50 protein-coding genes and 1 riboswitch (1 of these 51 cut by a window edge) are annotated in these 56614 nt (G+C 58.4%); of the genes, 17 read left to right on the top strand and 33 right to left on the bottom strand.

Annotated features, from left to right (window positions below; genetic code table 11):
* Positions 1–1796, top strand: partial view of a cobaltochelatase subunit CobN gene (cobN, locus tag ACVWY8_RS11075; protein ID WP_457394818.1) — the 3' portion only. It extends 418 nt beyond the left edge of the window; the window shows 1796 of its 2214 coding nt (coding positions 419–2214); the start codon falls outside the window, past its left edge; the stop codon is at positions 1794–1796.
* Positions 1797–2027: 231 nt separating this feature from the next.
* Here the strand turns inward: cobN and ACVWY8_RS11070 are convergent, their stop codons facing one another.
* Positions 2028–2327 carry an RNA recognition motif domain-containing protein gene (locus tag ACVWY8_RS11070; protein ID WP_457394815.1) on the bottom strand — a complete coding sequence of 100 codons (300 nt, stop codon included), beginning with the start codon at positions 2325–2327 and terminating at the stop codon, positions 2028–2030.
* 246 nt (positions 2328–2573) lie between these two features.
* Entirely contained in the window at positions 2574–5312 is a 2739-nt protein-coding gene (locus tag ACVWY8_RS11065; protein WP_457394812.1) for a valine--tRNA ligase, read from the bottom strand.
* A 178-nt stretch (positions 5313–5490) separates the two neighbouring features.
* Here ACVWY8_RS11065 and ACVWY8_RS11060 point away from each other — a divergent pair, with 178 nt between their 5' ends.
* A complete protein-coding gene (locus tag ACVWY8_RS11060; protein WP_414522183.1) occupies positions 5491–6054 on the top strand; it encodes a hypothetical protein in 564 nt (187 codons plus the stop codon).
* A 60-nt stretch (positions 6055–6114) separates the two neighbouring features.
* Here the strand turns inward: ACVWY8_RS11060 and ACVWY8_RS11055 are convergent, their stop codons facing one another.
* Positions 6115–6927 (bottom strand): phosphatidate cytidylyltransferase, encoded by an 813-nt coding sequence (locus tag ACVWY8_RS11055; protein ID WP_011431967.1) that lies wholly within the window; start codon positions 6925–6927, stop codon positions 6115–6117.
* Positions 6928–7253: 326 nt separating this feature from the next.
* On the opposite strand from ACVWY8_RS11055, the gene pdhA reads away from it, so the two are divergent.
* Positions 7254–8255 (top strand): pyruvate dehydrogenase (acetyl-transferring) E1 component subunit alpha, encoded by a 1002-nt coding sequence (pdhA, locus tag ACVWY8_RS11050; protein ID WP_414329458.1) that lies wholly within the window; start codon positions 7254–7256, stop codon positions 8253–8255.
* 256 nt (positions 8256–8511) lie between these two features.
* The gene (locus tag ACVWY8_RS11045) at positions 8512–10098 is read left to right on the top strand and encodes an NAD(P)H-quinone oxidoreductase subunit 4 (protein ID WP_457394810.1); all 1587 of its coding nucleotides are present in this window, start codon (positions 8512–8514) and stop codon (positions 10096–10098) included.
* 207 nt (positions 10099–10305) lie between these two features.
* Here ACVWY8_RS11045 and ACVWY8_RS11040 read toward each other — a convergent pair whose 3' ends face one another.
* On the bottom strand, positions 10306–10482 hold the full coding sequence (locus ACVWY8_RS11040; protein ID WP_457394807.1) for a hypothetical protein: 177 nt from the start codon (positions 10480–10482) through the stop codon (positions 10306–10308).
* Positions 10483–10829: 347 nt separating this feature from the next.
* Here ACVWY8_RS11040 and ACVWY8_RS11035 point away from each other — a divergent pair, with 347 nt between their 5' ends.
* Positions 10830–11453: a hypothetical protein gene (locus ACVWY8_RS11035; protein ID WP_414374421.1), complete on the top strand. Its 624-nt coding sequence runs from the start codon at positions 10830–10832 to the stop codon at positions 11451–11453.
* A 457-nt stretch (positions 11454–11910) separates the two neighbouring features.
* Here the strand turns inward: ACVWY8_RS11035 and ACVWY8_RS11030 are convergent, their stop codons facing one another.
* From ACVWY8_RS11030 to argC, 4 genes are all read right to left on the bottom strand, one after another.
* Positions 11911–13035 (bottom strand): FtsW/RodA/SpoVE family cell cycle protein, encoded by a 1125-nt coding sequence (locus tag ACVWY8_RS11030; protein WP_457394805.1) that lies wholly within the window; start codon positions 13033–13035, stop codon positions 11911–11913.
* Complete coding sequence (gene murD, locus ACVWY8_RS11025) at positions 12980–14422, bottom strand: UDP-N-acetylmuramoyl-L-alanine--D-glutamate ligase (RefSeq protein ID WP_457394803.1); 1443 nt, start codon at positions 14420–14422, stop codon at positions 12980–12982. The genes ACVWY8_RS11030 and murD overlap by 56 nt, the downstream gene beginning before the upstream one ends.
* Positions 14423–14721: 299 nt before the next feature.
* On the bottom strand, positions 14722–16143 hold the full coding sequence (locus tag ACVWY8_RS11020) for a hypothetical protein (protein ID WP_457394801.1): 1422 nt from the start codon (positions 16141–16143) through the stop codon (positions 14722–14724).
* 38 nt (positions 16144–16181) lie between these two features.
* Positions 16182–17288, bottom strand: coding sequence for an N-acetyl-gamma-glutamyl-phosphate reductase (gene argC, locus ACVWY8_RS11015; RefSeq protein ID WP_011431956.1), 1107 nt, complete (start codon positions 17286–17288; stop codon positions 16182–16184).
* Positions 17289–17520: 232 nt separating this feature from the next.
* Between argC and ACVWY8_RS11010 the strand changes: the two genes are divergently transcribed.
* Positions 17521–17805, top strand: coding sequence for a hypothetical protein (locus tag ACVWY8_RS11010; RefSeq protein ID WP_011431955.1), 285 nt, complete (start codon positions 17521–17523; stop codon positions 17803–17805).
* Between the two features lie 136 nt (positions 17806–17941).
* On the opposite strand, the gene ACVWY8_RS11005 is transcribed toward ACVWY8_RS11010, so the two are convergent.
* Positions 17942–18670, bottom strand: a complete 729-nt coding sequence (locus ACVWY8_RS11005; protein WP_414388265.1) for a 2-phosphosulfolactate phosphatase family protein — start codon at positions 18668–18670, stop codon at positions 17942–17944.
* A gap of 16 nt (positions 18671–18686) precedes the next feature.
* Positions 18687–19460 carry an ABC transporter permease gene (locus ACVWY8_RS11000; protein ID WP_414330211.1) on the bottom strand — a complete coding sequence of 258 codons (774 nt, stop codon included), beginning with the start codon at positions 19458–19460 and terminating at the stop codon, positions 18687–18689.
* 62 nt (positions 19461–19522) lie between these two features.
* Between ACVWY8_RS11000 and purS the strand changes: the two genes are divergently transcribed.
* Positions 19523–19780, top strand: coding sequence for a phosphoribosylformylglycinamidine synthase subunit PurS (purS, locus tag ACVWY8_RS10995; RefSeq protein ID WP_011431952.1), 258 nt, complete (start codon positions 19523–19525; stop codon positions 19778–19780).
* A gap of 172 nt (positions 19781–19952) precedes the next feature.
* A complete protein-coding gene (gene purQ / locus ACVWY8_RS10990) occupies positions 19953–20630 on the top strand; it encodes a phosphoribosylformylglycinamidine synthase subunit PurQ (protein WP_457394799.1) in 678 nt (225 codons plus the stop codon).
* A 30-nt stretch (positions 20631–20660) separates the two neighbouring features.
* Here the strand turns inward: purQ and ACVWY8_RS10985 are convergent, their stop codons facing one another.
* The 3 genes from ACVWY8_RS10985 to psbB form a co-directional block, all read right to left on the bottom strand.
* On the bottom strand, positions 20661–21071 hold the full coding sequence (locus ACVWY8_RS10985) for a response regulator (protein ID WP_414330017.1): 411 nt from the start codon (positions 21069–21071) through the stop codon (positions 20661–20663).
* 399 nt (positions 21072–21470) lie between these two features.
* Entirely contained in the window at positions 21471–21569 is a 99-nt protein-coding gene (locus tag ACVWY8_RS10980) for a photosystem II reaction center protein T (RefSeq protein WP_011431949.1), read from the bottom strand.
* 106 nt (positions 21570–21675) lie between these two features.
* Complete coding sequence (psbB, locus tag ACVWY8_RS10975) at positions 21676–23208, bottom strand: photosystem II chlorophyll-binding protein CP47 (RefSeq protein ID WP_457394797.1); 1533 nt, start codon at positions 23206–23208, stop codon at positions 21676–21678.
* Positions 23209–23571: 363 nt separating this feature from the next.
* Between psbB and ACVWY8_RS10970 the strand changes: the two genes are divergently transcribed.
* Positions 23572–23868, top strand: a complete 297-nt coding sequence (locus tag ACVWY8_RS10970; protein ID WP_011431947.1) for a 2Fe-2S iron-sulfur cluster-binding protein — start codon at positions 23572–23574, stop codon at positions 23866–23868.
* 85 nt (positions 23869–23953) lie between these two features.
* Entirely contained in the window at positions 23954–24061 is a 108-nt protein-coding gene (psbM, locus tag ACVWY8_RS10965) for a photosystem II reaction center protein PsbM (protein ID WP_071818137.1), read from the top strand.
* 129 nt (positions 24062–24190) lie between these two features.
* Here the strand turns inward: psbM and ACVWY8_RS10960 are convergent, their stop codons facing one another.
* The 7 genes from ACVWY8_RS10960 to ACVWY8_RS10930 all read right to left on the bottom strand — a co-directional run bounded on the left by ACVWY8_RS10960 (position 24191) and on the right by ACVWY8_RS10930 (position 31085).
* Positions 24191–24577: a VOC family protein gene (locus tag ACVWY8_RS10960; RefSeq protein ID WP_457394794.1), complete on the bottom strand. Its 387-nt coding sequence runs from the start codon at positions 24575–24577 to the stop codon at positions 24191–24193.
* Between the two features lie 235 nt (positions 24578–24812).
* Positions 24813–26180, bottom strand: a complete 1368-nt coding sequence (thiC, locus tag ACVWY8_RS10955) for a phosphomethylpyrimidine synthase ThiC (protein ID WP_457394791.1) — start codon at positions 26178–26180, stop codon at positions 24813–24815.
* Between the two features lie 5 nt (positions 26181–26185).
* Positions 26186–26287: riboswitch (TPP riboswitch) on the bottom strand.
* 112 nt (positions 26288–26399) lie between these two features.
* The gene (locus ACVWY8_RS10950; protein WP_414343589.1) at positions 26400–27137 is read right to left on the bottom strand and encodes a DUF1995 family protein; all 738 of its coding nucleotides are present in this window, start codon (positions 27135–27137) and stop codon (positions 26400–26402) included.
* A gap of 40 nt (positions 27138–27177) precedes the next feature.
* The gene (locus tag ACVWY8_RS10945; RefSeq protein WP_457394788.1) at positions 27178–27642 is read right to left on the bottom strand and encodes a GUN4 domain-containing protein; all 465 of its coding nucleotides are present in this window, start codon (positions 27640–27642) and stop codon (positions 27178–27180) included.
* A 51-nt stretch (positions 27643–27693) separates the two neighbouring features.
* A complete protein-coding gene (locus tag ACVWY8_RS10940; RefSeq protein WP_011431942.1) occupies positions 27694–28221 on the bottom strand; it encodes a hypothetical protein in 528 nt (175 codons plus the stop codon).
* Between the two features lie 345 nt (positions 28222–28566).
* The gene (locus tag ACVWY8_RS10935; protein ID WP_238376959.1) at positions 28567–30519 is read right to left on the bottom strand and encodes a bifunctional metallophosphatase/5'-nucleotidase; all 1953 of its coding nucleotides are present in this window, start codon (positions 30517–30519) and stop codon (positions 28567–28569) included.
* Positions 30520–30731: 212 nt separating this feature from the next.
* Entirely contained in the window at positions 30732–31085 is a 354-nt protein-coding gene (locus tag ACVWY8_RS10930; protein ID WP_414329999.1) for an MGMT family protein, read from the bottom strand.
* A gap of 61 nt (positions 31086–31146) precedes the next feature.
* On the opposite strand from ACVWY8_RS10930, the gene ACVWY8_RS10925 reads away from it, so the two are divergent.
* The 3 genes from ACVWY8_RS10925 (at position 31147) to ndk (ending at position 32918) form a co-directional block, all read left to right on the top strand.
* Positions 31147–31659, top strand: coding sequence for a hypothetical protein (locus ACVWY8_RS10925; protein ID WP_414408618.1), 513 nt, complete (start codon positions 31147–31149; stop codon positions 31657–31659).
* A gap of 50 nt (positions 31660–31709) precedes the next feature.
* Positions 31710–32381 (top strand): HupE/UreJ family protein, encoded by a 672-nt coding sequence (locus ACVWY8_RS10920; RefSeq protein WP_011431938.1) that lies wholly within the window; start codon positions 31710–31712, stop codon positions 32379–32381.
* Between the two features lie 87 nt (positions 32382–32468).
* Complete coding sequence (gene ndk, locus ACVWY8_RS10915) at positions 32469–32918, top strand: nucleoside-diphosphate kinase (RefSeq protein WP_011431937.1); 450 nt, start codon at positions 32469–32471, stop codon at positions 32916–32918.
* Positions 32919–32981: 63 nt separating this feature from the next.
* Here ndk and darG read toward each other — a convergent pair whose 3' ends face one another.
* From darG to ACVWY8_RS10885, 6 genes are all read right to left on the bottom strand, one after another.
* On the bottom strand, positions 32982–33992 hold the full coding sequence (gene darG / locus ACVWY8_RS10910; RefSeq protein WP_457394786.1) for a type II toxin-antitoxin system antitoxin DNA ADP-ribosyl glycohydrolase DarG: 1011 nt from the start codon (positions 33990–33992) through the stop codon (positions 32982–32984).
* 148 nt (positions 33993–34140) lie between these two features.
* Positions 34141–35514 carry an ABC transporter ATP-binding protein gene (locus ACVWY8_RS10905; protein ID WP_414418892.1) on the bottom strand — a complete coding sequence of 458 codons (1374 nt, stop codon included), beginning with the start codon at positions 35512–35514 and terminating at the stop codon, positions 34141–34143.
* A gap of 22 nt (positions 35515–35536) precedes the next feature.
* Complete coding sequence (locus ACVWY8_RS10900; RefSeq protein WP_457394783.1) at positions 35537–37264, bottom strand: ABC transporter permease; 1728 nt, start codon at positions 37262–37264, stop codon at positions 35537–35539.
* Between the two features lie 67 nt (positions 37265–37331).
* A complete protein-coding gene (locus ACVWY8_RS10895) occupies positions 37332–37622 on the bottom strand; it encodes a DUF7219 family protein (protein ID WP_414331448.1) in 291 nt (96 codons plus the stop codon).
* 82 nt (positions 37623–37704) lie between these two features.
* Positions 37705–38433: a PDDEXK family nuclease gene (locus ACVWY8_RS10890; RefSeq protein WP_414350093.1), complete on the bottom strand. Its 729-nt coding sequence runs from the start codon at positions 38431–38433 to the stop codon at positions 37705–37707.
* A gap of 808 nt (positions 38434–39241) precedes the next feature.
* On the bottom strand, positions 39242–40690 hold the full coding sequence (locus tag ACVWY8_RS10885) for a carotenoid oxygenase family protein (protein ID WP_457394781.1): 1449 nt from the start codon (positions 40688–40690) through the stop codon (positions 39242–39244).
* A gap of 166 nt (positions 40691–40856) precedes the next feature.
* Between ACVWY8_RS10885 and ffh the strand changes: the two genes are divergently transcribed.
* Genes ffh through ACVWY8_RS10870 form a run of 3 tightly spaced genes read left to right on the top strand, consistent with a single transcriptional unit; the run spans position 40857 to position 43898 of the window.
* A complete protein-coding gene (ffh, locus tag ACVWY8_RS10880; protein WP_011431929.1) occupies positions 40857–42320 on the top strand; it encodes a signal recognition particle protein in 1464 nt (487 codons plus the stop codon).
* 9 nt (positions 42321–42329) lie between these two features.
* Positions 42330–42788, top strand: a complete 459-nt coding sequence (locus ACVWY8_RS10875) for a tRNA (cytidine(34)-2'-O)-methyltransferase (RefSeq protein WP_011431928.1) — start codon at positions 42330–42332, stop codon at positions 42786–42788.
* Positions 42789–42836: 48 nt separating this feature from the next.
* Positions 42837–43898 (top strand): histidinol-phosphate transaminase, encoded by a 1062-nt coding sequence (locus ACVWY8_RS10870; protein ID WP_457394778.1) that lies wholly within the window; start codon positions 42837–42839, stop codon positions 43896–43898.
* 27 nt (positions 43899–43925) lie between these two features.
* On the opposite strand, the gene ACVWY8_RS10865 is transcribed toward ACVWY8_RS10870, so the two are convergent.
* The 3 genes from ACVWY8_RS10865 to ACVWY8_RS10855 all read right to left on the bottom strand — a co-directional run bounded on the left by ACVWY8_RS10865 (position 43926) and on the right by ACVWY8_RS10855 (position 49828).
* The gene (locus ACVWY8_RS10865; protein ID WP_457394775.1) at positions 43926–48062 is read right to left on the bottom strand and encodes a hypothetical protein; all 4137 of its coding nucleotides are present in this window, start codon (positions 48060–48062) and stop codon (positions 43926–43928) included.
* Positions 48063–48213: 151 nt separating this feature from the next.
* The gene (locus ACVWY8_RS10860) at positions 48214–49368 is read right to left on the bottom strand and encodes an RNA-guided endonuclease InsQ/TnpB family protein (RefSeq protein ID WP_457394772.1); all 1155 of its coding nucleotides are present in this window, start codon (positions 49366–49368) and stop codon (positions 48214–48216) included.
* Between the two features lie 136 nt (positions 49369–49504).
* Positions 49505–49828 (bottom strand): (2Fe-2S)-binding protein, encoded by a 324-nt coding sequence (locus tag ACVWY8_RS10855; protein WP_457394769.1) that lies wholly within the window; start codon positions 49826–49828, stop codon positions 49505–49507.
* Between the two features lie 287 nt (positions 49829–50115).
* Between ACVWY8_RS10855 and ACVWY8_RS10850 the strand changes: the two genes are divergently transcribed.
* Positions 50116–50568, top strand: a complete 453-nt coding sequence (locus ACVWY8_RS10850) for an Hsp20/alpha crystallin family protein (protein WP_011431920.1) — start codon at positions 50116–50118, stop codon at positions 50566–50568.
* 38 nt (positions 50569–50606) lie between these two features.
* Here the strand turns inward: ACVWY8_RS10850 and ACVWY8_RS10845 are convergent, their stop codons facing one another.
* From ACVWY8_RS10845 to ACVWY8_RS10830, 4 genes are all read right to left on the bottom strand, one after another.
* A complete protein-coding gene (locus tag ACVWY8_RS10845; protein WP_414374393.1) occupies positions 50607–51389 on the bottom strand; it encodes an SAM hydrolase/SAM-dependent halogenase family protein in 783 nt (260 codons plus the stop codon).
* A 68-nt stretch (positions 51390–51457) separates the two neighbouring features.
* On the bottom strand, positions 51458–53590 hold the full coding sequence (gene argZ, locus ACVWY8_RS10840; RefSeq protein WP_414384367.1) for a bifunctional arginine dihydrolase/ornithine cyclodeaminase: 2133 nt from the start codon (positions 53588–53590) through the stop codon (positions 51458–51460).
* A gap of 84 nt (positions 53591–53674) precedes the next feature.
* On the bottom strand, positions 53675–54427 hold the full coding sequence (locus ACVWY8_RS10835) for a response regulator transcription factor (RefSeq protein WP_011431916.1): 753 nt from the start codon (positions 54425–54427) through the stop codon (positions 53675–53677).
* Positions 54428–54593: 166 nt separating this feature from the next.
* On the bottom strand, positions 54594–56417 hold the full coding sequence (locus ACVWY8_RS10830; RefSeq protein WP_457394766.1) for an ABC transporter ATP-binding protein: 1824 nt from the start codon (positions 56415–56417) through the stop codon (positions 54594–54596).
* Positions 56418–56614: the final 197 nt, after the last annotated feature.

The following is a 56614-nucleotide window of genomic DNA, read 5'->3' as shown; positions in this document are numbered from 1 at the left end:
GGCGGTACTGGCTGGAGGGGGGAGCGGAGAATGTGGCTGCCTGTCTGCTGTTGCTGGCTGGGGAGTTCCTAGGGGGCCAATATTCGGCGCCGGATCCACAAGGGTTGCCTCGTCTTGGGATCTACCAACCTCCCGTAGCCTCGCCGACGGATCCCCAAGCTCCCAAGGTGGGGATTTTACTCTACCGGGCCCATGTTCTGGCGGGGAATACAGAGCCGGTGGATCAATTGGCAAAAGCCTTGGTGGAGCGGGGGCTGCAGCCTCTGTGCCTTTACACCTACAGCCTTCAAGATCCCGACTTGCCCCAGGCCATTCGGGATCACTTCGGCGGCCAGATTGACCTGTTGCTCAACACCACCAGCTTTTCTCTGGCGCGGTTGGACAGCCACCAGCCCGATGTAAGCCTGTGGCAGGAGTTGGATGTGCCTGTTTTGCAGGTAATCCTCAGCGGTGGATCCCGGCAGAGCTGGGAGAACTCCACACGGGGATTGGGGGCGCGGGATCTGGCCATGAATGTGGCTTTGCCGGAGGTGGATGGGCGCATCATCAGCCGCGCCATTTCCTTCAAAGCGGTTCAACAGCGGGATCCCCACTTGCAAACGGAGGTGGTGGCCTACGTGGCTGTGCCGGATCGGGTGGAGTTTGTAGCCGATTTGGCGGCCAACTGGGTGAAATTGCGGCGTACCCCCCCTTCCCAGCGGCGACTGGCTTTGATCCTGGCCAACTACCCCAGTCGGGACGGGCGACTGGCCAATGGGGTGGGTCTGGATACCCCTGCCAGTTGTGTGGAAATTCTCAAAGCTTTGGCGGGAGCTGGCTACTCAGTAGATCCCCTGCCCCAGACTGGAGATGAACTCATCCATTGGCTAACCGAAGGCCAGACCTACGACCCCTTGGGATCCCTGCGCCCGGCTCGGCAATGCCTTTCTGCTGCCCTTTATCGAGATTGGTTTGCCCACCTGCCTGAGCCCATCCAAGCCAACCTCATTCAGCAATGGGGGAATCCGCCCGCCCAAAACATCCCCATCGCCGGTCTCCAGTTGGGGCACGTTTTTGTTGGCATCCAGCCCCCGCGGGGCTACGACCGGGATCCCTCGTTGAACTACCACGCCCCGGATCTGGTGCCCCCCCATGAGTACCTGGCTTTTTACCTGTGGCTGCGGCAGGTCTTCGCCGTTCAAGCGGTGGTGCATGTGGGCAAGCACGGCAACTTGGAATGGCTGCCCGGCAAGGGATCCGCCCTTTCCGCCACCTGCTACCCGGAGATGGCCCTGGGGCCGCTGCCCCACTTCTACCCCTTCATTGTCAACGACCCAGGAGAGGGATCCCAGGCCAAGCGGCGAGCCCAGGCAGTGATTATCGACCACCTCACCCCGCCCCTTACTCGTGCTGAGCTGTACGGCCCCCTGGCGGACTTGGAACGGTTGATGGATGAGTACGTGCAGGCCCAACAGATGGATCCAGGCCGCTGCCCGCTGATTCGCGCCCAGATTCAGGAGCTGGTTCGAGCCGAGCATCTAGACCAGCAGTTCAACTTGGAAAAAGAAGAAGATTGGAATCGCCTGGATGGCTATCTCTGCGAGCTAAAAGAATCTCAGATTCGCGATGGGCTGCACATCTTTGGCCGGATCCCTGCCGGCGAGCAGCTTGTTGATCTGGTGGTAGCGCTGGCCCGCTACCCCGGCCACGGACAACTGGGGATTACTCAGGCCATTGCCCGCGATTGGGGATGGGACTGGAATCCCTTGACCGCCGATCTAACGGATCCCTGGCCAGACAAACCGCCAGCCCAGTAGCTATTCCAGTTTCAAATACGGTTTGCCTTAGCTCCCCTCTCCCTCTGAGAGAGAGGTCGGCGGTGAGAGATTCAAAAGGAGTTGATTGGGATCCCCTCTCAACTCCTCCTGAGCTACCACTTGAACAAAAATTGAAGCAACCTAGAGAGACGGCTGGATCCTGGTGCTGCGCTTCAAAACAAGCTCAACTGAGAATCCCTTGCCCAGCACCGGGAAGCCTCAGCAGGCGTTTCAATAGCGAGATTGAAAACTCCGCCGCCGCTCACCACCACCGAAAGCAGGGCGTTCTTCCCGGGGACGAGCTTTGTTCACCTTGAGGTCGCGCCCCATCCATTCCGCCCCATCCAGCGCAGCAATGGCAGCCTGCTCCTCTGCTTCAGAGCTCATTTCCACAAACCCGAAGCCTCGAATGCGGCCTGTCTCACGGTCAGTGGGGATCTGCACCCGCTTCACAGAACCGTACTCAGCAAAAACAGCGGTCAAATCCGCTTCTGTCACCTTAAAGGAAAGGTTGCCAACATAAATCGACATAGACGATCTCCGAAAGAGAGAGTAACAAAGGGTGAGATGTTCGGAGAGCCGTCTGCCAATACAAAACGTGAAAATCCGTCAAGACCAGAAGAAACGAGCACTACAACCGATAACAATCTCAGCTTCTATCCTAACACAGAAGCAGGGGTTCACCACTTCGATTTCGCGAAATTCTGGGGACATTGCCTTCACACCCCAACTGGCCCGGCCCAAACACTCCGCTGCCCTACCTGCGCTGACGCCACCTCAGCCCAGCTTCTCCAGCCTGGATCCCAGTAACCTCATCTGGGCTTCCAGCTCTGCCAGTTGCTCCTGACTGGCTTGCACCACCTCAGGGTTGGCCCGGTTGAGAAAATTGGGGTTCTCTAGGCGAGCGCGGATCCCTTGGGCCTCTTTTTCCAGTTTGGCCAGGTCTTTTTGCAGTTTGGCCCGCAGCGCTTCCACATCCACCAGTCCTGCCAAGGGCATCAGCACCTGCACCGTGCCCACCACTGCAGCCGCCACCTGTTTGGGCTCCGTGGCCAGGGATCCCGTAATCTCCAAAGCCTCGGCCTTAACCAGATCCCGGATATAAGCTTGGGCAGCCGTCAGGATCCGCTGCTCGGCGGGATCGGTAGTGAGCAAAAGGGCCCTGATGGTCTGATGGGGCTTGAGGCCGGTTTCTGCCCGCAGGTTGCGCAGGCTGGTAATGGTTTGGATCACCAAGCCAAACTCCCGCTCCAGTTGAGGGTCGATCCAACTGGGATCTGGGGTGGGATAGGGCTGCACGGAGATAGAGGTGGTTTGGTTGGCCTGGGTGAGCAGCTGCCAGATCTCCTCGGTGATGTGGGGCATCCAGGGGTGCAGCAGCTTGAGAATGGTTTCCAAAACGGTGGCCAGCACCTGCTGCGCTGCGCGTTTGGAAGCCAGGTCTTCTCCCCGCAGCCGGGGCTTGACCAGCTCGATGTACCAGTCGCAAAAGTCATCCCAAATGAGAGAGTAGAGCAGGCGCGCCCCCTCGCCCAGGCCATAGGCTTCCAGCTCGGCGATGACTTGGGTGGCTGTGGAGTGCAGCCGCGACAGGATCCAGCGATCGGCCAATTCCAGCGCTTCAGGAACAGGGGATCCCAGCTGGGCGGGGGTCTGTCCCTCCAAGTTGATGAGCACAAAGCGGGAGGCGTTCCAGATCTTGTTGGCAAAGTTGCGGGCGGCCTCCACGCTGGCGCTCTCCCCCGTCTTGCGGTCATAGGCCAGGCGGATGTCTTGCCCTGCCCCCACCACCTCCTTGACCAGGGCATAGCGCAGGGCGTCGGTGCCGTATTTGTCCAGCAGCTCCAGGGGATCGATGCCATTTCCCTTGGTCTTGGACATTTTGGCGCCGTGCTCATCCCGCACCAGGCCATTGATGTACACGTCTTTGAAGGGGATCTGGCCGGTAAATTGGGATCCCATCATGGCCATGCGGGCCACCCAGAAGAAAATGATGTCAAAGCCCGTGGACATCAGGGAGTTGGGATAGTAGCGTTTGAAATCCTCGGTCTCTTCCGGCCAGCCCAGGGTTGAAAAGGGCCACAGAGCAGAGCTAAACCAGGTATCCAGCACATCGGGATCCTGTTCCACCCGCTCAACTTCTGGGCCAAACTTTTCCCGTGCCTTGAGCAGCGCTTCCTCGCCGTTGCGGGCCACCACAAAAGCTTGGGGATCCTCGAGAAGCTGGCCATTGAGGACTGGATACCAAGCTGGGATCTGATGGCCCCACCACAACTGCCGAGAAATGCACCAGGGGCGCAGCTTTTCCAGCCAGCCCGTGTAGACTTTGGTCCAGCGCTCAGGGATAAAGCGGGGGCTATTTCGTTGGTATTCCTCTTCCAAACAGCGAGCCCCCATCCCCGAGACATCGCAAAACCACTGAATGGAAAGCAAAGGCTCGATGGGCACGCCGCCGCGGTCGCTGTGGGGAACGGTGTGGGTGTAGTCCTCCACCTTCTCCAGCAGGCCATGTTCGGCAAACCACTGCACCACCTTTTCTCGGGCCACAAAGCGATCTAGGCCGGTGAAAGGATCCCCGTTTTCGTTGAGGGTGCCGTCTTTATTGAGGATGTTGATGAAGGGCAATTGGTGCCGTTTGCCGATTTCAAAGTCGTTGGGGTCGTGGGCCGGGGTAATCTTCACACACCCGGAGCCAAAGGAGGGATCCACATACTCATCCGCAATGATGGGGATGAGGCGATTTTTAATGGGCAGGCGAATGAACTGGCCGATGAGATGGCAATAGCGCTCGTCTTGGGGGTTCACCGCCACCGCCGTATCCCCCAGCATGGTCTCGGGCCGAGTGGTGGCCACCACCAGATACTGGCTGGGATCCTCGGCCAAGGGATAGCGAAAATGCCACAGGTGGCCCTTGACCTCTTTGTCGTCTAGCTCAATGTCTGACACCGCCGACTGGGTGGCCGGGCACCAGTTCACCAAATACTCGCCCCGGTAAATCAACCCCGCCTCGTATAGCCGCACAAACGCCTCGGTTACCGCCCGGCTCAGCCCCTCGTCGAGGGTAAAGCGATCCCGCGTCCAGTCCAGCGAGAGACCCAGCCGCCGCAATTGGCTCTTGATAGCTCCCTGCGACTGCTCCTTCCAAGCCCAAGCTCGCTCCAGAAAAGCCTCGCGGCCCAGATCGAAGCGGGTCTTGCCCTCTTGGCGCAGTTGGTTTTCCAGGATGGTGTGCACGGCGATGCTGGCATGATCCGTGCCAGGGAGCCAGAGCACGTTGTAGCCGCGCATGCGCTTGTAGCGCGTCACCACATCCGGCAGGGTAAAGGCAAAAGCATGGCCCATGTGCAGGTTGCCCGTCACATTGGGCGGGGGCAGCACCATGCTAAAGGCCTCTCCCGGCGCCTTGGGATCCGCCACGTAAAAGCCCTTCTCCTCCCAAAAGCGCTGCCACTTCGGCTCGGTCTCGAAGGGGTTGTACTGGCTGGGCAGGTTGACAGAGGAAATTGCAGCAGTCATGGGGAGAATAGGCCAACGGCTGAGAAGGATGAATCACTTTGATGAATCACTTTATAGAGTAGCAGTTCAACCCTTTGCCCTTCGGGGTAGAGTGGCCCATCGGTCTTGACCCTAATCACACGGCTAGAGAGGGATTTCGAGCTAGGGTACTACCATCCTCAGCTTTGGGTACGGCGTTATGTCCAGATCATTGACGGCAACGGTCCTGATGGCTCTGATGGCTCTATCCCCTGGGATCCCTGCCCTCGCGCAACAAGAGTGGTGGAAACGCTCAAAAGACGACATCCTGCTTTGTTATGGGCAGCCCGTCGATCCAGCCTCTCTGCTGGGTTTTGAGGTTTGCTTGAGTGCCCGCCGCCACCCTGATGAACAATCCCGGCTGGTAGGCCTGTATTTTGTTCCGTACAGCGATTACGTCTTTTGCTTCGTAGGTACAGAGAAGCCCAATAGCTCAGAGTGGACTCTTGTGGGTCGAAGTGGAGAGTTCGTGTTTGGCCTAGATCGCCCTCTGGCCCCTTCTGAACTAGAAGGGGAGACCCCTTGGATTATCCAGCGAAAAGCCCGCATTCTCGAGGTGGAGGGGGATCCTGTTGCCAGTTTCAGGCAACTGGTGGTTTACGACGAAACCGAGTTGGATCTGAAGGGGTTTGCCATAGTGAGTGCACCTCCAGGGCACTTCGGGGATTCCATTTTGCCAGAAGTGTTTTTGGAGCGGCCCGAATGCCAGGCAATTTTGAATTGAGGGCCTTCCGCACCTTCGGCTAGTGGGCGCTCCTGGGTTTGGCAAACTTGCAAGCTGGCTCTACAGCCCAGAGTAAGCGTTGAGCCATTCCATAAAATAAAACACCAGCGGCCCGGTGAATACGTAGCTATCCCCCCGATCCAAAATGCCGCCGTGGCCTGGGATCAGATCCCCGGAATCTTTCACCCCTGCATCCCGTTTCATCAGAGATTCTGTGAGATCTCCCAGCAGGCTGGTTAACCCAATCAAAAACCCCAGAATGCCCCCACTCAACCAGCTCCACGGCCAGCCCAGGTAATAGGCTCCAACCACCGCAAGGGTCATGCTGGCGGCAATCCCGGCTACCGCCCCTTCCACCGTCTTTTTCGGGCTGAGGATGGAGAGCTTGGTGCGCCCAAAGGCCCGACCACACAGGTAGGCCCCTACATCGGCAGCGATCACGCAGCCAATGGCCAGCAGCGTAATCCATAGCCCTTCGCCCAGCCCTTGCGCAAAAGACAAGGCCCTGACCCGAATCCAGAAGCTGGGCAGCAACGCACAGTAGAACAACCCCAAAATCGAGGTGGCAATATCGGCAATGGTGGCCACCTTGGGCTTAAAGAGCAAATAAAAACAGATGATCGATCCCGCCACGATAAAGGCAGGGCTGGTCCACTCCGGCCTCACCTGCTGCAAAATCACCAGCACCTGGCTGGAAAACATGGTGGTGCGCATGGCCGGCGCATTGCCTTTGGCTTGCACCAAGCGAAAAAACTCCAACTGGGCCAAAAAAATGATTAGCCCAATGGCTGCAGTAAAATACCAGCCCCCTAGCAGGGTGACCGCCAACGCAAACAACACCGCCGCAAAACCGCTAACCCAACGGGCTCCCATGGGCGCACCCCGTCACGTTGGCTGGCCAAATACCTCTTGCCCCCGGCTCCAGCAGATCGACGTCCAAGCCGAGAGCAGAAGAAACCCCCCCTCTGGTGTTCAAGATTCGCGTTTGCGGGACGGAGTCCTGATGCGGCTGCTGCAATGGAAACGCCTCTTGCCCTAGCCTTTCAGTTTAACTCCCTTGGCCTCGAAACAACCGCTTTCGGCCCTGCAGGATGGGATTTCCAGGTAAGGTGGCAGACAGACTGGAGCATGAGATAATGGGCAAACCGCAAAGCTCACTGCTGACCGCCTAAGATACCTCTGATTCGTTGCACCGCAGCATGGTTCAAGAACTTACTTCGCGCTCCACAACTGCTCGCATTTCTGCCGAAGAGGCTCGTCTTCTTTATGAAGACATGGTGCTGGGCCGTCTGTTTGAAGACAAGTGCGCCGAAATGTACTACAAGGGCAAGATGTTCGGCTTTGTGCATCTGTACAACGGCCAGGAGGCCGTCTCTACGGGGGTGATCAAGGCGCTCAAGCCCACCGACTATGTGTGCAGCACCTACCGCGATCATGTGCATGCCCTCAGCACCGGGATCCCGCCGCGGGCGGTCATGGCAGAGTTGTTCGGCAAGGCCACCGGCTGCAGCAAGGGTCGGGGTGGTTCCATGCACCTCTTCTCGGCGGAGCACAATTTCTTGGGGGGCTATGCCTTTGTGGCCGAAGGGATCCCAGTGGCGACGGGGGCTGCTTTTTCTGCCAAATACCGGGGCACTGACCAGGTAACCGCCTGCTTCTTTGGGGATGGAGCCTGCAACAACGGCCAGTTTTACGAGTGCCTCAACATGGCCGCCCTCTGGAAGTTGCCCATCGTCTATGTGGTGGAAAATAACTTCTGGGCTATTGGCATGGCCCATGAACGCGCCACTTCCGACACCGATATTTACCGCAAAGGCCCGGCTTTTGGCATGCCCGGCTACCAGGTGGATGGGATGGATGTGCTGGCGGTGCGAGAGGCCGCCCAACAGGCCATTGCCCGCGCCCGTGCCGGAGAAGGCCCCACCTTGCTAGAGTGCATCACCTATCGTTTCCGGGGCCATTCCCTTGCCGACCCTGACGAGCTGCGCAGTCCTGAGGAAAAAGAGTTCTGGCGGCAGCGGGATCCCATCAAGCAACTGGAACGCTATGCCCTGGAGCACAACCTAATGACCGAGGCAGACTTCCAAGCCATCCACGCGGAGGTCAGCGCCGTGATTGAGGACGCGGTTCTTTTTGCTCTGGAAAGCCCAGAGCCAACCCTGGACGAGCTGCACCGTTTTGTCTTTGCCGAAGATGAGTAGATCCTGGCCACTTCCCCGGTAGCGGGGGAGTCGCTTGCCGGGGGATCCCCACAAGGTTCTCTGGCCAACTCGGGTGGCCCATCCACCTGGCGGAGTGCTGTCCTGCTGGATCCCTCGAGGCTCCTCGAGGATCGGCATCAGAGAAACTTTCTCGAGATCTGCGCGATGGCGCAGATTTTTTTGTAAATATCGCTTCCCATTTGTTTACACAGCTTCATATCATTGAGGTATCGAGCATGAGTATTTATTCCCGGTCATGAGCAATCCTCTTGAGTTTCCCTGGCTGTCGGTGCTGGTGCTCTTGCCTCTGCTGGCAGCCTTCGGGATCCCCTTGATCCCCCAGAGCCGTTGGGTGCGTTGGTATGCCCTCGCTGTGGGGGCTTTTGATTTGGGCCTGATGGCCTATGTCTTTGCGCGGCACTATGACCTGCAGGACTTTTCTCTGCAACTGGCGGAGCGCTACGCCTGGGTGCCCCAAATTGGGTTCCACTGGTCGCTGGCGGTGGACGGCCTCTCCTTCCCGCTGGTATTGCTGTCCGGTTTGATCACGACCCTGTCGATGGTGGCGGCTTGGAATCTCACCCATAAGCCGCGTTTGTTTTTCTTCTTGCTGCTGCTGATGTACGGTGCCCAGGTGGGCGTGTTTCTGGCGCAGGACATGCTTCTATTCTTCCTGATGTGGGAGATTGAGCTGGTGCCGGTCTATCTGCTCATCTCCATTTGGGGTGGGCCGAAGCGCCAGTACGCCGCCACCAAGTTCATCCTCTACACCGCTGCCGCCTCCATTTTTATCTTGGTGGGATCCCTGGCGATGGCCTTCTACGGCGAGGGCTTTAGCCTGGAGATGGCAGAGCTGAGCGCTAAGTCTTACCCGGTGGCCTTGGAGCTGTTGGCCTATGCGGCTTTGCTGATTGCCTTTGGGGTGAAGCTGCCGATTTTTCCGCTGCACACCTGGCTGCCGGATGCCCACAGCGAAGCCTCTGCTCCCATTTCCATGATCTTGGCGGGGGTTCTGCTCAAGATGGGGGGCTATGGCCTGATCCGCATGAATGTGGGCATGTTGTCGGAAGCCCACGTGTACTTCGCCCCGGTGCTGGCGGTGTTGGGTGTGGTGAACATCATCTACGGGGCGTTGGCCGCCTTCGGTCAGAACCATCTCAAGCGGCGCTTGGCCTATTCATCCATCGCCCACATGGGCTTTGTGTTGATCGGGATCTCCGCCTTTACGGAGCTGGGCATCAATGGGGCAGTGCTGCAGATGATCTCCCACGGTCTGATTGCCGCGGTTCTGTTCTTCCTGACGGGGATCACCTACGAGCGCACCCACACCCTTGCCCTCGACAAGTTGGGAGGGTTGGCCAAGCAGATGCCGAAGGCTTTTGCCCTGTTTACAGCGGGATCCCTGGCCTCTCTGGCGCTGCCGGGGATGAGCGGATTTGTGGGTGAGCTGACGGTGTTCTTGGGCTTGACCACCAGCGATGCCTATGCGCCGACCTTCAAAGCTGGAATTGCCCTGCTGGCGGCAGTGGGCATCATTTTGACGCCCATTTACTTGCTCTCCATGCTGCGTCAGGTGTTCTACGGGGCTCAGGATCCCGGCCTAGTTTTGGAAGATTACCTGGGGGATATGCGCCCGCGGGAAATGGCGGTGGCCCTCTGTCTGCTGTTGCCGATTCTCGGCATTGGCTTCTACCCACGCCTGGCTACCCAAACCTACGATGTCACAACGGTGGCGGTAGCTGCCCAGTTGCGCAGTGTGTTGGCAACTGAAATCGTGCAGCGGCCTTTCTTCCCCTCGCCAGTGCAACCGGCCCAGGTGGCAGCTCTGCCCCTGGAGGATTGAAAGGAGGTCGAGGGCTCGGCTTCCCTTTGTTCGGTCTTTCTCTATCTACTTCTTCTCTGTCCAGAAGAGCTGGTGTTTGAGGAGCAGCCCCACTCAACATTCAGCTCTTCTTTTGTTTTTTTTAAGTTTTAAGGTTGGGTTTGGGATCCGGGATATCCCTGGGCTGGGATTTTCTTGTGGCCGATTGTTCTTGCGCCGTCCATTCTATCAGTGATCGGTATGAATAGAGTTTTGTTCCATCAGGTTTAGCTGCACCACCAACCACCAGAGGGTTACATCGGAATAGGTTGCCCGGCGCTTGAGCCGAGAAATGGAGTGTACCGGGTTTTGGCTGTCGATCATCCACTCAGAAGCGATGATTTGGCCGCGTTGCTGAGCATTCATTGTTTCTCCCTCCGCTCGCCAACTGCTCAATACTTAGAACGGCTAATATTTAGGATGGCGAATTTGCGCGGGAGCGTGTGAAAAAATATATTACGCAGGGATCCCCAAAATCGGCTAACTTTCTTAGCAATGAGGATCTCATAGGCCGTTGAGTTGCCGATTTGCCGTCCGGGGATCGGACAAAATGTTGCAGAAGGGGTAAAAGGTTGGGCGAGGGGATTGCCCCTATCTTCACAAGTCTTAAAACCTAGAAAGATTCTATTTTCTCTTGACTTGTCTGTGGGTCTGAATTCCACCTCCCTTCGCCGGCCTCTGCAGCAGCAACCCTTGAGGAGCCTGAGATCGCGATGAGAGCCAAGGCCATCTCTCCCCAGCCAGCCTCTGCTTTTGGAGAAGTGGTGGAAGCCAACACCACAACCTTTGTGGCCCAGTGCTTCGAGCCGGAACGTCTGACCTTCCCACCCATGCCTGCTCTCGGCAGTTGGACGCGCTCCCAAGACGAAGAGACTGGCAACCTAATCTACGGGGTGGTTTGCTATGCCGCCATCGCCCCCATCGACACCGTCCACCGCGCCAGGGCTTTGGGCCTCTCCCCTCAGGAGCTGCGGGAGCAACAGCCCCAAATTTTTGCCATGTTGCGCACCGATTTCCGCGCGGCCATTGTCGGCTTTGTCAGCGGGGGACGGGTCTACCAGTACTTGCCGCCACGCCCTCCCCAGATTCACCAGCCGGTTTATCTCTGCTCCGATACGGAAGTGAGGGAGTTCTGCCGCTCTTTCGAGTTTTTGCGCACCCTGCTACAGGTTAACGGGATCCCAACCGATGAGCTGGTGGCTGCCGTGATTCGCCAAACTTACCGAATCCTGAACCGAGATCGCAACTGGCTTTTACAGGCAGGTCGGCAGTTGAGCTCTCTGTTGCGGGATGATTATGAGCATCTCAGCGCAATTTTACGAAAGATTGAAGCCTAAGCGAAGAAATATTGAGAATGGCCTTGGATCCTTCTTGAGTCAGGTCGGGGGGTGATAACCTGAGGCCGTTTCCTATGGAATTGATTCCCTTTGAATCCTCTTTCTGCTGTAAAAATGTTTAACAAATTCAATCCTTCTGACAAACCCTCCAAAGGCAATTGGGCAGGTCGTACCTTTTCTGCAGCTGCGGGCGCTTCGGTGGCAGCCGGTGTTTGCATTGCCCACGGTCAGCCGGCTTATGTGTCGCTGTTGGTGGCCTGTTGCGCGACGGTGTTTACCCTCGTTTTGGATGAAATGGGCTGGATCTAGGCTCGGTTTCAACTTCAGCTTTGGTTTTGCTGCATAAGAAGCCGCTCTAAAGCAGAGACTAACCAATCCAATAGGGATCCCTGGCCCTCTGGGTTTGCTGCTTGGGTGAAAGGATCCCTTTGCTGGGTTGGCAACATGCAGCCTTACTTTACCCTGCTTCGCGGGCTGCCCGCACCAACAATCCTGCTGTGATCAGCCCTGCCAGAATAGAGCTGCCGCCATGACTGAACAAAGGCAGGGGCACACCTGTGGTGGGCAGAACCCCGGTGACCACGCCGATGTTCATCAGCGACTGCCCCACCAGAAACATCAGGCAGCCGCAGGCTACTAAGCGAATGGTCAACTCCCGACAGCGCCCCATCACCCGCCAGCCCAGCAAGGTGTAGAAGGTCAGCAACCCCAGAAAGAACAGGGATCCGGCCAAGCCAAACTCCTCTGCGTACACCGAGAAGATAAAGTCGGTGTATTGGATGGGCAGGTAGAACAGCTTTTGCTGGGAGAGGCCATATCCCTTGCCCCACAGGCCGCCAGAGCCAATGGCCAACAGACTTTGCACCAACTGATAGCCATCCCCTTGGGCATTGCCCCAGGGATCCAAAAAGGCCAGGATGCGCCGCCGTTGGTAATCTTTGCTGAGAATGCTCACCACAGCCGCCAGAATCCCCAGCCCCGCTGTGGCCAAAAGGGTGAAAGCTGGGATCCCGGCGGTCCAAGCCATAGCCCAGAGGGTGAGGCCGCAGATGGCCGTGGTGCCCAGGTTGGGCTGGGCGAGGATCCCCAAGAGCGCAAAGGCGAAGATGCCCGCCCAGAGGACGCGGAACCAGAGGGGATGGTGAAACCAGCGGCCAAAGACCCAGGATCCCTGCAACACCAACAGGGGCTTGAGCAATTCCGAGGGCTGGATAACAGGGATCACCTTCAAATCCAGCCAGCGGCTGGCTTCCAGGCGGGAAACCCCCAACCCCGGCACCTGGGTGGCCCACACCAGGCCAACTCCCACCAAGCAGAGGATCCCGGCCCAGGGGAACCAGCGCCGCAGCGGGATCTGCACCAGAGCCCAGAAACAGCCCAGACCCAGCCCGGCCCAGAGCAATTGGCGCTTGAAAAAGTAGAGGCCATCGCCGGTGATCCGCTGAGCCACCGGGTAGGAAGCGGAAAACAGCATCAGCAGCCCCAGCACCAGCCAGATCAAGGTGAGCCAGCGCAGCCAGCGAGCCTCAGCATTCCAGGGATCCCTGGAGGGCTTGGCAGCAGGCTCGGAAATGGTTGCCACGGTGTTCAAAGCTGGAGTACTGGTCAAAACTGGCACAGGCGGGGGACAGCAAAATGGTGATGGGTTGAGCGGGCTTCCCCAAGCTCTGAGCTTGACGGGAAAGGGAACAAGCCGCTGCAAAGGCTCTTTCCACCGCTACATCTAGGGTTGGCACCAGCTCAACGTCAGTATAGTGGATCCCCTGGAGGGCCTCCGCCAGGGCTGGGGCAGACTCCCCCATCAGCACCACGCGGGCCACCTTGGCCCGAATCAACTGCAGCCAGGCACTGGGATCCCCCTGCTTGGCCCTTCCCCCGGCAATCAGAATAATGGGTGGGGAGAGGGCGTTGAGTGCCACCCAGCCGGCTTCGTAGTTGGTGGCCTTGCTGTCGTTGACAAAGCGGATGGGGGTGGCTCCCACCTGGATTTGCGCCACCCGCTCCAGCCGATGGGGCATGCCGGCAAAAGATCGGATGGCTTTTTGAATGGCAGCGTTGGGGAGCCCAGCTAGACGTGCTGCTGCTGCCGCCAAGAGCAGGTTTTGCAGGTTGTGTTGGCCAGGGCAGCGTTCTGCAAAGTCCTCCAGCTCCGCCACCATCTCCCCCTGGATGTAGAGGCGGTTTTCCCGCAGGTCAAGGGTTGCGGTGGGATCCCGGTCACAACAGCCTTGGGTAGCAACAAGGGAAGTCCAATAGGTATTTTCCCAGTCCTGCCGGCGGCAGCACAGGTAGGGATCCTCGCCGTTGAGCACCCGCCACTGGGCCCGATCCAAAAGGCGAGCCTTGAAGCTGGCATAGCGCTCCAGCGTCCCGTGCCGTTCTAAGTGATCGGGAGTGAAGGTGGTCCACACCCCAATGCGCGGCGGCCCTCCAGGAGTACTGCTCATGAGGCGGCTGCTGGCTTCCAACTGATAGCTGCTCAGCTCCGCCACGATCCAATCCGGCTCTAGCGTTCCCTGGAGCGTTTCCAAAGCCACCTGCGACAGGGGCAGGCCGATGTTGCCGCAGGGGATCCCTTGCAACCCCGCCGCCTTGAACATCTCCGCCACCAGAGCCGTGGTGGTGCTTTTGCCGTTGGTGCCGGTGATCCCCACCCAGGGTAGGTGGTCAAGATAGATCCAGGCCAGCTCCGCCTCCCCCACCACCGGGATTCCCTGTTGACGCACCGCCTGCAGCAGCGGGTGATCCCAGGCAATGCCCGGACTGACCACCACCTGCTCCACTCCTTCGGCCAGTTGAAAAGGCTGCCCCAGCCGAACCGGGATCCCTTCTTGATTGAGCTCGGCCTGCCGCTGTCTGAGAAGAGGGGAATCTTGCTCATCCCAAACCAGCACTTCATAGCCCTGGGCCCGCAACAGTCGCGCTGCCGCCAGCCCCGCAATGCCTAACCCCAAAACTTGATGTTGCACGTTGGTTTCTACTTCGTTTCTTTATTTGGGGATCCCTGCTTGGATCTTACCGGTCACGTCCTTGACCCGCATGTTTTTGTTCGACACTCCCCTTGCTTATGGGGGTAACCAGTTGGTGGAGTGGATGGAGTTTTCCTAGCCGCCTGGATGGCTAACTTGGGAATAGGCTGGAGACCAGTCCGCCGGCCACCCTCTACAACCCGTGCAGATTTGTCTTTGGCGTAGAAAAGATTCCACCTAGCCTGCCAGCCTCACTTTGTGGATGCTGTAGGAAATTTTCTTCCCTATGCATCATCAGTTCAATCTTCCAAAGGATCCAACTTGGGATCCAGACTCTTGGCCGTTAGACGCAGAGCCTCCGCCTGATCCATCACCCGTGGAGCTTGCACTGCCGTTTCAAGGCCCTGGCGATAGCTCTCCCACAGGGGCATTTCTGGGTAGGTCTGCTGCAACTCGCTGATCTGATCCAGAAGGGCCTCCAGCCAGCCGGCCGTGCTCCAGGTGAGCAGAAACTGGAAGGGGTTCCACAGGTTGAGCTGCCGCCCCAATTCATTTAGGCTCTCGTTGCGAATGGGCGGATCGAAGATGTCCGCCACCGTCATTAACTGGCGGGCCAGCAGAGGTCTGAGGAGTTTCTCGGCAGCTTCCACCACAGCAGGGATGGCAGCCTGGATCTGGTTGGGTCTGGGAATGTTCCGCGCCTGGGGCAAGGCTTGCAGCACCAACTCCAGTCGCCGCCCTGCCTCTGCCGATTCCAAAGCCGATTCCAGGGTGGTGCCCACACTGAGAAACACTTCTCCCGTCAGCAGCCGCACTGCATCGATGACCAGGTGATACAAGGGAGGGATCACGAGCTTGATCCACTCGCTCTGGAAAAACTCCCGCAGCCGCCGTGCCGCATAGTCCCCCACTTGGGTGGTCTGGATCCCCACTTGAGTGAGATTGAGATACCAGTCGGGAGGAGATCCCTTGGGATCCAGCCAACGGCGCAGCGTTTGCCATTCTTCTTCTGTGAGGGCAGTTCGTCCCTGTTTTAAGCCAGTTCGCCGCAGCTTGCCCTCGGCATTCAAGAGCTTGCGCAGCTCCGGTGTGCCCAGCAAGGACAAGGCACCTGCCGAACCCACACTGCCGATCTCGATGGCGATCAAGGCGGCCAACAAGGCGGCTGAGGCCTTTACTTGAATCTGGCCGCTTTTGTCCATCACCAAAGGCAGGCGGCTGTTGCCATAGGCACGGGCACTCATCGCCTCCAGAGCAGAGCGTTGGTCAGAGGTCAGCGTCCGAGCCCAAGAAGGGATCCCATCTGGATGGGCCGGTTCCTGTAAGCCGTGATACAGTAGGCTGGCCACCCAGGCGCGATCCGCAGCCTGCCGCAAAGAGCCAATGACCACTTCCCATTGGCAGGGGTTGAGCAGGGGCAAGAGCGCTTGCAGCTCTCGGTGGATGGGCTCTGGGGATCCCGCCGTTCTCGACTGTTCCAGAGCGCTTTGCAGCCGATCCCGCGCCTCTCGGCACAGCCCGCCCCACTCCAGTTGCAGGCGAGCCAGGGTCTGTTGCACCGTCTCTTCGGAGCGACGGGGTAGATCCTGCCAGCCCGCTTCCAGCTGCCGCCACAGCTCCTCCCAGTTCAGGCCCTCAGCAGCGCCATTGACGGCATCTGAGGCAACCTTTGCGCTGGGCGAGGCATTTTGGGGCAAAGCGGGATCCAGAGGTTCAGACATGGACAGAACCGGCCTCAAGGGGATTACCGGCATTATAGCTAGGGGTAAAACGCCAGCCGAGGCAAACCCAACGTTTCCGGCCATCCCATCATCAGGTTGAGACACTGCACTGCCTGCCCGGCTTGCCCTTTCATCAGGTTGTCGATCACCGACAGGACAATAACGCGGTTGGTGCGGCTGTCCACCTCCACCCCGATCATGCAGGTGTTGGTGCCGGAGACCCATTTGGTTTGCGGGTAGACCCCCCGCGGCAGCACCTTCACCCAGGGAGATTGGCGATAGAAAGCATTGTAAATGGTGAGCAAATCTTCCCCCACAAAGCCGGGATCCCGCAGGGTGGCATACAACGTGACGTGGATCCCCCGCACCATGGGCACCAGATGAGGCGTAAATTGCACGGTGATGGGGGTGTGGGTCAGGTCGGTGCAAGCTTGCTCGATCTCGGGCGTATGGCGGTGCTGGGCCACTCCATAGGCTGCCAGAGAGCCGTCCACTTCGGCAAACAGGGATCCCACCTTGGGGGTACGACCTGCCCCCGAAACGCCGGATTTGGCATCGAAAATGAGGCTGTCCAGCTCCACCAACCCCTGCCGCAGCAGAGGAGCAACCGCCAACAATGAGGCAGTGGGATAACAGCCGGGACAGCCCACCAGTTGGGCTTGGGCAATCGCCTCGCGATAAAGTTCCGGCAACCCATAGACCGCCTGCTCATTGGCCTGGCGATAGGCAGGGCTGGGCCAGTTGGGATCCGTCTGACCCATGCGGTACCAAGATTGGTAGGTGGCCAGGTTGCGAAAGCGGTAATCTGCCGACAAATCCAAGACTTTGCACCCCTTGGCCAGCAAAGGCGGAGCCAGCTCAGCAGCCAGCCCATTGGGGAGAGACAAAAACACCACATCGCTGTTGGCGGCAATACGATCCACCTCTACCGGCTGAACGGTCAGATCCACGGCCTGGGCCAACTGGGGATAGAGATCCCCGTAGCGCTTGCCGGCACTGTCTTGCCCGGCCAGGTAGGTGATCTGCACGCCGGGATGCTCGCTCAGTAACCGCACCAACTGTACCCCTCCGTAGCCGGAAGCGCCGACAATGCCAATGCGGACAGGCTCTGTGGGGTGGGGTGGGCGGGGCGCCATGTTGGCCATGGGGGGGCTGCCTGTGCAAGAGGGTTGCGTGATGGCTTGCCTTAAGTTCTACCGCATTTTTCTGCTGCATTTGACGCTGCATGGGTGCGGATCCCATCTTGTTCATTCGCGTTGGCGTTGCGTGGCCATCCAGGGGGATTTGTTATGCTGGGTTCACCTGAGCCGCTCGGGCCTTGGCAGCGGCTTCCGTAATATCTGTCTATGTTCTGTGTAGCTTTCTAATCTGCGGTCTATGCACTATGAGCGATTGATCAACATGGTCTTGCGGGCCTACGGCCAAAGCAGCCGCCATGGCCTGGATCAGGAAACTCTGACCCTCTACTCAGAAGGCCCCTACACCCTCTACAAACTCACTTCCCATTTCGATCGCCGCTCCATTTTTGTGTTGGCCCAGAATCAGCGGGATATGTTTGTTTCTGGCGATGCGTTTAACAACAAGCTGATCCCAGGAGAATGGCAGGCGTGGCTGCACCAGAAAGCGCTGGGCATCGCTCCCGACACGGCACAAGCAGGTTAGCCGAAGACCATATCTGGCGTGGAAGGATCCCCAAGCCTACGCCCGGCCTGTTGAGATCCAGCCCATGCTGACAATGGCCGCCTACTTCCAGCTCAGAGGGTGGTGGGATCCACAGGTCGCTCCACCTGTCCAAAATCTACCCGCCACTGGCCAAAACCCCTGGCTGAACCTGTCGGGGCACCACTGAGAGACGATCCAGCTGGGCACAATAGGCCAGATCCTTATCGTTTTCCGGCCCAAGCCCCAACAACCGTTGCCCGTGGCTAGAGCGTCTCAACAAACCCAGCAGATCGTCCTGCCAAGTTTGGTAGAGGGCCAAGGCCGCCAAGGTCTCGTCGTTGCCCAACTGGTTCAAAGAGCAGCCCAGGCGATGCAAGATGGCTCCGGCACAGGCAGTATCTTCCAGCGAAAAGGCCCCTTCCCACCCGGATCCCACCAGCCACACCTCGGCAAAGGATCCCCGTCTGAGAAAGTCCACCACGGCCCCCAAGTTCACCAGGGCTGCTGTGATCACCACCGGGATCCCTTCCAGGCGCTGTAGGCTGCGCGTGCCGTTGGTGGTGCTCAGGAAGATGCGCTTGTCCCGCACGCGGTCGGGAGTGTAGTCGAGGGGGGAGTTGCCCAGATCAAACCCCGCCACCGCTTTGCCCCCCCGTTCCCCGGCCAAAAGCCGCTGGGAAGCCGGCCAGTTTTGGCTTGCCTCTTGGAGCTGCTGCAGGTGGGCAAACACCTGTACCGCTTCTGCTCCTGCTGCCAGCGCTGTGGCAATGGTGGTGGTGGCCCGCAGCACATCAATGGCCACCGCACACTCCGGGATCCCAGATGAAGGCACCTGTTCGGGCGTATAGAAGTGGAAAAAACGCATGGGGGAAGAGGTAACGTCAGAACTCACGCCGGGCGAACACCAACACTGCCAGAATCAGCAGCAAAAGGGTGTAAACCAAGCCGTACAGTGCATCTCCGAGAAGTTCTGCTGGGGGCGGAACTTGGCCGTAAACCGCAGCATCTCTCAGATTGAGGCGCTCCAAATCCGGCAGGATCAAATAAATCACCTCAAACAGTTTGCCAAATCCGGCATCTTTCACCAGCTTGCTCAGTTGCAGCAGGGCGCGGCTGGCATGGCCCATCAGGAACAGGGCAATGGTGTAGAGGGTGGCCAGAATCGAGGAAGTGAAAACCCCGAACAGCAGGGCTGCGGCAACAATCAGCACCAGCTCTAAGAAAGTGAAGACTGTTGCCCAGAGAATGGCCAAAAGGGGGATCGGGGCCTGCACCAGCAGCAAGCTCAGCAGAAACACAACCGTCATCAGCAGCACCAGCACCGACAGCAGCGCCGATAGGCCCAGATGCTTGCCGACAATGAACTCTGCCCGGCTCATGGGTTTGGCGATCAGCACATACACCGTGCGTTTTTCAATCTCCTTATTCACCAGCCCTGTGCCCACGAAAATGGCCACGATCAGGCCGAAGAAGTGAATGGCTGCCAACCCCAGGTCGGCAATGATTTTGTTGTGGGCCTGGTTGGCCACCTGCGGGATCAAAACAGTGGCTCCCAGCATGGCCACCGCAAATACCATCACCAGGTAGAGAATCCGATCCCGAATCGTTTCCCGGAAAACGTTGTGGGCAATGGCCACCACGCGCGACGCATCCATGACTGAACCCAAAGCTGTGATGATCCGACTGATACACTGGTAACAGATCCAGCCTTTATTCTATGCAGTTCCAGGCCCAGATTCAGATTCACCTACGCCCCTCTGTTCTCGATCCCGCCGGGGCTGCGGTTCAGTCCAGCTTGCATCAGCTGGGGCATACCCAGGTACAGCAGGTGCGCATTGGCAAGCATATCCAACTGCAGCTAGAGGCCCCCGACGCCGAGACCGCCCACCGCCAGGTGGATGAGCTGTGCCATCAACTGCTGGCCAACCCGGTGATTGAGACTTATCAAATCCAAGTGGCTGCCATCGGTGGTTAATTTGATGGGTTCACGCGATTTGGGGTTGACTTGAGGCGTTCCAAACAACTGTGAAATTGTCCATTTCACGGAGCGCAGTTTTTTCTTAGGGGAGAGAAACTGGGAAAATGTCTCAAGCTCTCTAGGATAGCTACAACCACACCCTCTTCTTTTCTCTCGTCAAGGGATCCCAATGGCTGGCGTGAGGTTTGGCGTTGTTGTTTTTCCGGGTTCCAACTGCGACCGAGATGTAGCCTGGGTAACCCGCGGCCTCTTGGGCTGCCCAACGCGGCTGATCTGGCACCGGGAGACGGATTTGTCGGGGCTGGATGTGGTGGTGCTGCCGGGGGGCTTCAGCTATGGGGATTATTTGCGGTGCGGGGCTATTGCTCGCTTTGCCCCGGTGATGGGATCCCTGAAGGAGCACGCGGCGCGAGGGGGCTATGTGCTGGGCATTTGCAATGGCTTTCAGATCTTGACAGAGGCGGGCCTGCTGCGGGGGGCACTGGTGCGCAATGCCAACCTGCACTTTATCTGCGACCGAGTGGGGATCCGTGTAGAACGGCAGGATCTCCCCTGGACAAGCGCGTATCCCCAGGGATCCACCCTAACCCTGCCCATCGCCCATGGGGAAGGCCGCTACACCTGTGATCCGGATACCCTCAAGCAGTTGCAGGATCGAGGGCAGATCGTCTTTCGCTATGCTCCGGTTGCGCCCAACGGCTCTGTGGATAATATTGCCGGCATTTGCGATCCCAGCGGTCGGATTCTGGGTTTAATGCCCCACCCTGAGCGGGCAGCAGATCCTGATTTGCCAGGGCAGGATGGGATCCCCTTCTGGCAGTCGATTTTGCACAGCTTCGCCGCCTAATTCTTCTTCTCCATTCTTCTCCGGGACAGCTCACTCCTGCCTCGGCCCTTGAGACAACACCTGGCGAACTTGATTCACCATCTCCTCATGATCCACCACCGGCTTGGCAATGTAGCCATCTGCCCCGCTCTGGGCCAAAAATGCCTCGCGGTCGCCGCGCATCGCATGGGCCGTCACCAAAATGATGGGGATGGAGCTGCTTTTCGGATCCGCCTTCAACAGTTGGGCAATGCGGATCCCGTCCACCGCCTCGCCGCGAAAGGTGCTCTGGGACAGGGAAACATCCAACAAAATGACATCCACCTCGTGCCCCTGGGCCAGCTTCAAAATCTGCTCCACATCCTGGCTGTGAAAGACCTCAAAACCTCCCCGCCGTCGCAACACCTTCTCAAAAACACGGGCGTTGATCGGATCATCTTCCACCAGCAGCACTGTTGCCATCGTTAACCCAATCTTGAATCTGAACCCAAGCTAAGCTGTCTCTGGGATCCCAAAAGCCATCCTAAGGCATCCTTAGCGAGTTCAATTTGAGCAGTAGGACAAGCGTTCTCCTACAGAGTACCGAAGAGTACCGAAAAGGGTCTCAGTAGCTCTGAGAACTCCCCCCTCCTCTCCCAAAAGGAAGGATCCTCAGGTTGCCGCTACTTGACTATTTATTTTGGAATCTTATTTTGGAATCACTCCATTCCGAGTTGCCGCTACCCAACCGCAAATAGGAAAGCCGGAGAGAGCTCCGGCCTCATCCAGAAGTAAACCTAAACCACAGGCATCAAAGGAGATTGACTTTCCCTCTGCTTTGCTTGAGCCCGACGCGACAGGAACGGCAGCCACTACCCTGGGTTACTTCTTGGTAATTCTCGGAGTTTCCCGAAAGGCAACTGCGAAAAACAAAAGGCCCAACGTCAAAAACAGGATAAAGGTGTAGGTGATGGCTTCCATACAAAACCTCCATTTCTAAGGGGGCTTGATTCCAGATTAACTCGGAGCCGCCAACACCCCATCTCCAAAGTGAAGCAGAGTGCCGACGGCATCGCCGAAAAGGGCTCTAGGCTTCCTGCACCTTGCGGGTAGTGGGATCCCCTACTTTCTGGAAGACGCCGAACTCCACCATTTCCTCGCTCATATTGGGGTCAATACCGGCGAACACATCGCGGAAGAGAGTGCGAGCGCCGTGCCAGATGTGGCCAAAGAAGAACAGCAGGGCAAAGACCGCGTGAGCAAAGGTAAACCAACCGCGGGGGCTGGTGTGGAAGGTGCCGTCCGCCTTGGGGGTTTCTCGGTCGAACTCAAACAACTGACCCAACTGGGCCTGGCGGGCATATTTCTTGACGGTTGCCGGGTCGGTAAACACCTGACCGTCCAGCTTGCCGCCGTAAAACTCCACAGTCACCCCCACCTGCTCAAAGCTGTAGCGCGACTCCGCCCGACGGAAGGGAATGTCTGCCCGCACCACCCCATCGGCATCCCGCAGGATAACCGGGAAGGTCTCGAAGAAGTTGGGCATCCGCTGCACCGTCAGCTCCCGCCCTTCGCGGTCACGGAACACCGGGTAGCCCAGCCACTCGATGGCAATGCCATCCCCTTTGTTCATGGGGCCAGCTCGGAACAGACCCCCCTTGGCCGGGCTGTTGCCCACGTAGTCGTAGAAGAGCAAAGATTTGGGCAGGGAGTTGTAGGCCTCGCTGCGGGTCATCCCGGCTTCCATAGCCGCATTTACCCGGCGGTTAATCTCCTGGTTGAAATAGCCAGAATCCCATTGGTAGCGGGTGGGACCAAACAGCTCCACAGGGGTAGTGGCGCTGCCGTACCACATGGTTCCGGCCACCACAAAACCGGCAAAAAACACCGCCGCAATCGAGCTGGAAAGCACCGTCTCGATGTTCCCCATTCGCAGAGCGCGATAGAGGCGCTGGGGTGGGCGTACCGTGATGTGAAATAGACCTGCAATAATGCCCACAATGCCGGCAGCAATGTGGTGGGCCACCACCCCTCCGGCGTTGTAGGGGTTAAAACCGGCTGGCCCCCATTCCGGCGCCACCGGCTGGACGTGCCCCGTCGTCGCATAGGGATCGCTCACCCACATCCCCGGGCCAAACACCCCCGTCAGGTGAAAGGCGCCAAACCCAAAGCAGAGGATCCCGGCCAACAGCAGGTGGATCCCAAATATTTTCGGCAGATCCAAAGCCGGCTCGCCGGTGCGGGGATCCCGGAACAGCTCCAGATCCCAGTACACCCAGTGCCAGCAGGCGGCCAAGAAGAGCAAGCCGGACAAAACGATATGGGCAGTAGCTACCCCTTCAAACGTCCAGAAGCCCGCATTGGCTACGCTCTCGCCGTAGATATTCCAACCGCCCCAGGAGTTGACCACCCCCAGGCGAACCATAAATGGCATGACAAACATGCCCTGACGCCACATCGGATTCAGGACAGGATCCGACGGATCGAAAATGGCCGTCTCATAAAGCGCCATTGATCCGGCCCAACCTGCTACCAGAGAAGTATGCATCAGGTGAACCGCGATTAGGCGACCTGGGTCATTCAGTACAACCGTATGGACCCGATACCACGGTAGTCCCATAAAGCTCGGTCCTCCACGTTCTCCAACACTTACGCGATATCCAGTCAAACAATTAAGCCGACATCTTACCTGGGATCCTGACCCGAGCAGTCTCTTCAGAGTCGGGGGGTACCGCACCCGCTTGAACCCCTGAGCGCACCCAACTAGGATATCGCTCTCAGAATTTCCATCGCGGGCATCAAACAGTATAACGAAACGCTACCGACCTGAGTGGCTTCAGGCAGGATGCCGTCTCACTTTAGGCATCATCATCCCAGATCTCTCGCCGGAGATTAAAAATATGACTTAAAATGTTACAATACTTAGCAACTGTGAGCGCTCTCCTGGCTCAGTCTGAAAGGTGTCGTGGTTTCTGGCAGGGGTATGGCAACGATCCGCTTCGTCAACGAGAACCGAGAGATCTTCGTCGCTGAAGGCGCTAACTTGCGCTTGAAGGCTCTGGAAAACCAGATCGATCTCTACAAAATGATGGCCAAGCTGCTCAACTGCGGCGGCAACGGCCAGTGTGGCACCTGTGTGGTGGAGATTGTTGAGGGATCCGAGAACCTCTCCCCTCGCACCGAGGCGGAAAACCGCAAGCTCAAGCGCAAGCCCGACAGCTACCGCCTTGCTTGCCAGACCAAGGTGTTGGGGGATGTTTCGGTCAAAACCAAGCCCTAGCCTTGGCCCGCCCGTTTTCCCTTTGGGCAAGTCGTACTCAAGAGTGGTATGCTGACTGCCAGTTGGGCTTGTGGCATTTGGAGTTATGGAGACGAACTACCTGGGCATCTTGGCCACTCTCTTAGTCGTTCTGGTGCCCGCCATCTTCCTGGTGATTTTGTACGTGCAAACCTCCAGCAGATCTGGCGACTGACCGGGCAACTCCCACTGGCTCAAGTCGGGTAAATGCTGGTCAAAAGGGGGGATCCCCTGTGTAGGAGGGGATCCCTTCGTCTTTTGTCGTCTAGGCTGGGCGAATTAAGGGTATTTGGAGCTCTATCGGTCAAGCTGTTGCTTGAGCTGACCTAGCCCTGTCGAAAGTCCCCGCAGGTTCATACAAAAACTCAAACAGGTTGCCGTCGGGATCCTTGCCATAGAAAGAGGCAGTGCCATCCCGGTGGCTGTGGATTTCCCCCACCAGGATCCCTTGGGATTTCAGGCGCTGGTGCTCTTGCTGGAGCTCCTCTATGCTGTCGAAGACAAAGCCAAAGTGAGGCCCTGCCGCGCGGTAGCCCGGCCCCAATAGCGCCAGCCCATCCTCTCCCGCCTTCATGTAGGCCCAGTCGGGATCCTGCCAGACGTTAACCATGCCCAGCTTTTGGTAGAACTCCACCGCCTTGGGAATGTCCTCTACCCGGATGGCGACATGCCCGAGTTGTCTAAGTGCCATGTCATCCTCTGTGCTCAATTGAGCCAACTGCAATGGTTCTTCTACAGATCAGCTTGACACACTCCCCTACAGATCAGCTTGACACACTCCCCGCCGCAAAGGGCAGGGATCCCTGCAGCAAGACAGGGCTCTAGACCTGACTTCTTGAGAACTTGAGACAGGGATCCCAATCCAGTCCATAGGCGAGACAGACGATGGCCTTTTTCAAGCCTTCAGGGCAGGGATGGGCCAAGACTTATCCTGTTGGCTGCGCGGCCAAGAACCGCTCCAGCTCGCTCAAAGCCTCTGCATCCATCTTGGTTTGCATAGGGCAAAACTTTGGCCCACACATAGAGCAAAACTCTGCCGTTTTGTAGATATCTGCCGGCAAGGTTTCGTCGTGATATTCTCTGGCGCGTTCTGGATCCAAAGACAATTCAAACTGCCGGTTCCAGTCGAAGTTATAGCGAGCTCTGGACATCTCATCATCGCGATCCCTGGCCCCAGGCCGGTGACGGGCAATGTCGGCAGCATGGGCGGCAATTTTGTAGGCAATGAGGCCGTTGCGCACGTCCTCAGCATTGGGCAAACCCAAGTGTTCCTTGGGGGTGACGTAGCAGAGCATTGCCGCACCATACCAGCCAGCCAAGGCCGCCCCAATGGCGGAGCTGATGTGGTCATAGCCTGCCGCAATATCGGTTACCAAAGGCCCCAAAACGTAGAAGGGAGCTTCGTCGCACTCCTCCATTTGCTTGCGCACGTTAAATTCAATTTGATCCATCGGCACGTGCCCCGGCCCTTCTACCATCACCTGCACATCGTGCTCCCAGGCCATGCGGGTCAGCTGGCCCAGGGTTTTCAACTCCGCCAGTTGCGCCTCATCAGAGGCATCGTGCAAACATCCCGGTCGCAAAGAATCTCCCAAACTGAAAGAAACATCGTATTTCTTGAAAATCTCAATAATATCGCGGAAGTGGGTATAGAGAGGATTTTGTTTGTGGTGGGCCAACATCCAGCGGGCTAGGATCCCACCTCCACGGGAAACAATTCCCGTCAGGCGGTGGCGTACCAACGGCAGATATTCGATCAGGATCCCGGCATGGATGGTCATGTAGTCCACCCCTTGCTGGGCCTGCTTTTCGATAATATGCAAGATATCTTCTGCCGAGAGTTTTTCGACATTGCCATGCACGCTTTCTAGGGCCTGGTAGATGGGCACCGTACCAACCGGCACCGGAGAAGCTTGGATAATGGCAGTACGGATTTCATCCAAATCGCCGCCTCCGGTGGACAGATCCATAACAGTATCGGCGCCGTACTTGATGGCCAACTTCAGTTTCTCCAACTCTTCCGCCAATCCTGAGGAACTGGGGGAAGCGCCGATGTTGGCATTAACTTTACAGCGGGAAGCGATCCCAATGCACATCGGCTCGAGGTTGGTGTGATGGATGTTGGCAGGGATGATCATGCGACCCCGGGCCACTTCCGAGCGGATCAGTTCCGGCGGCAGGTTTTCCCGCTGGGCCACATACTCCATCTCTTCGGTAATCACGCCCTGACGGGCAAAGTGCATCTGCGTTACATTTGCTTGCCCACGGCGACGGGCAACCCATTCGCTGCGCATGTTGTCAACTCCAGTGCTCGCTTTCCTACGCTGGTATGAACCAGATCAGGTTCTGAGGATGTAATCTCAGCCTGGGGGGGGATCCCCAGACACTCCTAGCGTGGTGTGATCATATCACCGAAATAGAGATGAGGCGGGGAGCTTTATAGTCTTTATTAAAAGAGTTTGAGATAGTACTAACCCTCACCCCTGGCCTCTCTCCCCATGAGATCCTGACCCTCACAGGGATCCCAGCCAGCGCCGCCAGCTCCACCAGGGATCCTTTCCCTTGCTGGCCCTGAACAGTTCGGCCACTTCCTCGCCGGTGGGCTGGGCAATAAAAGTCTTCAAGACGCTGTAGAGGCCGGGCTCTTCCTGCTGCCACACGCTCCAGGGATCCGGATAGGCGCGAAACAGGGCTCCCTCCACCAATGAGCGCAGGTAGTAGCTGGTCTCGAAGGTGCTCAGAAACCGCTGGCGCAGACGGCGACCGGCCAGACCCACACCCACGGTGGCGGCATCCTGCAATTGGGGGTTGAGCAGCACGACGGGTTTGGGATCCCGTCCTTTGGAAGCCAGCCCAGAGGGATCCCCGCCACTGACCGCTTGGCAAACCCGCTCCACCTGATCCAAGCTGTAAACCGCTGGCATCACCAGCAGGAGGCTCTGTTCTGGGGTAGGTTGAGTCCGGGAAGTCAAGCTCTGTAATTCAATCCCTTCTGGCAGGGATCCCCATTCCCGCTGGGCCAGGGCTGCTCCGCCGGCATCGCTGAATAGCACCAAAGCAGGCGGTTGCAGCAGCTCCAAAAACGGACGGGCCAAGACTTCCGGTTTAATCTCAGGAGCCAGGATCTCAATGAGCAGGCGGCGATATCCTGCTTGCATAGCCAGCCGTGTAGCCTGGATGGCCTGCTCACAGGCCTGGGCCAGGTCGATGGGCAAGTTGGGAAATTGGGTTAGTTGCAGTTGCTCGGCCACAGTCTAGTCCAATTATGATTCAGCCAGTAACCAGGGATGCTCAGCCAGACACTTCTTCCCAAGCCTTGTGGGTGAGCAATTCCTCCAGCACCCGCACGCCCCGCAGTTGATTGGAGAGGGGTAGGTGGCCTTTGGGGGCAGACAGATCCCAGGTAAACTCGTCGGGGTAGCGAGTCCAGTGGTAGCCCTGCTTCCAGCCAATGAGCGGCCAGAGGCGCTCCCAGTTGCGGTTCACCCCCAACCACAATTGTCGCTGCACAGAGTAGCCAAAGCGATCCCCAGAGGCCACTCGCCACAGGTGATCAATCGTTCGCAAATCCTCCACCGGAATCCGGCTCACCTCAGAAAAATACAGCCAGCCCCGCCGCATTGCCCCCTCTCCCGCCGCCCGACACAGCAGTTGTAAGCTCAGCCGATCCGCCTCTAGCCAGGATCCCGCCGATAACAGCTCCTGCAGAGGACGATAGTCGATATTCAGGGCTGAAGTCAGAGGGACGGTCACCATTGCCAAGTTGCAAAAGGTCTCCCTTGATTTTAGTCCCTGCTGTCTGCCCCCTCAGGTTTCGGGCGGATACTTGGGGGGATCCCCGAAGATGATGCGATAGCCGATGTACGCCACCCCCAACAGCCCCGCCAGGATCCACAAGAAAGCCGAAAAGGGCATGTAGGAAAAAAAGACAAGATAAACCCGGCGACTGAGCCAAGAAAAAATAAGATAGACTGCCGCCAAAATGCCGATCCCTTGCAAGGTGCGAAAAGCCGGCACCCGCGAGAGAGGCATGCGCTGCCGCGCCACCCAGATGGAGCTAAGAAAAGTCCAGGGAGGCACCAGCAGCAAGAACATATCCGCCTGCTTCACCACCGCCTGCCAGCCGGCGGTGTTGGTGGCATAGGCCAAGTAGCCCGCCCAGAGGACAAGAGTTACCGCTCCCAAGCCGATACTTAAGCTGAGCAAAAAAGGCTCCTCCCATTGGCCTGGGATCCAGTCGCAGAGAACCCAAACCACCCAAGGGGTGGCAAAGAGCAAAAGCGCAATGGCTAAGCCATTGGCGTTGAGCTGGGTAAAAAACGTCTCCAGAGTCATGAACAACAAAAGGAGCGGACGTCACCCTTGATGGTAATGATTCCTCCTTGAGGAAGCAACTCAATCCGTATACAAATCCACCTATTGTGGGCAATGCCCGCAAGGTTTACAGCCCGCCTGGGCACCCCGGTAAACGTTGCCAAGTAACACCAGCAGGGATAGGAGTAGGAAAAAGAAAAGGGATCCTTGACGCTGGCCAGGGATCCCTTCCTAAAAAGCTCAAGACATTTCTCCGGCACGCTGCTGAGGCAACTCATCCAAGCCAATCTCTCCTTTGGCAAGAAGGAAGCCCGGCACCGGATTACCACTCCTCTGGACCAATCTGCCCCAGTCTGTTAACCCAATCTACAGACCTTGCAGCACCGTATCTGGGCGGGCCGACAGGTTCTGGATGCGGGTATCCTGGGCAGGCGGGGTGTCTGCTTGGGTGAACACGCCGATCTGCCGCAAATACCGAGCCAAGGCATCTTGCTCGCTGCCGGGGGTATCGAAGGTGATGCCGGAACTGGGGGCCAAGTTCACCCGGTTGGGGTTGGACAGGCGAGGGAAGGGATAGTCATCCCCACCGTTGGCCAAGAAGTCCAGGGTCACCAGGCGGAAGGTGCGTCTGGGATCCCCTTGCACTTGGCCGTTGCGCACCACCACATCCCGACCTGTGGGCGTATCCACCCGCAAGGAGAGGACGCGGGATCCCGGTGGCCGCGAGGGATCAAAGCTAAAGGCAAAGCCGCCAATTTGGGGGAAGCGGCCCGGCGTAGCTCCCGGCTGGGTTTGCGCCACCCCGTGTTCCACTATCTGCTTCAGTTCCTCAGCGGTGACGGTCAACAGAGAGAGGCCGTTGTTAAAAGCAAGGGCCGTTTCGATGTCCAGCTGAGAGATTTGACCGGACTGCTTGCCGGCTTCAGGGTTAGCCACCGGTGGGATGCGCCGCACCGGCTCACCGCCGCCGCCGCCGGTGGTAGCCCCAATGGGAGCGCGAATGCCACCGCCATTTTTCAGGGAGATAACCGTAGAAGGATCGACCGTTCTGGCGTAGGCCAAGTTGGCATCGGCAGTGAGGTTGCCCAGGTTGGTTTCCTCGGTGCGCACCTCTGCCCGCAGGCCGTTGAGAAATTGGGTGGTGGAGCCGAAGGTGCGGCCATCTTTGGTGCGGATGATGTTGCCAATTTCGTTGGCTATCCGCACTACGTCGGGATTGGGGGTGCCCCTGACAGCTGCTACCCCTTGGTCGTCGGTGGCATAGGCACCGCTCACCGGGTCAATGCGGGCAATAACCCCGTTGGCGTCAAAGCTGACCACCAGGCGGCCCACGTAGCGATAGTTGGAGCCGGTGTTGACCACCGCCACCGGTTGACCACTGGCGGAGGAGCGCAAGATGGGGTAGTCACCCCTGCGGGTATCGGGCAAATCAGTGCGCAGGCGATCGGTGGGCTTGGCGATCACCCGGTGGGATCCGCCGGCAATGATGATGTCCACATTTCGCAATTGGCTGGCCAGGGCTACCTCGTTTTGCAACTGTTGCAGATGGGCTAGGAGGATAATTTTGTTGATGCCCTGAGCGGTGAGTTGATCGACGAAGCCCTGGATTAGAGCGGCACTCACCTGGTCAGTATCGTCCACCCTGCCTTCTACCCTCACCTCGGGGCCGGGGCTAGAGATGGCCGCCAAACGGGTGGTGGTGGCTCCCACCAGACCGATCCGCTGCCCTCCTACCGTGATCACCGCCGTCTTGGCGATCTTGCCGCGGATAGAGCTGGCCTCTTGACCATCAGCAGCAAAGTCAGAGCTAGCCAATTCGCCGGTACCGCTGAAGCTGAGGTTGGCGCTCAAGTAGGGAAAACGAGCCCCAGCGTAGCCGCGGCCAGTGTCGGGCCGGATGAGGTCGCGAATTTGGCGCGTGCCTTGGTCGAACTCGTGGTTGCCGAAGGCAGCCGCCTCAAAGCCAATGGCGTTGATGATCTCGATATCGGCTTTGCCAGGGGTGAGGTTGTAACGGCCTTGCAGAGACCGATCCGTGCTGGCGTTGTAGAAGGGGCTGGGGATATAGTTGTCCCCACTGGAGAGCACCACCGTGTTGGGAAATTGGGGGCGCAGAGCATTCACCACCGCCGAGAAGCGCGGCGCATCTTGTACGGCAGCTATCGAGGCTTCCAAGTCGCTGGCATGTAGGATTTGCAGGGTAAAAGCGGGCGGCTGAGTCGAGAGAGCCACATTGGGATCCGAGGCGATAAACCCAGCCCCTCCGCCGGTTGGGGGAACCGAGCTGCTGCTACCGCAGGCGCTGGCCAGGCTCAGCACCAAACACCACAACCCGACCCACAGGGACCTGGCCAGAGGGTTCAGCCAATCCGGGAGCCATCTCTTGGCAGGGGCAGACCCTCGAGCACGGCAAGCTGGTTTCATGACAATTCCTTCACTCCATCCACAAGAGAGGACGCATCCGCGTTCACGTTACCAAGGCTGGGATTGGGGTTTCGCTATGACCTGTTTAAGGTTAGGTCAAGCCTAGGTTAAACTTCCCCTGGATCCCAGCCAAATTGTTGCAAGTCCACCTGGCCCTCGGCGTCGAAGTGGATCCCTTCGGCTTGCAGCAGCGCTTTCTGCAGGTCGTCGTAGCCCAGGCGAAAAGGGGAGTAGGAAATGCAGCCCTGGGCGTTGATCACCCGGTGCCAAGGGATGTCGGTGTTTTGGCCTTGCAGGCGAAACAAAGCATAGCCCACCTGGCGAGCATAGCCGGGGTAACCGGCAACCCGCGCCACCTGCCCATAGGTGGCCACTCGGCCCGGCGGGATCCGCCGCACCACTTCGTAAAAGCGCTGGTAGAGGCTAGTAGATGGAGCGCTAGTGGAGCCAGACTGGGTCACAGGGATCCTCGCTCAAACTTGGCAGACAATAAGATGTGGAACGGATTGGATCCCCGGGTCCATGAGCTATTTAATCGCGGTACTGCCGGATCGCATAGCCGCTGAGGCGGCCTACAGCGCCCTGGAACAAGCCGGCTTTTCCCTGGAGCGATTGCATCTGCTGGGGCGGGGCTACAAGAGTGCCGACGAGTTTGGGCTGATTGACCCGGCCCAAGCGGCCCGCCGTCAGATGCGGCGCCTGGCCATTTGGTTGGTGCCCTTTGGCTTTTTGGCCGGGGTGGGGTTCAGCGTTTTGAGTGGTTTGGATACCTTTGCCTGGGCGGGACCTATAGGCAACCACCTGATCGGCGGCCTATTGGGCGCGATGGGCGGGGCCATGGGCAGCTTTTTTGTCGGGGGCGGGGTGGGCTTGTCCAGTGGCTCCGGCGATGCTTTGGCTTACCGCAACCGCCTCGCTGCGGGCAAGTACGTGCTCATTGTGGAAGAAGAGAACGAAACCCGCCTCCGCGAAGCCACGCGGATTTTGCGCCAGTTTGAGCCGGAAAATCTGCAAGGGTACAGAGAGCGCCCGTAGACTGGGAGATCGGGGTGGCTACTGAGGGCAACTCAGGGAGGTCTGAAAGCATGTCTTGGCTTTGGCAGCAAGTCCCATCGCCGCTTGGGCGGTGGCGGAAGGAAGGGATCCCCAGCTTTGCCGCTGCTGGGGGTGCACTGGCAGTTACGGGGTTTTTTTCGCCGGCTTTTGCCCACCACGCCCTGGGAGGGAAACTGCCTGCAACGGCCTGGGAGGGATTTCTCTCCGGGCTGGCTCACCCTGTCATTGGCTTGGATCACCTGGCCTTCGTCGTGGCCATCGGTCTTGTGGCGGCGGGGCAGCCCTGGCGCTACGGGATCCCTTTGGGCTTTGTGTTGGCAGGTTTGGTGGGCACTGGGATCCACCTGGCCGGCTGGGATCCCCTGGGACTGACGGAGCTGGCCATTGCCTCTTCCGTGGTTCTCTTCGGCTTGCTGCTGGTGCAACCGCGGCAGATCCCAAGTTGGCTCTTGCTAATAGGGGGATCCCTGGCGGGGCTATTCCATGGCTATGCCTACGCCGAAACCATTATCGGCGCCCAACCCATGCCTTGGGTGGGATATCTACTGGGGTTGAGCACCGTCCAGTATGGGGTAGCTCTCCTGGCCCTTTGGGCAGCAGAACGCTGGGGGTTGCGGATCCCTGGCTTAACTCGCTGGGCCGGCTGGGCGATTACAGTGGTGGGGGCTGCCTTCCTGACCTTGGCAGTGGTGGGCGCGTAAAAAGCGCTAATTTTGCTCCCTTGCGCTCGGGATCCCCGATCCGGTACAAGGATAGCGGTGAAGATCTGTAAAACGAGGGGAGATCCCATGGAGCGCACCTTTATTGCCATCAAGCCAGACGGCGTGCAGCGGGGGCTGGTGGGCACCATCATCCAGCGCCTGGAGAGCCGGGGCTACCAATTGGTGGGCCTGAAGCTGGTGCAAGTGAGCCAAGAGCTGGCGGAAGCCCATTACGCCGAACACAAGGAGCGCCCCTTCTTCCACAGTTTGGTGAAGTTCATTACCTCGGGGCCGGTGGTGGCTATGGTCTGGCAGGGCAAAGGGGTGATTGCTGCCGCCCGTAAGCTCATCGGCAAGACCAACCCCCTGGAGGCAGAACCGGGCACCATTCGCGGCGATTTTGGCATCGACATTGGCCGCAACCTCATTCACGGCTCCGATGGAGTTGAAACCGCGCAGCGGGAGATCGCCCTTTGGTTCGATGAGTCGGAATTGGTGAGCTGGACACCGGTTGCCCAAAGCTGGATTTATGAGTAGGTACTTGCTGCAGGCAAGGGGTAGTCGTGTTCGCAGGTTCCAGACCGGAAGTAGTGCAGAGCGCTAGGGCCGTGTTTCGAACTGGCTTCGGCTGGCCGCAAGCGGCTCTGTTGGAAGTGCCTTGAACCACCCCTTCTCTGCCAAAACTCGAGCGGCAAGCAGGATCTGTTTGCTACTGAATTGTTGTTTTCTATCTCCCCAGGCGTAGAAGCTTTCCACCAACTCTGCCGTCGTAGAAGGGTGCCCACGAGTCACGATCCAGTGGACAGTAGCCAGCAATTCTAGACCATAGGGCGACTCAAAGCCCTCCACGAGGTCGCTGACACGCTCAAAGCGTTCTCTCGTCTCTGGCTGTCCAGCGAGATATCTATGGGCTTCCTCGACAGCACCGGGCACCAGTTCCAGCTTCTTGTCTGGTCGATCACCGCCCGAGCCGTACCCAGAGATGTAATATCCCTCGATTTCTTTGATAACATGCCGCAGGTTCTCGGCGTAGGGTCCATGAACGCCCTTTGTAAATCGCAGGCGAAGCGGCTCCCCGGCTTCCTGCAGGAAGTACATCAGCTTGTGCAGCTCAAGCAAAGAGACAAACGGAACAAGTAGACCGTTTACATAGCGCTCCATAAGGCCCACCAGCACCGCTCTTCCCGGCGTCAAGGAAGGGATCTGGCCGCGGCGCATGCTCTTCGGTAAAGGCTGAGGCCCGGTGGGCTCAAAGACAAGGATGTGGACGTCGGGAAGTTCTGCTAGCGCCTGCTCGATGCGGGAGCGCACATCGGGCCAATGAGGACCCCCGAGGCCGCAGCCTAGGGGTGGCAAAGCGACTGAGCGCAGACCAAGATGCCTGATCTCCTCGGCAAGGGACTTCAGCCCAGCTTCTATATCCTCGATCCGCGACTTCCCCCGCCAGTGGCGTTTTGTGGGGAAATTGATGATGTAGCGCGGATTGGTCAGGTTTCCGGTCTCGAAAACGAACATTTTGCCCGGTTGGACTTCCCCCCGCCGGCAGGCTGCGGCATAGGCCTTGAAGTTCCCAGGCCATGATTTCAAGTGCTGTCGCAGAACCAGTAACAAGAATCCCCTGCCTTTAGGCAGGGGGGTATGCCAAAATCCCTTGCAAGTTGTCTACATGAGTAATGTGGTAGATTTTGGGACTTTCTGGAATTGGCGCCATACCTCCGCTCTACGATGCAGCTTTGAAAAAGGCAGAGCCAGATGCGCTTCAGTCGGAACGAGAGTTGAGACCGACAGGCTTTTGAGCAGTGGAGCTCTCGCTTGGCTCCGGCAGGTAGAGCCGTTCTTCCGAGGCGTCATACTCAAATAGCTCCGCATAGCGTCCCCAGTCAATGGCGGTGGCAAACTGCCGTTCGGCTTCAGCGTGGGGGAAGTGTTCGTCCCAAAGATCCAAGAAGAAGTCCGCTCGCATGGAGCGGCTGCCTTTTTCTTCCAGAGTCTGCAAGATGCTGCGGAACACGGGCACCCGTGCCAATAGCTGTTGTCGGAAGAGATCCTTGCTGCGCAGGATGGTGGTGTTGGCAAAGTCCTGGCCAATTTCGGTCAGTTGCACCACTCTGCCGGTCACCTCGGCAAACCCCAACAGTACCGCCGCATCCAAAATAGGCAGCAGGTCGTCCACGGCCAGTTGCAGCCGCTCGGCCAAATCGGCAATCTCCGCCCGCCCTTGCGGCCACTCCACGATCAACTCCAGCAGACCGCTGATCCCGCCTACCCGCGCATGGGGCAGAGGCAGGGCATAGGGGGAAGTGGCCTTATCACCAGCCAGCGCAGGCAGAGCCACCTCTCCGGTAACAGCAATTTCGGGGTTGGTCATGATCTCGTAGATGTAGTCCACCAAGGACTTAAAGCGGGGATCCGTGCGCTCGTGAGGCCGCGGCAGATCTATTCTCACCTCCCCCCGGATCCGCCCCGGGTTGGATCCCAGAATCACCACCCGATCTGCCAAAAACACCGCCTCTTCGATGTTGTGGGTAACGATGAGGATGCTTTGGGAAGGGAAGGCTTGGGCGTTCCACAGCTCATCAATTTCCCCCCGCAGGTTTTCGGCAGTCAGCACATCCAAGGCGCTGAAGGGCTCATCCATAAACAGCACCTTGGGCTCCAAGACAAAGGCGCGGGCAAAGCCCACCCGCTGTTTCATGCCCCCCGAAAGCTCTTTGGGGTAAGCGCTCTCAAACCCATCCAAGCCCACCAGGTCAATGGCCTTCAGGGCCCTTTGCCGGCGGATCTCGCGGGGGATCCCTCGGGCTTGCAGCCCCAGCTCCACATTTTCTTGCACCGTCAGCCAAGGCAGAAGGGCAAAACTTTGAAACACCATCGCCACATCTGGGTTAGGCCCACGTAGAGGCTGGCCGTTGCTCAGCACCCGCCCTTGACTGGGGGGGATCAGGCCCGCCATGATGCGCAGAAGGGTGCTTTTGCCGCTGCCGCTACGGCCCAGCAGAGCCAAGACTTCCCCAGCCCGCACCTGCAGGTCAATCTGGCTTAAAACGGTAAACTCCCCCTTGCCCTCTGGCAAAGGAAAGCGCTTGTAGACTTTCTCGACCTCGATCAAAACGGGGGAAGCTGCAGAGCTCATATTGCCTCAGAAATTGAAAAGACTAAAGGTGATACTTTTCTTCCGCCAACTGATACAGCCGTCGCCAGAACAGACGGTTAAGGCCCACCACAAACAAGCTCATCATGCTAATGCCCAAGGTAATGCGGGGCCAGTCTCCCACCGCCGTTGCCTCAGCAATGTAGGTGCCCAACCCCGTAGCCGTCAGGGTGGTGGATCCCCAGGCCACAATCTCCGAGACAATGCTGGCGTTCCAAGCGCCGCCGCTGGCCGTGACTCCCCCGGTGACCCAGGCGGAAAAGATCCCTGGAATGATCAGCTTTCGCCAGCGCTGCCATCCTCGTAAGCCCACATCCACAGCCATTTCTCGCAAGTCCGTGGGGATGCTCTGGGCGCCGGCAATGGAGTTGAAAAGGATATACCACTGTGCCCCCAACGACATGAGCAAAATGCTGCCCCACTCAATGCTGATCTGGGCGCGGATAAAAAACAACGTGGCAAAGGGAAAAAGGAAATTGGCGGGAAAAGCTGCCAGGAATTGCACCACCGGCTGCAGCAGTTTCGCCAGTTTTGGATTAAAGCCAATGGCCACTCCAATGGGAGTCCAGATCACCGTGGCGAACACCAGCAACACGCTAACCCGCAGCAGGGTGAGGATCCCTAGCCCGAAGGTCAGCATCACCTCTCCAAAGCCCACAGTGGTAGCCACAAAATAAACAATCCAAATCCCAATGCCGCCAATAGCTGCCCAGGAAAGCTGGGTTAGCAGCCGCTCGCGGCGTCGCTCGACCTCAGGACTAAGGGGATCCACCCAGTGCGGGCGAGTCAGATAGGACAACAGCCGATCCACCAACTCTGCCAAGGGGGACAGCCAACTGCCGATCAGCCGCGGGATCCGCGCCGTGGTCAGCAGATCGTACAGCCAGGATTCGGGGGCAGCAGCCCCGCTGCTCTGTTCCAGGCGAAACTTATCCGACCAAGCCACCAAAGGTCGCCAGAAGAGCTGATCCACCAGCAGGATCACCCCGGCCATGGTCAGGAGCGCCCAGCCCAGCTTGGGCAGATCCTCCGCCTGGACGGCCGCTTCCACATAGGATCCCAGGCCCGGCAGCGTGTATTCCTGGTTGAGCACGCTGATGGCTTCGCTGGCTGCCACAAAGAACCACCCTCCGCCAAAGCTCATCATGGCGTTCCAGATGAGGCCCACCATTGCCGCCGGCACTTCCAACTGGGTAAAGCGCTGCCACCCCGACAGGCGATACAAGGTAGCCGCTTCCACCAACTCTTGAGGCAGCGTGCGCAGGGATTGGTAGAAGGAAAAGGTCATGTTCCAGACTTGGCTGGTGAAGATGGCAAAGATAGAAGCCGCCTCCAGCCCCAGCAAGCTGCCGGGAAAAAGGGCAATAAAGCCGGTGACGGTAATGGAGAGAAACCCCAACACCGGCACCGATTGCAAGACATCCAACAGAGGGATCAAAATGCGCTCGGCCCAGCGACTTTTGGCAGCAATGTAGCCATAGATCAAGGTAAAAAGGGTGGAAAAGGCCAAGGCAATGAACATGCGCAAGGTGGAGCGGGCCGCATAGTAGGGCAGGTTGCGCGGATCCAAGTCGATCCGGGGCACCACCGCCGGGGGCTGAAACCGCTCAAAAGCCCCTACCCCCACCTGCGCCACCAAGGCCAGGAGAACCAACGTGCCCAGAATGATGGCCCCATCGGCAGCCCCCGCTGGCAGCCGACGCAGCGCCTCCGGAGAAGGAAAAGTCCTCATGTTCCCTGACCAAGCCCGGCATCCGCGCCCAGTGTACACCGTTTGCGGTTAGCCAGGATCCAGCCGGCTACTCTTCCGGCAAGTCGGGGGGAGACTCCTTCCACTGGGGATCGTCCAAGATGGCTTTTTTGGTCTGCTTGAGTTGTTTCCACAGCTCTTTGATTTGCCGGTAGGCTTCTTCCGGGGTAATTTTGCCCCCGGTTTCCAAGCTACAAATCAAGGACACTTTATTGCTAAATTCCTGCAGGTTGGCATCAAAAACTAGGTTCTGCGGCTTCACTTCGCCCCAGTAGGGATAGCGAGGCGAAATGAATTCATCTTTGTTGGGAGGTTTGTTGGGAGGAGTTGGTTCTGCCACGGCCTAACCAGGGTAAAAGAATGGTTCACAACAAGAAGGTCAACATGAAAAGCTCCATTAAAGCAGGATCTACTAGCCCAGTTTATGGGCGTTTTCTCTTAACCGGCTTGGGTACTTTTGTGGGATCTCGCAGAGGATAAAACGGCTCTTGAATAGACGCTTCCCCACGTGTCGAGGGGGTGGAACTCTTCCTAGCTTTGGGTTGGGGGGGGGAACGCTTCAGGCGTGGGCGCGGCGGCGTTTTGAGTACTGGGCCGATGGGAGTGCCCGCCTCCACATAGAGCAGGGATCCACGGCGGCGCACCTGCAGATCCCAGAAATTGCCTACCCCTTTGCCCGGCAGGGATCCGATCAGGCGCAATTTGAAGGCTTGGGGCTTGGGGGCTGCGGCTCCATCCTTCTGGACTCGCTGAGAGGGAGAGTTGGCGGAAGCTTTTTTGCCCGATTGACGGATCTTGACAATGATGAACCCTTTCTCCTGCGATTGAAAAACGACCTCGCCCCGGATGGAAAACCAATCCGGCACCACTGTTGGACGGGATCCCTCGGGGAGAGTTCGCCCCATTTCTTCTGGGGCCCACACCCCCAGCAACTGCACGTGCAGATCTTCGGTTTTGTCGCGGGTGCGAGGATAAACCACCCACAGATAGTTGCGTTCCGGCTTCAGGTGCTTCCGTACCAGGCTCATCACCCGGCCCAGCAATACGGCATTCAGATCCAAGCCATCCGAGGTGCGCAAAATCCCGCGGGTAAAGTGCTCTGGGGAGGGGATGTATTGCCCTTCGATGAGGCCGATGGCTCGGTATTGCATCTTCTCCCCAGGCGGGGGGATGGGTTCCAAACAGACTCGCTCTTTCTTTTCTTCCAAGCTAGCAGTGGTACTGACAACAGGCTGCAAGGACTCCGTCCCGCTGTCGCGAACAGCACCAGGAGCTGCCGCAGGATCCTGAGCTTTCGCTGATGACAGGGATCCCTTGGCCTCACCCGTTGAGCTGGGTCTGGGGGGCCGTACCGGTCGAAAGGGAGGTCTCAGATCGGAGGACATTGTGACGGTTCCGTTGCTGTCAATTCAGAATGCTCGGCGGCAGACATTTACCGTTGCAAAAACAGGCCATAACTTTGCTCTTGACCCAAGACCTGCTCAACACACCATTCACTAGCCTAACAACGCCCAACAGCGTCTTTCCATCCTGCTTCCATTGACAAACTCCCAGCAGGTGCCCTCGTCGGGAACTGGGGAGCCAGCAGTTGTCAACACTGTAGCCGACGTGTAGCCAATACTAGCAACTGTTCCAAGGGAATGGTTCTCAGGCCGCAGAATGTTTATCCCCCAGACAGAACCATTTCATCTTTATGGTCATTTCGATTCGAACTAGTACATTATACTCACACCCAAAACATTGAAGGTGCAGAGCCAGAAGGCTTTTCTCAGTAGCCCAGGCGTCTCACCCTAAGCTGAAACGAATAGAGTACCTGTAGTTTTTTCCGGCAACGCTGACTGGAGGTGTTTCTGCACAGCCGGGATCCGACTGACCGATCTCCAGGGCTCCCGCAAAGGCTGGGGCGCATGATCTTTCCCGAGCCGATGGGATCCATTCAGCCATCTTGAAGCTCATCGCTTAGGCAGGCGTTACCCACACCTGGGGAGTAAAACTGCCGTGTAGGCCATAGGGAATGTGGTGCCGCAATGGGATCCGCGCGACGGGGCCGGCTGTCAGGTCGGCTGCTTCTAGGATCACCACTTGAGAGCGCTGGCTGGCCGCATCAAAAACCACCGTCACGATCCACCCTGCCTCTTCGCCCTGACCTTCTGGATCGGGGATGAACACCGGTTCTCCTACAAAGCCGCGGGGGGCAAAGCTGTACTGCTGCGTGCGGCCTGTGGCGGTATCCAGCTTGAGGATGGCTTGCAGAGGAGCATTGGGGCCAGGAGCATGGGTGGCCCCGATGTAGATGTAGCGGTGGGATCCCCCCATTCGAGCCGGGTGGATGGCCGGAAACTCCACCGAGCGATCCAGCAGCAGTTCCCGCTTCACGCTGCCCCCCTTGGGATCCAGATAGAACCGCCACAGCTTGCCCGCCGGAATCTGGGCAAAGTCAATCTGCAGGTAATCGGCATCCGGCTCCAGGGCAGGGTAGTTCTCATAGAGGACGGCATCCACCACAACCCGATCCCCGACTTCGTAGCCGTTGACAAAATGGAAAACAAACCCCGGCTCCGCTTCCAGTTGCAGCGGCTTATCGCCCTGGGGAAAGAGCCAGATGCGGGTCGGCTCCCCCGGTTTCAAGGTCAGACAGGTGCCCGCCGGTTGCCAGCCCAACACAAACGGCAGGGGATTGAAAGCCAAGGGATTTTGGAAAAAGATACGGTAGCGGGGTGTCCAGACAAAATCGTGCAGGAAGGCAAAACCGGGCAGGCGGTAATCCCGCTTTTCCACCAAGCGCCCGCGCGAGTCCAGACGATAAAACAGCAACGTGGAGTTCTGGGCAGCCCGCACCCCAAAGGCGATGAGATCTCCCGTGTGGGGATCCCGCCGGGGATGGGCAGTGAAAGGCTGGCTGGCCGAGATCCCTCCTGCAAACGTTTCGATCCCCTCGGTGGCCAAGGTGGCCGGGTTCAGCCGGTAAGGGGCACTGGCCTCCCACAGGGCCAGCAGCTTGTCTCCCTGGTAGATGACATTGGTGTTGGCGGGATTTTTAAACCGCAAGTCGAGAAAGTTGCTCCACCAGCCGCCCGGCTTTTGGGTGCCAAACACCCCTCGGTAGAGCACCCGACCGGCTTTTTCCTCTGCTTCAAACTCGCGGGTGCGCACAAACCGGTTGCGAAAATGAACCTTCCCCTCCACAAAGGTGATGGCGCAGACCATGCCATCGCCATCGAACGGGTGTCCGTAGCGCTGGGATCCCGCCTCCAGCTTGCCCGGGCCGTTGCGAAACAGGGTTCCCCGCAACCCTGCCGGGATCCGTCCTTCGATCTCCGTAATCCAATAGTCGTACTCCTGGGATAGGGAGCGATAGCCCAATTGCCAGTCGGTGATGCTGTAGGGAAGGGAAGCGACGCTGACCATGGAAGATCTGCATGCAACGCCCTCTATTGTTGCTTAAACTTTTGTGAAGTCGCCAGTTTTTCTGGGCCGGGATAGCCACCTTGGTTGGGATCCCCAAGATGGAGTCGCCCCGATTCGACTACGGTAGGAAATGCCCCCAAAGCGCCTGACAGGATAGACAGCACCCATGTTTGATGCCCTCTCCGAGAAGTTGGAATTGGCCTGGAGAAAGCTGCGCGGCCAGGACAAGATCACCGAAACCAACATTCAAGAAGCTCTGCGGGAGGTGCGGCGAGCCCTGCTGGATGCGGATGTCAACTTGCAGGTGGTGAAGCAGTTCATCGAGGATGTGCGGGAAGCTGCCCTGGGCTCCGAGGTCATCCTGGGGGTGACGCCGGATCAGCAGTTCATCAAGATCGTCCACGACGAGCTGGTGAAAGTGATGGGGGAAGCCAACGTGCCCATTGCCCAAGCGGAGCAGCCTCCCACCATTGTCCTCATGGCCGGTTTGCAGGGATCCGGGAAAACCACCACCTGCGCCAAGTTGGCTCTGTATTTGCGCAAGCAGGGCAAGAAGTCTCTCATGGTGGCCGGAGACATCTACCGTCCGGCGGCCATCGACCAGCTCAAGACGCTGGGCCAGCAAATTCAGATCCCCGTTTTCGACCTGGGCAAAGCAGATCCCGTCGAGATTGCCCGGCAGGGGGTGGAGACGGCCCGGCAGCAGGGCTACGACTACGTGATTTTGGACACTGCCGGTCGTTTGCAGATTGACCTGGAGATGATGGCGGAGCTGGAGCGGATCAAGGCGGCGGTGCAGCCCCACGAGATCCTGCTGGTGGTGGATGCCATGATCGGCCAAGAGGCAGCCAGCCTTACCCGAGCCTTCCACGAGCGCTTGGGCATCACTGGGGCCATTCTCACCAAGCTGGATGGGGACACCCGCGGTGGGGCCGCCCTTTCCATTCGCCAAGTGTCCGGTCAGCCCATCAAGTTCATCGGCGTCGGCGAAAAGGTGGAAGCGCTGGATCCCTTCTACCCGGATCGCATGGCCTCCCGCATTCTGGGTATGGGGGATATCCTCAGCTTGGTGGAAAAAGCCCAAGAGGAAATCGACCTGGGAGATGCCGCCAGCATGGCGGAGAAGATGATGACTGCCCAGTTTGATTTCACCGATTTCCTCAAGCAGATGCGCCTGATCAAACGCATGGGATCCTTGGCAGGGCTGCTGAGACTGATGCCGGGGATGGGCAAAATCAGCGAGGAACAACTGCAAAAGGGACAAGACCAACTGGCCCGCGCCGAAGCCATGATCAACTCCATGACCCCCGAAGAGCGGCGCAACCCGGATCTGTTGGCCCGCAGCGTCAGCCGCAAACGACGGGTGGCCCGCGGATCTGGCCACAAGCTGGAGGATGTCAGCCGACTGGTCAGTGATTTTCAACGCATGCGCGACATGATGCGCAACATGGGCATGGGTGGCGGTTTTCCCGGTATGGGTTGGGGGGGTGGGCGTACCTCTCTTCCCGGCGGGGATCCCAGTTGGCGCGGACGTTCAACGGCCTCTCCCTCTCGGCAACAGCCCAGCCGCAAGCCGGGCAAAGGTGGGGGTAAAAAAGGGGGCGGCAACCGCGGATTTGGGGGCAAGTAGGATAGGATTATGCCCTTCCACGTTGTTTTGGTTGCCCCAGAGATCCCGGCCAATACGGGGAATATCGCCCGCACCTGTGCAGCCACCGATACGCCTCTCCATCTGGTGGATCCTCTGGGGTTTCGCCTTTCGGATCGCTACCTCAAGCGGGCGGGGCTGGACTATTGGCAGCACGTCCAACTGTATCGCTACCCCTCTTGGTCTGCTCTGGTGCAGGCCCACCCTGAGGCCCGGTTCTGGTGTTTTAGTGTGCGCGGCAAAGCCCTCTATACGGAAGTAACCTATCAGCCGGGAGACTGGTTGGTGTTCGGCAGCGAAAGCCGGGGGTTGGATCCTCTGTTCTTGGAAACCTATCCCAGCGTGCGCATCCCACTGCGGGGGCCGGTGCGCAGCCTGAACCTCAGCAATGCCGTAGCGATTGCCCTTTTTGAGGCGCTACGTCAGCAGGGATCCCTGACAAAAGAATAAGTGGTCGGGTTGGCCCTGATATAATAGCTACTTCTCCCCGTCAGGAAGATGTGTGCTCTGCAGTATCTGCGCCCCGATTTGCTTCACCTCAAGCCCTACGACGCCGTGCCTGCCCCGGCTGCCGACAAGCTGGATGCCAATGAGTTCCCCCTCGATTGGCCGGTGGGCTTCAAGCAGAAGCTCTCCCTCCTTTGGGAAAAGGGGATCCCCAGCAACCGCTATCCCGATGCCCACCACCGGGGCCTGAAGCAAGCCATCGCCGCCTATGCCGGAGCGGAGCCAGAGCAGATCAGCCTGGGCAATGGGTCGGATGAGCTGATCCGCTCCCTGCTGATTGCCACCTGTCTGGGCGGGCGGGGCGGCATTTTGGTGGCAGAGCCCACCTTCTCCATGTACGCCATCCTGGCCCAGAGCCTGGGGATCCCAGTGGTGCGGGTTCCCCGCGACCCGGAGACGTTTGCTCTGGATCTAGAGCGATGTCAACAGGCTTTGAGGGAGCATCCGATTCGGGTGGTGTGCCTGGTGGATCCCAACTCGCCGACGGGGAATGGCCTGACGGCTGCAGAGTGGGAGTGGGTGGAAGGGCTGCCCGAAGAGATTCTGGTGATTTTGGATGAGGCCTATTTTGAGTTCAGCCGGCACACAGCCCTGCCCAAATTGGCGGAGCATCCCAACTGGGTAATCTTGCGCACCTTCTCCAAAGCCTTTCGCCTGGCGGCCCACCGGGTGGGCTATGCTGTGGGTCATCCACAGCTTATGCAAGTGTTGGATGGGATCCGCCTGCCCTACAACCTCACGGCCCTTTCTCAGTGGGCGGTTCAGATGGCTTTGGAGCATGCCGAGGAGCTTTTGGCCGACGTGACGCTAATTTGTCAGGAGCGGGAAGCCCTTTATCAAGCTCTGCAGGAGCTGCCAGGGGTGCGGGTGTGGCCCAGCCAAGCCAACTTCCTCTACTTCCGGGTGGCCGGCTGGGATCCCCAAGAGCTGCAGCGGGCCTGGCAGGAGCTGGGGACTGGTGTGCGCTACACGGGTGGGGGGCTGCGTCTGACGGTGGGCACCCCTGAAGAGAACCGACGGGCCTTGGAGCGCCTGCGCCAAATCCTGCAATAGGCCTCCCGGCCTGCGTTCGGAGCCAGCCTAGGTGGATGGGTCGGCGCGCGAAAAGCGCTGGATCAAGCTGTGCACCTGCTGCAAGTGTCGTTCGTCCAGATGCTCCAGCGCCTGGGCGATTTCCGCTCTGAGTCGGCTCTGGGTGTCGGTTTGGGCCCGCTGCAGCAGCCAACTTTGGACAGGGCTGGGGTGCTCCACAAAGTCAAGCGCCCAGGGATCCCGTTCGTCCAGCTCAGGTTCTGCCTGGGGCAGCTGCTCCCTCCAACGCTCTTGAGCCTGTCGAAACTCCTCCGCCAAACGATCTGTTGGGCGCCCCTCCGCTTGGAGAACCTCTTGATACCTTTGGTGGGTCACCAGCCAGCGCTGCCGAATTTGAGAGCGTTGCTGCCTGGTCAGCCTGCCGGTTCTGCTTTCGGTGAAGCGCTCGTAAAACCTGAGCGTGTCTCGGTAGTGGCCCAATCGCTCACAAGCCAAGCCTACCTCCAGGGGCTGTAGCCACCAGGCCCGCTCCATCTGTGTGCTGGTAACCACTTCCTGCAGAAAATCTCGCAGCCCAGGGGATTTGCGCCTTAAGTCTTCCCAGTTGGTCCGGATATCCCGGGCCATGGCAGCCACCAGCTCGTAGTCATGTCCCCGCTGCCACGCCTGAGGATGGGCCTGCACCGTTTTCCAGAGCTTCTCCCACTCTCGGCACTGGATCAGAACTCGCAGCATCAGCGGCCAGTCTTTCAAGCGCTCCAGACTGGTGACGACGTCGCCGATGTACTCTGCCCACTCGCCTGTGAGGGGACGTCCTGCCTCTTGCCATCGGTCCAGCACCACCGAGTCTTGGCGGTCTTTGGATAGCCACCTCACCTTGCCGGGAAGGGGTTCCAGGTGGATCTTGGCCCGGTAGTAGGGGGAATGCTCCGTTTGGCCCCCCTGATCCCAAACCTCTACCGCCCGCTCAAATTCCTGCCGATAGAAGTGACAGATACCCCAAATCTTGTAGTACTGATTCGCGAACGGCTGCCGCTGGCCGAGAAAGGCCAGACGTCCCTTCAAAGCCTCAAGGGTCTCTTGCAAAAACCAGCTGCGGGCCTCTTCCTGGGGGCAGAAAGTTCCCAAGTTGTTGAGAACTTGCTCAAGCTCTGCCAAAAATTGCTGTACACACTCTTTCCAGGTGGAATCCGTTCGTGTAAGCGGGACGAAGTCCCTATCTTTGGGGCTGACTTCAACGCTCAGCCAATCTCGCACCCGCACCACCTGTCGGAAGCGCTCCATAGACTTGACAGAGGTTCTTTGGGTCGCCACCATCAAGTCCACCAAGGGGCTGTAGTCTGGGATCCCAGGACATCCAGCAAAGTAGGCGGCGTTACGCTGCAGCTCCAACCAGGCCTTCCCTCTCCAAAAGCACTCCCAGGCTTCTCGTTTAAGATTTTTGTTGGGCAAAGCAGACTGCTCCAGGCTCAGGAACTTTTGCCCTGCGGAAACGTAATCCCTCTGGAGCTTGAGGAGCCAGGCCTGACATTCCTGTTCTAGAGGTGGTTTTTTTGCCTTCCGCGCCAGAGTTTGAACATCCTCCAGAAGTTTGAGGTTGCCCTCCTCGATGCCGCGCCTGAGAAGCTCAAGAGCTGCCTCCTGCAGATCTTCCAAGCTTGTATTGGTCCAGTACTGGATATTGATGCCTTTGACAGGGTAACCCAATACCGGTGGGTCGGTCTCCCATTCCGACCGATCCGGTTGCAGAGAAGGATGATCGAGCCAAGAGTTGGATTCTAAGCTTGGATCCCAGAACTCCCGCCAACCGGCAGAGGTGTCCACAATGGCCAGGGCCTCGATGGGGCGGGTAATGCCGACATACAATTGGTTGAGAAAATAATGGATTTGCAGGGATATCGCCTCCCCAGCTCCTCGGGCGTAATAATTAAGCTGCCGGTTAAAGTTTTGTCGATAGGCGTTTCCAAACTTGTAGAGGATAACTTTTTTGAACTCCATTCCCTTAACAGACGTAGCAGTTTGCAGGAGCGGTGGTTTAAGATTCTGCTTCAATTCCTCGGCAAAGATCTTCTGGAGTTCGGGATCCTGACGCACGTAGTTCAGCTCCTCTCCCACAGGACAGGGTAAGATACAGACTGTTCCTGTGAGATCACTAAGCATTTTTCTAAGCTCATCTTCGATTAAGTTTCTTTCCTGACCATCCAGCACAAACCTTTGAACCGGCATGCCCTGCTCATGGGGACGCCAGGGCTGTTGGGGATAGATTTCTCGACTCTTGCTGAGAACTCGCCGCCACAGGTTGACTACATTGCTAAAACGAGTAACTTGTGGATTGCTGCGATAGTTGTTTCTCAGCTCCTGCGGGCCTGCAATCTCAAAGGGATGGCTCGGCAACAAGTAGGCGCGGATATGCTCGTAGAGATATTTTTTCAGAGCAGCCCAACGAAATCCCGTTGGGTTAATGGTTTGCAAGGGATCCCCGGCAAAGGCATAGGGCAGGCGATCAATAGCCCAATCCAACTTGTATTTTCCCCAAGGAGATAAGCAAAAAATGATATTCAGCTCAAGTTGGGTAAAGTCCTGAACCTCATCGCAAAAAATGACTGGATGAATAGGATTAAGAGTGCCATTTTGCAGCACATCTCTGGCCAAATCTTGGTCATCCCAGTAGCCCTCGTGGGTGGTTCGATCCCGGTAACCCGGCCAAATCTCTTCGTAAATCCGCTCGAAGGCTTCTTCATCCACACTGCGGTCGGCCTCAGGCAATTCTCGGTAGCTATCGGGATCCAAATAGTCACTGACCTCATAGCCTTTGATCAGCGTGCGAATGGTGTGCCAAGCCAGCTCTACATCGCGGCGACCACAATACCAGCTCTGAAATCGATAAAAATTGACATACCGATCCGGTTGGTAGCGTTCTTGCCGCTCGGCAGGAAGGCAGTTCAGCAGGTAATCCTGAAAAGTGCTAAAAAAAGTTTGACATTGCTGAATTTCTTCTGTGGAGAAGCTGCACCCCTCCTCCCGATAGCGGTGGCTGATGCGCAAAATTGAACTTACCCTGTTGCGAGCTTGCTGCACCAAACTGGGGCTATAGGTCAAAAAGAGAGGGCGGTACTCAAGAGGTCTCTGTTTTGAAGTTTTGAGGTAGTGGCTGCAATAGTCGGCAAAGCGGTAGTACAACATCAAAGATTTGCCACTCCCGGCCCTTCCGTTGATCAGTAGGGGCATGGATGTACTCTGCAGGATTTCTTCCTCCTCCATGGACAAAGCCAAATTTCCCTCTGTGATCTCCTGCATTTCCAACCAAATGGTCTCATCCGCCACCATGTAGTCGGGGTAGGCGCGACGGGCGTACCGCTTCCACACCTCCAAAGGTTGCGGGTGCTGGAGAATGTCTGGCTGCTTGGCTTTCATCCCAAAGAGGCAGGTTTGGCATCCCAGCTCAAACCGTTCCTTTTGCTCTGGGGCGTGGTCGTAAACCCCGATGAGAAATGGAAACAATCTCCCCGGCTGCTCCCAGACTTGCACCAAGCTGACAGCCAGATACAGGGATCCCTCCTGCCAGCATTTGACCTCTGCCTCCAGATAAAACGGCGGGAGCTGCCGGTAGAGCCTGCCTTCAATGTCATCTACCAAGCGGGATACTGCTTGGTAAGCCTGGCGCCGCTGCTCTGGAGAAAGGGCCCGTACTTGCCGAACCCATTCCCCACTTTCCAACACCAGCCGCTCCTGCGGATTGGGAGCATTCAAGAACTGTGTCCATTCATACAGCTCGTCGGGCAGAGGGGGGAGATGGTTTGGCGGATCCCCTGGTTCGTGCCGCTGCGCCAGCCACGCCTGCAAACGGTCATCGGGCACCCAGCTCCGCACCCGTTCTTGATAATCCGGATCTCGCCGTCGGTCTAAGAACTCCCGGTATTCGTGACTGCCTCTCGGCCAGAGGCCAAACAAAACCAGAACGGGTACCTCGCCTACATAGCGCAGCTCCCCCACCAAGCGAATGTTGTTGCGGAGATTACGCTTCCAGTAAGGGTAACGAACGTCAAACAACTGGCTCAAAAGGGTGCGGCCCCCCTCTTCCAGCCGTTCTATCAATGCTTCTAGGTTGCACTGGGTTCTGCTTCCCAGAAACTCCTCCGGGCAATATACATACATGGGATCCCGCCGGGTATACTTGGAAGCCATCCTAGTGCCGGACTACTGGCGAAAATTGCCGCTGTGCCAAAAGTCTTAATTTTTTTCATAATCCCCACGTAGCCCACAACTACCTATGTAGCCATTTGCAAACTCACAAAACATCTCGATTCAAGCTTTTGTAAACTACCCGACACCCGCGCTATGCGCAGGGTGCGGGCTTTATCCCAATCCCTAGCGGCCCCAGAGGACAGCTAAGTTTCGGAATTTCAGGCGAGTTTACAGTCGCCCCAAGGAGAGAGATTACTTGAGCAGCGTTATGGTCAGCATCCCCTTCCCACCCGCAGTGTCCACACTTGAACGACTTACCATTGCGGTAGGACTTACCCCGCTCAGGGTGGATGTGCAGGCATTTGTGGCAGGTCTGACTGGTATAGGCAGGCGGCACCAGCACCACAGGCACTCCGGCAATGGCAGCCTTGTAGGCTACAAACATCCTGAGCTGGTAGAACGCCCAGTTGTTAGTCCTGCGCCGCTCAGCCTTACTTCGAGACTTCTGATTCAGGCAATCTCTGATGCCTGTCAAGTCTTCAAAAGCCAGTGCCGCACCAATAGCCTGGGCATCCCTGACCAAGGTTTTGCTGATGTTATGGTTCAGCCATGTCTGGTAGCGCCGTTCTCTCCCAGAGAGCCTTCTCAGCAGCCTCCTAGAGCTGCGAGTGCGTTTGGATTGAACCTTGGCGCGTACACGGCTGAACCGGTCACGGACGGCCTGGATGTGCTCTCCACTCCAAGAGCGTCCGTTGCTAGCGGTGGCGATATCCCGCCTGCCCAAGTCAACTCCGATTACCTTTGGAGTTTTGCCAGTTGGGGGAGTGTCCAGCTCAACAGCAATGTTGATGTAGTAGTCCCCTTGCTTGGTCTTGGACAGGGTTGCGCTGGTGGGCGCTTGCCCCCGCAGCAAAGCGATTTGATAACCGCCAATCTTGAGCTTGAGCCAAACCCGTCCGCTTATCAGGGTTACGCCCACGGCTTGGTCGGACTCTCGGTACTTAAAAGTACGCGCGTCCAAAGTCAGACTGGTGGGGCGGAACTTGTGGACTTGCTTCACCGCCTTGGCATTGCTAATCACCCGACGGAGCGCCTGACAGACGTGGTTGGCTTTCAGCCCCGTTGCTGCCCTTACCGGCCGATAGACCAAGTGGTGCAGCTTGGCGGTGTTCCAGCAGTTCTTTTGTTTGGCGGTGTCGAGAATCTGGTTGCAAGCATTCGCAAAGCCCTGCAAAGTGCGGTCAATTTCTTGACGCAACTCTTGTGGGACTATCAGCTTGCAACGTACAGAGGTAGTCTGGCTCATGGGCTTATTGTAGTTCATCCAGACTTTTGACCAGCAAACCTATATGGAGGAGGGCTTTCCTCCCGACACCAAGCCTGCGGCTATGGTGCGGGCCTCCAGCCCGAAAATTTGGTGAAATGCAAGGACTCCGTCCCGCTTACGCGTTCGCGTTAGCGTCGCGTAGCGACAAAGGACTCCGTCCCGCTGACGCGATCGGATCCCATTCCCCGCCTCTGGCCAACCCCTCGATGGTGGTGATGGCTTGGCCCTGCAAGCGCGCCGCCGGGTACAGGCAACTGTGGACGGGATCCCCCTCCAACAGCACCGTGCAAGCCCCGCAATCCCCCGAGTCGCAGGCACGGCGTACCCCCACCCAGACCAGCTCCCGCAACAAGCTCAGCAGAGTGATCCCCGGCGGAACCACCTGCCCATAGGGTTGGCCGTTCACCTGAAATCGGATGGGAATGGGAGTGGGATCCATAACGGTCTTCTTTTTTCACTCACATCTACCCCATTCTGTTTTGAGCAAAATGTTTCGAGTGAACCATTGGATTGCCCTGTTTGTTTTCATCCCTCTTCCCCATGAGGTGAGGGGATCCTGCCTATCGCAGATCGGTTTGCCCTCCCTCGCTGGGATGGCTTTCTTGGATGATCAGAGCAGGATTTTGTGAATTCAAATCCCAAGTGCAGGCCAAGCCTTCTTTGCCGAGATCTCTTCGCTTCCCTCAACTCCATTGATGACTTAGCCTATTTACCCTAGGAGACACTATGGCAACTCTTTACTTCAGCCCGCTTTTCGAGGTACAAGCTCTGCAAGCGGAGCCCAACCGGGGACGCTCTCGCTCCTTCCTGCCCACTCCTCTGCAGGTTTGGGAGAGCGGCGAAGCCTACACCGTCCAGTTGTGGGTGCCCGGTGCCAATCGGGAACGCTTCCACATCGAGGCCACGGCTCAACAGCTCTCCATCAGCGGCGAGATCCAGGTTCACGGCCCTGAAGGTGCTGAATTGCGCTACCAAGAAGTGGAGCCCCAACCTTTTCAACGCATCCTCAAGCTGGCCCGCCGCATCCAGCCGGAGAAAGTCTCGGCCACCTATCGCGACGGCATCCTCACCCTCACTCTGCCCAAAGCCGACGCAGCGCGGGTGATCAAAGTCCAAGTGGGCGCCTCAAACCCCACTACTCCGACGGAAGCCGTGACGGTGGAAAGCCAACCTGCCTAGGATCCCCAGTCTCTCCCTCTCTTTTCAGGCGAGGGGATCTAGCCGCTCCACTGCACGCGCACCTCATCTCCCACTTTGAAACCCAAGGCACGGCTGGCATTGCCTCGGTTTTGCACGATCTCCACCCAGCCGGAGCTGCCCACCAGGGCCAGCACTTCCCCAACTTCTCCCTCAGCAAAGGTGGCCACGGAGCGGACGGGGATCCCTTTGATCCAGGCGCTCCAGCTTCGACCTTCCACCCACTGTCCGGGCAGGTTGGTGATGCCGTTGCCGAAGTGGTCGATGGCCTGGACCAGGCCGCGACAGCCGTTGGTCTCCATCTGGGGTGGCGGCCACTCCCAGCGGGTTAGTTCTGCTACGTCTAGGGGATCCCCCAGCTCCGCCAAAGGGATCCCGTTGGCCAGATGAGCGGCAACCGGGGCAAAAATATCCCGCCCATGAAAGGTGCGGCTGGGAGAGGGGGTGCGCCAATAGCGGGGCCGGTTGAGTTCCACAGCAGCCAGCGCCGGAGTTTGGGCCAAAACGCCGCTGAACAGGCCATTGTCAGGGCCAACCAAAAAGCCCGTCTCGGTTTGGATGGCTACCGCCCGGCGGCTACTCCCCACCCCTGGATCCACAACGGCCAGGTGAATGGTGCCCGACGGCAGATAGGGGTAGGCCGTCATCAGGGCAAAGCGAGCCGCCGCCACATCCTGAGGCGGGATCCCATGGCTGAGGTCGATGAGTTGAGCCTGTGGGGAAAGGGTATGAATCACCCCTTTCATAATGCCCACATAGGGATCCTGCAGGCCAAAATCCGTCAACAGGCTAATAAAAGGCATACCCTTTTGAGGCTTGAGGATCCCAGTTTAAGGATCCCAAAAGATAACAGCGCTTATGGATGGGGTGGCTAGCGGGCAGCAAGAGCAGGTTGCGGGCGCTCATACACCTGCCCCAAACGCGCCAACTGCTGCACCAACAAACTCAAGAACAGGCCCACATCGGTAACAATCCCCACCGACTCCAGGGATCCCCGATCGGCCAGCTTGGTCACCACTGCCGGGTTAATGTCCACGCAGATCAGCTTGACCCCGGCAGGCGTCATGTTCCCGGCACCAATGGAGTGCAACATGCTGGAGAGCATCAGCACCATGTCGGCCCCCTGCAGCAGCCGCGCATAATCCTGTTGGGCCTTGATCAGATCCATCTCCGTATCTGGCAGCGGCCCATCGTCGCGGATGGATCCCGCCAGGGAGAAGGGCACCTGAGCGCGAATACACTCGTAGAACACCCCGCCGGTAATCACGCCCGCTTCCACCGCAGCTCGGATACTGCCATACTTGCGGATGAGGTTGATGGTTTTGAGGTGATGCTTGTGGCCGCCCTTGACCGGGGTGCCCCGCGACAGATCCACCCCCAGCGAGGTGCCGTAGAGATTCTGCTCCAAATCGTGAACGGCAATGGCATTGCCCCCCAGCAGCGCCTGCACATAGCCTTCGCGGATGAGGGTGGCCAAGTGGGATCCGCCGCCTGTGTGGATGACCACCGGCCCTGCCACCACCACCGTTTTGCCGCCCCGCTCCTTGATTTGCCGCAGCTCCCAGGCAATCTGCTCCACCAGGATCTCCACCCGCCGCTCGCTGGAGACCCCCGATCCCATAAAGGTAAACTCCTGGGAAGAGCGCTCTTTGCTGGCCTGGCGCACGGTGCGGATCCCTTCCACCCCACACACCACGGCATCCCCCACCTGCAAATCTCGAATCAGGGTGCAATAGGCTGAAAACTCCGTCTTGCCATTGCAATCGGATCCCTTGACCACGATCACCCCATCCATGCGCTGACGCTGCACCGGGATCCACTGGCCGGCCACCCGCACCTGCGTGGGATAGATGGTGGTGACATAAAAATCGTCGGGCGCTACCCCTGCTTTCTCTACCCGCTCCAGACGGGCATCTTGCTGGGTTTCCTCCGAGAGACGGGCCCCCTGCTCGATCAAGGCGCTGAGAATGGTATCCAGGGTCTCTTCGGTGGGAGCGGAAACGGCCAGTTCCACCGTGGAAGTGCTCTGCCGTTTTTCCCCAAGCTGAAACTTGAGGATCTGGAAGCTGCCGCCATTGTCGACAATGCAATCGACGGCTCTGGTGAGCAGGTCGCTGTCCACCAAGTGTCCCTGGAGGGTCACCGTCCGGCTGAGCACCGTGGCCACCGGATCGGTTTGGGGAGCCACCGTCTCGTCGAGGCGCAGCGTCAGGCACTTGGCCGCCCCACCGGCTTTCAGGAACTCCGTCAGCTCCGTCTGCACCACCGCAAATCCCCGCTCCTGTAGGGCGGCTTCCAGCTCTGGGCTGACCCGATTCACCAAGATCGTGCCGTTCACATCCACGGCATTGCAGGCAAAGTGAATGGCATCCGCCTCCTGAACCGGGATCCGCTTTTCAGGGGGCACCCGCATCTCGATCAAGCGGTTGGAATAGGCATCAAAAGCCGGTGGATAGTAAAGCAAATAGCCTTCGGAGAGGGGGCAAAAGCAGGTGTCTAGGTGGTAGAACCGCTCGTCCACCAGCCGCAAAGACAACACCTCGATCCCCAGCCACTTGGCCAAGTAGGGGTGAGACTCCAACATGGAGCGAAAGCCGTAGCCCGCCCACAGCCAGCGCCCTGCCCGATCCAACAGAGCATCTCCCGCCCCCTCAAAAGCCAGGGCCGGCGGCAGCTCATAGACGGTGTAGCCCTGTTCCTCAAACCAAGCCTTGAAATGGGGCTGTTCCCCCTGCCGCTCTGGGTGATAAAAACGGCTCAGCACCACCTTGGATCCCAGGATGAGCCCAGCATTCGCCGTAAACACCATATCCGGCCATCCCGGCACCGGCTGGATCAGCTTCACCTCCGCCCGTTGCGAGAGATGCCGATAAAGAGCCTGCCACTGCTGCAGCGCCCGTTCTCGCGAAGAGCGGTGAACATTCCCCACCATCCAGGGGTTGATCACATAGTCCACCTCGTAGTGATCGGGTGGGCACATCAAATACCGAATGGCACCAGGCATAGATCTCAGAGCGCAATCTGCAGCAGGGCATCCCCTAGATTAGCAGTTGCGTGAGCAGCATCCTCAAGAATCATGAAAGAATCATTATTTGTGGGAATCTTTCGCCAGCTCTGGCTGCGGTGGGACGGGATCGGCGATGTTGGGCAATTCCAGACAGTAGCCCGCCCCATAGACGGTTTTGATGTACTGGGGGTGGCGGGGATCCGGCTCCAGCTTGGTGCGCAGGTGGCGGATGTGAACACGGATGGTCTCGATGTCGTCGTCGGGCTCGTAGCCCCACACCTCCTGCAGGATTTCGCTGGGGGAAACGGTCTGCCCATGTCGCTGCATCAGACAGTGGAGCAGGTCAAACTCCAGGTGGGTGAGCTTGATCGTTTTGCCGAACCACAACGCCTCAAAGCGCTCCGGCACCAGCGTGAGAGGGCCATAGGTGAGGATCTCCCCATGCTTGGCCGCCTGTGGGATCCGGTCTGAGCGACGCAGCAGGGCCCGCACCCGCACCAGCAGCTCCTGCACCTCAAAAGGCTTGGTCAGGTAGTCGTCGGCACCGGCATTGAAACCCTCGATCTTATCCTGAGTTTGGCCGAGGGCGGTGAGCATCAAAATCGGGATCTCACTGGTGCGCTCCTCCCGCCGCAAGCGCTGACAAACGGTCAGGCCATCTACCTGGGGCAGCATCAGGTCGAGGATGATCAGATCGGGGAGAACTTGCAGAGCCAGTGCTTGTCCGCGCACCCCATCGGTGGCCTTCACAACCTCGTAGCCCGCCAACTCCAGATTGATGCGCAGGATATCCAGAATCGAAGGGTCGTCCTCAATAATGAGTATGCGAGCCATAGCCGGTTGCAGCCCAAACTGCGGATAAAACGTTTTGTTAAATGTGCTAACAAAGAGCCGAAGCTTTACGACTGGAAGTTTACTTAATTTTAGCCTCATTGCAAATCTTACTGCGAAGTTAACCCGCAGGGTTGCCCAGCCCGGAGCCGGATGCAGGGGAAACTTTTCAACCCGTTTGGGGCAAATGGGTGCGTTTTTTCGGATTCCCTTTGGGGGAAGTGCTCCGCACCGCTGGCGCGAACGCGGCGATGAGGCGGCGGGTGTAGTCCTGCTGCGGCTGCTGGTAGATCTGGGAGGCGGGGCCAAGCTCTTCGATGCGGCCCCGGTTCATGACCATGATGCGGTCGCTCATGAACTTGACCACGCTCAGGTCGTGGGAGATGAACAGGTAGGCCAACCCCAGTTCCTCCTGCAGATCCTTGAGCAAGTTCAGCACCTGGGCCTGCACGGAGACATCCAGGGAAGACACTGCCTCATCGCAGACGATCAGGCGGGGCTCCGAGGCCAGGGCGCGGGCAATACAGATCCGCTGCCGCTGTCCTCCGGAAAACTGGTGGGGCAGGCGATCCAGCGCTTCCGGATCCAACCCTACCCGTTCAAACAGGCGTTGGGCCCGTGCTCGTCGCTCAGCAGCATTTCTCCCAATCCCGTGCAGGGCCATTGGCTCTATGACGCTGGCTCCCACACTCATGCGCGGATCCAGTGAGGCTGCCGGATCCTGAAAGATCAGCTGAATCTCGCGGCGGAGACGACGTAAGCGTTGGGGCGGCAAGCGGAGCAGCTCCTCGCCGTCGTAGATCACCTGGCCAGAGCTGGCACGGACCAGGCGCAACAGGGTTCGCCCCAGGGTGGTTTTGCCGCAGCCGGACTCTCCCACCAGCCCCAAGGTCTCTCCGGGGTAGAGGTCAAAGCTGATCCCATCCACAGCTCGGATCTCGCCCACCTGGCGGCCAAATGGCCCTCGACGGACGGCGTAGTGGGTTCGCAGATCCCGCACCTGCAGCAGGGGGGGCTGACTGTACAGCCGGCGCAGCCGTTCTTCCTCTAAGGACTCCGTCCCGCTTACGCGAACGGCAGCCGGGATCTCCACCTGCTGCCACTGCTCCTCTGGGGATCCCCCTTTTTCCAGAAAATCCTGGACGGTGGGCAACCGCCGCAACCGCCGCTCCAACACCGGGCGACAGGCCAACAGGCCGCGGGTGTAGGGATGCTGGGGATCCCGAAAGATCTGCTCCACCGATCCCTGTTCCACAGCTTGGCCCCGGCGCATCACCACCACCTGATCTGCCAGTTCGGCCACCAAATTGAGATCGTGGGTGATGAAGAGGATGGCCATCTGCCGGTGCTGCTGCAGCTCCCAGAGCAGGCGCAGGATTTCCGCTTGCACCGTAACATCTAGAGCGGTGGTCGGCTCATCGGCAATCAACAGTTGGGGATTGGAGGCGATGGCACAGGCGATGGCCGCCCGCTGGATTTGGCCGCCGGAGAGCTGATGAGGGTAGCGCTCCAGCATCTGGGGAGAAAGCTGCACCTCCTCAAACAGGCGAATGGCTTGGGCGCGGATCTCCGCCGGGCTCAGGGAGGTGTTGGCCCTCAAGGTTTCCTGTAACTGCTGGCCACAGGTGTAGAGGGGGTTGAGGGCGGTGCTCGGCTCCTGGAAAATCATGGCGATCTGGGATCCGCGATAGCGCCGCCGTTGCCGGGGATCCAACTGCAGCCAGTCCACCGTTCCGTCAGGGCCCTTGAAGAGGATTTTGCCCTCCACCCGAGCCGAGCTGGGCAGCAGATCAATCAGCGTCAGGGCGGTCATGGTTTTGCCGGATCCCGACTCCCCCACCAGGCCTAAGGTCTGGCCGATCCCGATCTGGAAAGACAGCCCGTCCACCACCGGGGATCCCGAGGGCTCGCCAGCTGCACGGCTGGGCAAGAAAACCCGCAGCCCTTGTACGGTCAGCAAGGCAGAATCGGCAGTAGAGACAGCCTCAGTCATGGCGACGAAAGTGCTCCGCACCGCTGGCGCGAACGCATTAGGGGAATTGGCAGGATTATAGACTACCGCCCCCGCCTTGGCCTCCAAAGTGCTCCGCACCGCTGACCAAAAGGCGCGGCAAGCCCCGTCCTTCAGGGCAGGGAAGGATAGCGCCGACCGTAGCCGACGCCCTTTAAAAACGCAGTGTCGGCCATGTG

The organism is Thermostichus sp. OS-CIW-32, from assembly GCF_054060415.1.
The sequence above is the reverse complement of the archived record's forward strand: the minus strand, read 5'-3'. Positions and strand labels throughout refer to the sequence as shown.

What these genes read in the sequence shown, in the direction of transcription:
- ACVWY8_RS10905 (WP_414418892.1), bottom strand. Translation starts at nt 35,514, where the DNA reads ATGAGCTCTGCAGCTTCCCCCGTTTTGATCGAGGTCGAGAAAGTCTAC.
- ACVWY8_RS10875 (WP_011431928.1), top strand. Translation starts at nt 42,330, where the DNA reads ATGCCCTTCCACGTTGTTTTGGTTGCCCCAGAGATCCCGGCCAATACG.
- ACVWY8_RS10830 (WP_457394766.1), bottom strand. Translation starts at nt 56,417, where the DNA reads ATGACTGAGGCTGTCTCTACTGCCGATTCTGCCTTGCTGACCGTACAA.
- purQ (WP_457394799.1), top strand. Translation starts at nt 19,953, where the DNA reads ATGGCTGGCGTGAGGTTTGGCGTTGTTGTTTTTCCGGGTTCCAACTGC.
- pdhA (WP_414329458.1), top strand. Translation starts at nt 7,254, where the DNA reads ATGGTTCAAGAACTTACTTCGCGCTCCACAACTGCTCGCATTTCTGCC.
- ACVWY8_RS11035 (WP_414374421.1), top strand. Translation starts at nt 10,830, where the DNA reads ATGAGAGCCAAGGCCATCTCTCCCCAGCCAGCCTCTGCTTTTGGAGAA.
- ACVWY8_RS10960 (WP_457394794.1), bottom strand. Translation starts at nt 24,577, where the DNA reads ATGGCACTTAGACAACTCGGGCATGTCGCCATCCGGGTAGAGGACATT.
- thiC (WP_457394791.1), bottom strand. Translation starts at nt 26,180, where the DNA reads ATGCGCAGCGAATGGGTTGCCCGTCGCCGTGGGCAAGCAAATGTAACG.
- ACVWY8_RS10985 (WP_414330017.1), bottom strand. Translation starts at nt 21,071, where the DNA reads ATGGCAACAGTGCTGCTGGTGGAAGATGATCCGATCAACGCCCGTGTT.
- ACVWY8_RS10890 (WP_414350093.1), bottom strand. Translation starts at nt 38,433, where the DNA reads ATGCAATACCGAGCCATCGGCCTCATCGAAGGGCAATACATCCCCTCC.
- ACVWY8_RS10940 (WP_011431942.1), bottom strand. Translation starts at nt 28,221, where the DNA reads ATGACTCTGGAGACGTTTTTTACCCAGCTCAACGCCAATGGCTTAGCC.
- ACVWY8_RS11070 (WP_457394815.1), bottom strand. Translation starts at nt 2,327, where the DNA reads ATGTCGATTTATGTTGGCAACCTTTCCTTTAAGGTGACAGAAGCGGAT.
- ACVWY8_RS10925 (WP_414408618.1), top strand. Translation starts at nt 31,147, where the DNA reads ATGAGCTATTTAATCGCGGTACTGCCGGATCGCATAGCCGCTGAGGCG.
- ACVWY8_RS10920 (WP_011431938.1), top strand. Translation starts at nt 31,710, where the DNA reads ATGTCTTGGCTTTGGCAGCAAGTCCCATCGCCGCTTGGGCGGTGGCGG.
- argZ (WP_414384367.1), bottom strand. Translation starts at nt 53,590, where the DNA reads ATGCCTGGTGCCATTCGGTATTTGATGTGCCCACCCGATCACTACGAG.
- ACVWY8_RS10970 (WP_011431947.1), top strand. Translation starts at nt 23,572, where the DNA reads ATGGCAACGATCCGCTTCGTCAACGAGAACCGAGAGATCTTCGTCGCT.
- ACVWY8_RS11060 (WP_414522183.1), top strand. Translation starts at nt 5,491, where the DNA reads ATGTCCAGATCATTGACGGCAACGGTCCTGATGGCTCTGATGGCTCTA.
- ACVWY8_RS10835 (WP_011431916.1), bottom strand. Translation starts at nt 54,427, where the DNA reads ATGGCTCGCATACTCATTATTGAGGACGACCCTTCGATTCTGGATATC.
- ACVWY8_RS11010 (WP_011431955.1), top strand. Translation starts at nt 17,521, where the DNA reads ATGCACTATGAGCGATTGATCAACATGGTCTTGCGGGCCTACGGCCAA.
- purS (WP_011431952.1), top strand. Translation starts at nt 19,523, where the DNA reads ATGCAGTTCCAGGCCCAGATTCAGATTCACCTACGCCCCTCTGTTCTC.
- ACVWY8_RS11020 (WP_457394801.1), bottom strand. Translation starts at nt 16,143, where the DNA reads ATGTCTGAACCTCTGGATCCCGCTTTGCCCCAAAATGCCTCGCCCAGC.
- ACVWY8_RS11055 (WP_011431967.1), bottom strand. Translation starts at nt 6,927, where the DNA reads ATGGGAGCCCGTTGGGTTAGCGGTTTTGCGGCGGTGTTGTTTGCGTTG.
- ACVWY8_RS10850 (WP_011431920.1), top strand. Translation starts at nt 50,116, where the DNA reads ATGGCAACTCTTTACTTCAGCCCGCTTTTCGAGGTACAAGCTCTGCAA.
- ACVWY8_RS11065 (WP_457394812.1), bottom strand. Translation starts at nt 5,312, where the DNA reads ATGACTGCTGCAATTTCCTCTGTCAACCTGCCCAGCCAGTACAACCCC.
- ACVWY8_RS10860 (WP_457394772.1), bottom strand. Translation starts at nt 49,368, where the DNA reads ATGAGCCAGACTACCTCTGTACGTTGCAAGCTGATAGTCCCACAAGAG.
- ACVWY8_RS11045 (WP_457394810.1), top strand. Translation starts at nt 8,512, where the DNA reads ATGAGCAATCCTCTTGAGTTTCCCTGGCTGTCGGTGCTGGTGCTCTTG.
- ndk (WP_011431937.1), top strand. Translation starts at nt 32,469, where the DNA reads ATGGAGCGCACCTTTATTGCCATCAAGCCAGACGGCGTGCAGCGGGGG.
- psbB (WP_457394797.1), bottom strand. Translation starts at nt 23,208, where the DNA reads ATGGGACTACCGTGGTATCGGGTCCATACGGTTGTACTGAATGACCCA.
- argC (WP_011431956.1), bottom strand. Translation starts at nt 17,288, where the DNA reads ATGGCCAACATGGCGCCCCGCCCACCCCACCCCACAGAGCCTGTCCGC.
- ACVWY8_RS10945 (WP_457394788.1), bottom strand. Translation starts at nt 27,642, where the DNA reads ATGGTGACCGTCCCTCTGACTTCAGCCCTGAATATCGACTATCGTCCT.
- ffh (WP_011431929.1), top strand. Translation starts at nt 40,857, where the DNA reads ATGTTTGATGCCCTCTCCGAGAAGTTGGAATTGGCCTGGAGAAAGCTG.
- ACVWY8_RS10900 (WP_457394783.1), bottom strand. Translation starts at nt 37,264, where the DNA reads ATGAGGACTTTTCCTTCTCCGGAGGCGCTGCGTCGGCTGCCAGCGGGG.
- ACVWY8_RS10870 (WP_457394778.1), top strand. Translation starts at nt 42,837, where the DNA reads ATGTGTGCTCTGCAGTATCTGCGCCCCGATTTGCTTCACCTCAAGCCC.
- ACVWY8_RS11000 (WP_414330211.1), bottom strand. Translation starts at nt 19,460, where the DNA reads ATGGATGCGTCGCGCGTGGTGGCCATTGCCCACAACGTTTTCCGGGAA.
- psbM (WP_071818137.1), top strand. Translation starts at nt 23,954, where the DNA reads ATGGAGACGAACTACCTGGGCATCTTGGCCACTCTCTTAGTCGTTCTG.
- ACVWY8_RS11040 (WP_457394807.1), bottom strand. Translation starts at nt 10,482, where the DNA reads ATGAATGCTCAGCAACGCGGCCAAATCATCGCTTCTGAGTGGATGATC.
- ACVWY8_RS10980 (WP_011431949.1), bottom strand. Translation starts at nt 21,569, where the DNA reads ATGGAAGCCATCACCTACACCTTTATCCTGTTTTTGACGTTGGGCCTT.
- ACVWY8_RS11005 (WP_414388265.1), bottom strand. Translation starts at nt 18,670, where the DNA reads ATGCGTTTTTTCCACTTCTATACGCCCGAACAGGTGCCTTCATCTGGG.
- ACVWY8_RS10865 (WP_457394775.1), bottom strand. Translation starts at nt 48,062, where the DNA reads ATGGCTTCCAAGTATACCCGGCGGGATCCCATGTATGTATATTGCCCG.
- ACVWY8_RS10885 (WP_457394781.1), bottom strand. Translation starts at nt 40,690, where the DNA reads ATGGTCAGCGTCGCTTCCCTTCCCTACAGCATCACCGACTGGCAATTG.
- ACVWY8_RS10855 (WP_457394769.1), bottom strand. Translation starts at nt 49,828, where the DNA reads ATGGATCCCACTCCCATTCCCATCCGATTTCAGGTGAACGGCCAACCC.
- ACVWY8_RS10845 (WP_414374393.1), bottom strand. Translation starts at nt 51,389, where the DNA reads ATGCCTTTTATTAGCCTGTTGACGGATTTTGGCCTGCAGGATCCCTAT.